Here is a 54,497-nt window from a genome sequence, read left to right as displayed (position 1 = left end):
TGAATCTGGGAGATTGATCCATGTCTCGTATTGGTAAAGCGCCGATTCCCCTCCCCGACAAGGTGAGTGTCAGCCTCAATGGCTTGGCAGTCACCGTGAAGGGTCCTAAGGGCGAACTCAGCCGCACCCTCCCCGAAGGGGTGCAGATCTCCCAGGACGGCAACACCCTGGTGGTGAGCCCCAGCAGCGAAACCCGTCGCTCCCGCGAGCGCCACGGTCTCTGCCGCACGCTTGTCGCCAACATGGTGGAAGGCGTCAGCCAGGGATACACCCGCAAGCTGGAAATTATTGGCGTTGGCTATCGCGCCGCCGTCCAAGGCACAAAGCTTGTGGTCTCAGCTGGCTACAGCCACCAGGTGGAGATGGTGCCCCCCGAGGGCGTCACCTTCGCCGTAGAGGGAAACACCACCGTGTTTGTCTCCGGTGCCAACAAGGAATTGGTGGGCAACGAAGCTGCCAAGGTGCGTGCCATTCGTCCGCCCGAGCCTTACAAGGGCAAGGGCATCAAGTACGAGGGTGAGCGCATCCTGCGCAAGGCCGGTAAGACCGGTAAGAAATGAGGTCTGCCTGAGCGTCGTTACCCTGTATCGCAATGTCATCCATCTCCCGCAAACAGCAGACCCAGAAGCGTCACCGCCGCCTGCGTCGTCAGCTCACTGGCACGTCCTCCCGTCCCCGGTTGGCCGTGTTCCGCTCCAACAACCACATCTACGCCCAGGTCATCGACGACGACGCCCAGAACACCATCTGTGCGGCTTCGACCCTCGACAAGGACCTGCGCACCAACCTCGACGCCAGCTCTACCTGTGATGCCTCCGTGGCGGTAGGCGAGCTGGTAGCCAAACGGGCGCTCGCCCAGGGCATCCAGCAGGTGGTCTTCGATCGAGGCGGCAACCTGTACCACGGCCGGGTCAAGGCCCTGGCTGACGCCGCCCGGGAAGCGGGCCTTCAGTTCTGATCCCTGCTCTCACCATGACCGAAACCAACGATCAAGTTCAGTCCAACGACATCCCGGCCGCGTCGGATGTACCTGCTGCTGCCGAAGGCCAGCAGGATCGCCGCGGTGGTCGGGCTGAAGGCCGAGGCGGCGATAGCCGTCGCGGTGGCGGCCGCGGACGCGACAACCGTCGCGGCCAGGAGCGCGACTCCGAATGGCAGGAGCGGGTGGTGCAAATCCGCCGCGTTTCCAAAACCGTTAAAGGCGGCAAGAAGATGAGCTTCCGGGCCATCGTTGTCGTTGGCAACGAGAAGGGCCAAGTAGGTGTGGGCGTCGGCAAGGCCGGCGACGTGATCGGCGCCGTCCGTAAGGGCGTAGCCGATGGCAAGAAGCACCTGGTCAAGGTGCCCCTAACCCGTCACAACTCCATCCCTACCCTCAGCAACGGCCGCGACGGTGCCGCCAGCGTGCTGATCCGCCCGGCAGCCCCGGGAACCGGGGTAATTGCGGGCGGCTCGATCCGCACGGTGCTCGAATTGGCCGGCATCAAAAATGTGCTGGCCAAGCGCCTCGGATCCAAGACCCCCCTCAACAACGCCCGCGCTGCGATGGAGGCTTTGGCCGGCCTTCGCACGCACAAGGAGACCGCCAAGGAGCGGGGCATCTCCCTAGAGCAGATCTACTCCTAAGGCCTCGTCATGACGTTCAATCTCCAGTCTCTCAAATCCAACCCTGGCGCCCGGCGCCGCAAGCTCCGCAAGGGTCGCGGCATTGCTGCAGGCCAGGGAGCCAGCTGCGGTTTCGGCATGCGCGGCCAGAAGTCCCGTTCGGGTCGGCCGACCCGTCCTGGCTTCGAGGGTGGCCAAATGCCTCTCTACCGCCGCATCCCCAAGCTCAAGCACTTTGAGCTGGTCAACCAGAAGGAGTTCACGATCATCAACGTGGCCAAGCTCGCCGACTGCAAAACCGGCAGCACCATCAGCCTCGATTCCCTGGTGAAGGATGGTCTCGTGACCAGCCCCAAGCACCCCCTCAAGGTGCTTGGCAACGGTGAGCTCTCCGTCAAGCTCACCGTGCAGGCCGCCGCATTTACTGCCAGCGCCCGCACCAAGATCGAAGCTGCCGGTGGCAGCTGCGAAGTCATCTGATCGCCTTGCGGGCCTCCGCCCTAAGGTCTGAGCCGTCCAGTCGAGCCCCGGGCACGCCAAGGGTCTTGATGGGCGGTTTTTTCATGTCCATCACACGCCGCCATGCTTGTTAGCCGGGGTCGCAACCCAAGCGCCGGGGAAATCCTCAGCCAACTGATCCAGTCGAAGGGACTGCGCGACCGGGTGCTAACCACCCTCGGCCTGCTGCTGCTGGTCCGGCTGGGCATCTACATCCCGATGCCAGGCATCGACCGGGTGGCCTTTCAGCAGTTCCTCTCCCAGGGCGGTCAGCTGATCGGGTTCCTTGACATCTTCACCGGGGGCGGCCTGTCCACCCTCGGCGTTTTCGCTCTGGGCATCCTGCCGTTCATCAACGCCTCGATCATCATCCAGCTGCTTACCGCGGCCCTGCCCCAACTGGAGGACCTCCAGAAGAATGAGGGCGAGGCCGGCCGGCGCAAGATCGCCCAGATCACCCGCTACGTAGCTCTGGGCTGGGGCATCCTGCAGAGCCTGGTCTTTGCCCTGATCCTGCGGCAATACGCCACAGAGGGGCTTTCGGAGCCGGTGTTTGTAATCCAAACGGCCCTCGCCCTGGTGACCGGCTCGATGGTGGTGATGTGGATCAGCGAGGTGATCACCGAGCGAGGCATCGGTCAAGGCGCCTCGCTGGTGATCTTCGTCAACATCGTGGCCACCCTGCCCAAGGCCCTGGGATCAACGATCGAGCTGGCCCAGAGCGGTGACCGCAGCACAGTTGGCGGCATTGTCGTGCTGGTGCTGGTTTTCCTGTTGACGATCGTGGGGATCATCTTTGTGCAGGAAGGCAACCGCCGCATCCCAATTGTGAGCGCCAAGCGCCAAGTGGGCGGGGCAGGGGTGCTTGCGGCGCGCCAGAGCTATCTGCCGCTCAAGCTCAACGCCGGCGGGGTGATGCCGATCATTTTTGCCTCGGCCGTGGTTTTCCTGCCGCTCACCATTGCCAACCTCACCCGCAACCCTTGGCTGATCAAGTTGGCGGGATATCTCAACCCCAACAGCAGCACTCCTTGGCTGTACGCCTTGGTGTTCTTCGGCCTGATCTGCGGCTTCGGCTTCTTCTACGCCTCACTCACCGTAAACCCGGTGGACATCGCCACCAACCTCAAACGCAGTGGGGTGGCGATCCCTGGCGTGCGGCCCGGCTCAGCCACTGCAAGCTATCTGAGCGGCGTGCAAAACCGACTCACCCTGCTCGGCGGCTTGTTCCTTGGCGCCGTTGCGATCATTCCCTCAGCGGTGGAAGGGGCAACCCAGGTGCGCACCTTCCAGGGGCTGGGGGCCACCTCCCTGCTGATTCTTGTGGGCGTTGCGATCGACACAGCCAAACAAGTGCAGACCTATGTGATCTCCCAGCGCTACGAGGGCATGGTGCGCGAGTGAGCACCAGCCCCTTGCCTGCGGGCCTCGCAGCAACCCTTTCCTCCAACTCGCAAGTTCAGCGATGAAGCAACGTCTCCTCTTCCTTGGCCCCCCCGGCGCTGGCAAGGGCACCCAAGCCCAGCAACTGGCCGCCGATCGCCAGCTGCTGCATCTCTCTACGGGGGACCTGCTGAGGGCGGAGGTAGCTGCTGGCAGCGATCTGGGCAAGGAAGCCGAGGCCGTAATGGCCCGTGGTGAGCTGGTGAGCGATGCGCTGGTGCTGGCGATTGTGCGTGGCCGGCTGGAAGCACTGGCCGCCAGCGGCGGCGGCGGCTGGTTACTGGATGGCTTCCCCCGCAACCTTGCCCAAGCCGAGGCTCTGGGGCTGTTGCTCGATGAGCTGCAACAACCGATCGAGCTGGTGGTGCTGATGGAGCTCGACGACGCCGTCTTGATCCAAAGGCTCCTGAGCCGGGGGCGCTCTGACGACAACGAAAGCGTGATTCGCCACCGGCTGGAGGTCTACCGGGAACAGACCGCACCCCTTATTGACCACTATCAGCAGCTTGGCTTGCTGCAGGCCATTGAGGCCAATGGCAGCGTCGATGCGATCGCCGAACGGATCGCCGCCCTGCTCGGCTAAGTCACTGAAGGGTGTTGACCAGTGTGGTAGGTTGTCGGTTTGCAAATTAGGAGAGCACAACTCCCATGAAGGTTCGTGCCTCGGTCAAGAGAATGTGCGACAAATGCCGGGTGATTCGTCGCCACGGTCGGGTGATGGTGATCTGCACCAATCCCAAGCACAAGCAGCGCCAAGGCTGACCAGCCCTAGCCAGCGCCCCTTTGGGGGCCAGCTGTGCATCATTTCCCCGCTCCGCTCAGGCGGAGCCCCTTGCCCCCTCATCGAATTACTACGTGGCTCGGATTGCCGGCGTTGATATCCCACGCGAAAAGCGCGTCGAGATTGCCCTCACCTACGTGTATGGCATCGGTCTTACCCGTGCCCAGAAGATTCTGGCCAAATCCGGTGTCAGCCCTGACATCCGGGTAAAAGACCTCAGCGACGCCGACGTACAGAAGTTGCGCGGTGCTGCAGAAACCTTCACCCTCGAAGGCGACCTGCGCCGTCAAGAGGGCATGGCCCTCAAGCGCCTCCAAGACATCGGCTGCGTGCGCGGTCGCCGCCATCGCATGGGTCTGCCCGTGCGTGGCCAGCGCACACGCACCAATGCGCGCACCCGTCGTGGTGCTCGCAAAACCGTGGCCGGCAAGAAGAAGTAAGGCTTCCCCTTCCTTCATCTGCTCCCACCCTGCCGCCAACTGCGTAAGCGACCGGCGTCACCAGGGTGCCTACCGACGTTCCCCTGATCACCTCCTGCACCAGCAGGCCTTTCCGCCATGGCAAAGCCAGCCAAAAAATCCGGCGCCAAGAAAACGAAGCGCAACGTCCCCAACGGCGTTGCCCACATTCAGAGCACCTTCAACAACACGATCGTGTCGATCACTGACACCGCAGGAGAAGTGATCTCCTGGAGTTCCGCTGGTGCCAGCGGCTTCAAAGGAGCCCGCAAAGGCACACCCTTTGCCGCCCAAACCGCAGCTGAAGCAGCAGCACGCCGCGCCCTCGAGCAGGGCATGCGCCAGATCGAAGTCCTTGTAAGGGGTCCTGGTTCAGGCCGCGAAACCGCAATCCGAGCCCTGCAGGTTGCCGGCCTTGAAATCACCCTGATCCGCGACGTGACTCCCCTTCCCCACAACGGTTGCCGTCGCTCCAAGCGCCGTCGCGTCTGAGTCGTCGTTTCGTTCCTGCCCCCCTGGGCTTTCTCCAACCTTTCGACCCTTCAGACCGTGTTGCACTACCAAATCGATCGCATTGAGCACCAGGTCGCGGAAGACCGATCCCAGACCGGCACCTTCCTGATCGGCCCGCTCGATCGCGGCCAGGCCACCACGCTTGGCAATGCCCTGCGACGCGTCCTGATCGGCAGCCTCGAAGGCAGTGCCATCACCGCGGTGCGCATTTCCGGAGTCAACCACGAGTACGCCACCGTGCCCGGGGTTCGTGAAGACGTTCTCGACATTCTGCTCAACTGCAAGCAGATCTCCGTTAGCAGCCGCAACCGGGAGCTGGAGATCGGACGCCTAGTGGTGAATGGCCCCGCGACGGTTACCGCCGCGGATCTGCAGTTCTCCTCCCAGGTTCAGGTAATCGATTCAGATCGCCTGATCGCCACCGTGGCTGAAGGCCACAGCCTCGAAATGGAGGTACATGTTGAGCGTGGTGTTGGCTATCGGCCCGTCAATCGCCACAGCGAAGACACCAGCGCCATCGACCTGCTTCAGATCGATGCTGTGTTCAAGCCCGTGCGCCGGGTGAACTACACGGTGGATGAAACCGCCGTTGGTGAGGGTGGATCCGCTCGCGAAAGACTGCGCCTGGAGATCGAAACCAATGGCAGCGTCACACCAGACGACGCCATGGCCCAATCAGCCAACCAGCTGATCGGTCTGTTCCAGCCCCTGGCCAGCTTGACCATAGTTGAAGAGCCCGGCCTTGAGCCCGAGCCCTCCGCCGAGGCCCAAATTCCTCTCGAAGAGCTCAACCTCTCCGTGCGGGCCTACAACTGCCTGAAGCGCGCCCAGGTCAACTCCGTGTCCGACCTGATGGGCTTCAGCTACGAAGATCTGCTGGAGATCAAAAACTTCGGCTCCAAATCAGCCGACGAGGTGATCGAAGCGCTGGAGCGCATCGGCATCACCCTGCCCCAGAGCCGCACTAGCGCCTGATCGGCGGCCCCTTTACCGACAGCCTTCTCTCCTGAGTCAGCCCTATGAGACACCAGTGCCGAGTCCCCATGCTGGGACGCCCCGCCGACCAACGCAAAGCCATGCTGCGGGGTCTCACCACCCAGCTGATCCGCGAAGGTCGGGTTACCACGACCAAAGCCCGTGCCAAGGCGTTGCGCGATGAAGCTGAGCGCATGATCAGCCTGGCCAAGGACGGAAGCCTGTCTGCCCGTCGCCGTGCCATCGGTTACATCTATGACAAGCAGTTGGTTCATGCCCTGTTTGACAAAGCACAAGACCGCTATGGCGAGCGCCAAGGTGGCTATACCCGCATCATCCGCACCGTTCCCCGCCGCGGCGATAACGCCGAGATGGCCATCATCGAACTGGTCTAAATCGCTCCCCGTCTGGCGAGATTCCAAACTGCCGCGGTGTGGTTAGCCCACCGCGGTTTTTTAATGGCTGCATGGTGCCCGTGCTGACTCCCGCCCCCGCCCTGCGCCGCATCGCTCTTTGCCTGCAATACGACGGCTCCGCGTACTGCGGCTGGCAGCGGCAACGCAATGCCCACAGCGTGCAGCAGACCCTGGAGCAAGCGATAGCTGGGCTTGACCCCCAGGGGCCCAATCGCACCATGGCTGCTGGCCGCACCGATACGGGCGTGCATGCTGCCGCCCAGGTGGCACACTTCGAAGCTGCTGGGCCAATTCCGCCAGAGCGCTGGGCCAAGGCCCTCAATGGTCGGCTACCGGCCACGATCCGCATCCTGGCGGCTGTAGAGGTTGACCCCAGCTGGCACGCCCGCTTCAGCGCTAGCTACCGGAGGTACCGGTACACGATCTACAACGCCCGCACCCCCAACCTGTTCCTAGCCCCCTGGAGCTGGCACCGCTATCAGCGCCGGTTGGATGAACAAGCCATGGGCCAGGTCCTGGAGGCCATGCTGGGCGAACACGACTTTTCTGCCTTTCAACGAGCCGGCAGCCGCCGAGCCCACGGCCGAACCACCCTTCAGGAGGTGCGTTTGGAGCGCCAGGGTGACCTGATCAGCGTCGAGTTGCAAGCCAGCGGTTTTCTGTACGGCATGGTGCGTCTGGTGCTGAGCCAGCTCGTGGCGGTTGGCGAGGGGCGGCTCAGCGGCGCCGACTTCGAGCGCCGCTGGCGCGAGTGCCAACGCGTGGAAGTGAAAGAGGCAGCACCACCGCAGGGTCTCTGCCTGCTGCGGGTGGGCTACCCCAAACCAGTATTCCCACGAGCCGCCTGGTATGATTGCCAACCGCGGTATCAGCTCGAGATTTCCGATTCTCCGGATCTCCAGCCTGGTTCAGCCCAGCCTTTCGTCAGTTCAGCGCAGCTACCTCCTGGGGGCGCGCCGGCCAGGCGGTAAGGTCACTGAACCCGGGCGTTGGGTTTCCAACGACCAGCTGTCCTGCCCCACTTCCGGCCTGCCGGTGCCTGATCAGGCGAAATGAACAAGACCCCCCTGCCCTCCATTGATTCCCTCGACCGCCAGTGGTATCTGGTGGACGCAGAGAATCAGACCCTCGGTCGCCTGGCGAGCGAAGTGGCCCAAGTGCTGCGTGGCAAGAACAAGCCCTGCTACACACCCCACCTCGACACCGGCGACTTTGTCATCGTCATCAACGCCGACAAGGTGAAGGTGAGCGGTAACAAGTCGACCCAGAAGATCTACCGCCGCCACTCCGGCCGGCCCGGTGGCATGAAGACCGAAACCTTCGCCCACCTCCAAGCCCGGATCCCTGAGCGGATCGTGGAGAAAGCCATCAAAGGCATGCTTCCCCACAACGCCCTGGGTCGTCAGCTGTTCCGCAAGCTGAAGGTTTACAAGGGTACTGAGCATCCCCACGCTGCCCAACAACCCCAAGCCCTAGCCCTCGATCCCGCCACTGCCGCCCAATGAGCACTAACAAAGTCGTCTATTGGGGTACGGGTCGTCGTAAGACGGCAGTCGCCCGAGTGCGTGTGGTTCCCGGGAACGGCACAGTAACCATCAACGGTCGCCCTGGCGACAACTACCTCAACTACAACCCCGTTTATCTCGCAGCGGTCAAAGCTCCACTGCAGACTCTCGGGCTTGCAACTGACTATGACCTGCTGGTGAATGTGCGTGGTGGTGGGCTTACCGGCCAAGCCGACGCCATCAAGCAGGGTGCAGCTCGTGCCCTGTGTGAATTGTCCCCGGACAACCGCAAACCCCTTAAAACAGAAGGTCACCTCAGCCGCGACCCCCGCGCAAAGGAACGTCGCAAGTACGGCCTGAAGAAAGCTCGTAAGGCGCCTCAGTTCTCCAAGCGCTGATTTCTTCCCTCCGCCATCAGCCCCTTCCCCGTCATGCCCAAGGCCGAAATTCATCCAACCTGGTATCCCGATGCCAAGGTGATTTGCAACGGAGAGGTGGTTATGACCACCGGTTCCACCTCCCCCGAACTCCACGTCGATGTGTGGAGTGGAAACCACCCCTTCTATACAGGCACCCAAAAGATCCTCGACACCGAGGGCCGTGTAGACCGCTTCATGCGCAAGTACGGCATGGGTGGAGCAGATTCTCTCTCCAACGCCGCTGCCAAGCAGGAGCCCCAAGTTGAGGCCTCGGCCGAAGCTGCAACCGAAGTTGAGACCGAGGCCCCCGCTGTGGCCGAAGCCTGATCTCTGCAGGCCTGATTGAACCCCCCAGCCGGGTGCTTACGGGCACCCGGCTTTGTGTTGTCTGGTGCCCATGCGGGCTCCTCCTATCTCGCTGATGGATCCTTCCCTGCTGCATGAGCGTCTGGAGACGGCCCGCCGCACCTTCGAGACCCTGGAACGCCAGCTGGCCGATCCAGCCGTGGCGGCTAATCCCAGCCAGATGCAGGCCATCGCCCGCGAGAGGGCTCGCCTTGAGCCCTTGGTGCAGGACCACCTGAGCCTGCAGAAACTGCAGCAGGAAGAACGAGAAGCTCGCGCCCTGCTGAAGGAACATCGGGGCGACCTCGCCATGGAGGAACTGGTCACCGAGGAGCTGGCAACCCTGGCGGAAGCCACGGCCAGCCTGCTCGACAAGCTCACGGTTGCCCTGCTGCCCCGAGACCCCCGCGATGAGCGCAGCGTGATGTTGGAGATCCGCGCCGGTGCCGGTGGCGATGAAGCGGCGATCTGGGCCGGCGATCTAGCCCGCATGTATGAGCGCTACGCCCAAGGGGTGGGCTGGAGGGTGGAACCGGTGAGCGCCTCCGAAGCCGAGCTCGGGGGCTACAAAGAACTGATCCTCGCCATCAAGGGGGATGGGGTTTTCAGCCAACTGAAGTTTGAGGCCGGCGTGCATCGGGTGCAACGGGTGCCGGCCACCGAGTCCCAGGGCCGGGTGCACACCTCAACCGCCACGGTCGCCGTGATGCCGGAGGCCGATCCCGTGGAGGTTCAGATCGAACCCGGCGACATCGAAATCAGTACCGCCCGCTCCGGTGGCGCCGGCGGCCAAAACGTCAACAAAGTTGAAACGGCCGTAGACCTGTTGCACAAGCCCACCGGCATTCGGGTGTTCTGCACCCAGCAGCGCTCCCAGCTGCAGAACCGCGAGCGCGCCATGGAAATCCTGCGGGCAAAGCTCTATGAGCGCCAGCTGGCAGAAGCCAACGCCCAGGAGCGCTCCACCAGGCTGGCCCAGGTAGGCAGCGGCGACCGCAGCGAGAAAATCCGCACCTACAACTTCAAAGACAACCGCACCACCGACCACCGCCTAGGCCGCAACTTCGCGCTTGAGCCAGTGCTCAACGGCCAGCTCCACGACCTGATCAGTGCCTCAATCGCCGCCGATCAGAGCCGCCAGCTCGAGGAGCTGGCCCAACAGGTAGCCAGCTGAGCGCTCTCAAGCCCCAATTACATATTTGGCCCACTCGCCATGCTGCCCTGCCGAAATCTGGCGACTGGCTTCAAAGCTGAAGCTGCCCAGGGGCCGATGAGGTGGACGCAGCAGGGGCATCGCGGCCTCCCGCGGCGTGCGGTTGCCCTTGCGGACATTGCAGGGCAGACATGCTGTGGTGACGTTTTCCCAGGTATCGAGGCCACCGCGACTGCGGGGCACCACATGGTCGACAGAGAGCTGCTGAGCGCTGGCCCCGCAGTACTGGCAGCGATGACCATCGCGATGAAACAGGTTGCGGCGGGTCAGGGGCAACGGCTTGTAGGGCACCCGCACGAAATGACGCAGGCGGATCACGGTGGGGAGCAGGGTGTCCTCGCGAATCCTGCGAACCGGGTCATGCTCAAGCCCCTCCGCCTTCCCCTTCAGCACCATCACCACCGCACGACGCCAGGTGGTGATGTTGAGGGGCTCGTAGGACGCGTTTAGAACGAGAACATGGCCCATGCCAGCACCCGTGATCGGCGGCATGCTAGTGGCAATCTTCGCTGTAATCCGTGACCCAGGCGACCGAGACCAGCTGGAGTGCCCCGGCCCATGATGCCAGCCTGGCTCGGCAACGGGCCTGGGTAGAGGTCAATACCGGCGCCATAAGTGCCAACGCCCGCAGCCTTAAACGCTGCATAGGCAATGGCACCGAGCTGATGGCTGTGGTCAAGGCCGACGGCTATGGCCATGGATCGATCCCCGTGGCCCGGGCCGCCCTCGCTGGTGGAGCTAGTCAGTGCGGTGTCGCCACCCTGAGCGAAGGCATCGAGCTACGCAGGGCCGGGATCGAAGCACCAATTCTGGTGCTCGGCAACCTCACCCAGGTAGAGGAGCTGCGCAGCTGTCTGCACTGGCAGCTCATGCCCACTATCAGCGGCATGCGCGAGGCCCTGCTCTGCCAAAACCTCGCCAGCGGCCAAGGCCGCCCGATGGCCCTGCAGCTCAAGCTCGACACTGGCATGGCTCGGCTCGGGGCCGATTGGCAGGAGGGGCCCAGACTCGTGGCCGCGATCACGGAACTGGAAGCTGTGCAGTTGGCCGGTCTCTATTCCCATCTCGCCAGTGCCGATGCATCAGCGGACGCCGATGACGGGCTCACAGATCAACAGCAGCGGCTTTTCGAGACGGTGCTGCAGGCCCTGGAGCACCAGCGCCTGCAGGCTGGCATCCGCCACCTGGCCAACTCGGCCGGCACCCTGCGCAGCCCAGGGCTGCACTACGACCTAGTGCGAGTCGGCCTGGCGCTATACGGGCACAGTCCGGCGGCTCACCTGGCTTCTGTCACACCCCTGCAGGGAGCCATGACCCTGCACGCCCGCGTCAGCCTGATTCGGGAGGTGGGCAGCGGGGTGGGGGTGAGCTACGGCCATCGCTTCCGCACCAGCCGCCCCAGCCGTCTGGCCGTTGTTGGCATTGGCTACGCCGATGGCGTGCCTCGCCAGCTATCCAACCAGCTGGAAGTGCTGTTTGCAGGCCAACGTCTGCCCCAAGTGGGAGCCATCACCATGGACCAACTGGTACTCGATGCAACCGACTGCCCGGGACTGGAGGTGGGGTCGGTGGTGACTCTGCTGGGCCAGGAGGGAAGCGAACAAATCACCCCTACCGACTGGAGCGATCGCTGCCAGACCATCCCCTGGGAAATCCTCTGCGGCTTTAAGCACCGCCTGCCACGACTCACCGCCGCCCAAGCCGCCTGGGAAGCACCAGGCGATAGGGCTCACTGATAAAGTCGACAGGCCCCTGGAGAGGTGGCTGAGTGGTTGAAAGCGGCTCCCTGCTAAGGAGTTACAGGAGGCAACTCTTGTCGAGGGTTCGAATCCCTCCCTCTCCGTTTTAAGCAGGATTCACAGCGGAGTCACCACCGCCGCGAGTCCTGCTGGCGACTGACATTGATGAGTCAGCGATTCTCCACTAGTGCGACCCACTACCCGCCCATGGGTGTTGGAAGTGGTGTTAGGTGCCCACTCTTAGGGTGTTAGATGCCCGAATTGCGAAAAGGCAGCCCAGCACTGGATAGCAGCGGGTATGAGCGATGGTTCCACGCCACCTCACCCAGGGAGAGCCAGACCTGAGGATGTTTAAGAGAAAAGTGGGGCGTGAGCGACGGGGAGGCAATCTCCGCCCACTTCCTCGACCTATGGACGGGTCGAACGCCGCCATAGGTGGTTATTTGAGTTAGGCACTGGTATTGGGTGCGAGCAGCAGCAAGGTTTGTTCACAAAAAAATCCCTGGCGTGTTCGACTCCGCCAGGGATACGCTTCCCGTCGCTCATCACGACTAGCCAACGCTATTAGGTACTTACGCTCAGGTCATGGAGTGATTGCCGCAGGTGTTCATGCGGACACGCTCAAGGAACTCCCATTGCTCAGAGGGGGCACCAGGTGGCCCAGGCAGAGCAGCAGGCATCGCACAAAAGCGGATACACCTGCACGATTAGCGCTGGGGCAATGAGTCCAAGGAGTCCCTTAGCGCCAAGGCAGTCGCCAACAGCAAAAAGCGCCCGTACCCTGCTCACAAGCCCCAACAAGACCATATGAAGCGCCTGCTGCTACTCGCCCTGACCGCTGCGACGCTGCTGATGGGCACAACTGCCAGCGCCCACTGCGACCAGAAGCACGGGCACCAGGAAACCTCGACCCAAAGCGACAAGCAGTGATATCTCAGCCCCTATCGATGCTGGTGCTCTGGTTGGTCTTTGCCGTCGCAGCAGGAATCAAGTTCTGGCGCCTGGCGGCTCAGTTTAGAAAATGCCCTGAGGCCACTAGCAAGAACACAGAGGAGTTCCGAAAGACCCTTGAACGCATCTGGGCGAAGAATCAGCAACGGGCGCAATGGAGCACCTGAACTGGGGATACATCCAACTGGGCCTAGTCGCCCTGATCTTTGGAGGTCTTCAGGTGTGGTGGATTACCAGCATCTTTTGGAGGCGCAACCTGGCACGTCCACAAAGCGGTGGAGAGTTCCGCAAATCACTGGAACGGATCTGGAAGAAGAAACAGCGGCAGGGGTAGCTGTGCAATGCTTGCGTATCTATGAAGTTGCCAAAACAACCGTCTGCAACAACTGCGACACTTCAATAAAATCTTGTCCCAAAGCACTTCTTCCACTACGACGCGAAGCTGGCGACCGGGGGCACTGGCGAATAGGCGGAAGGGTCTTAGGGCAGCAAAGAACGACGACGACATAAACTTTTGCCATGGAACCCTGTAAATGTTATAATTTGCAACTATAAAATCTTCTTAAGTGCTAAATTAAAAATTCAGAATTTATCGACTTTTATGAGTTTTGAATTTGGCGATCCAGATATTTTTGATAAGATTTATGAGAATTCATACTGGGGCAAGGGATCAGGGGGCGGAAGCTCCCCTGAAGCAACTCAACCCTACAAGATATTCCTAGAAGACTTTATTCGTCAATACGATATTAAATCAGTCGTTGACCTTGGTTGCGGCGACTGGCAGTTTTCCCAATTTCTAGACTTTGGCAGCGTAACATATATTGGCATCGATGCATCTAAAAATGTAATCACAAATAATCAGAGGTCATTTTCGCGACCAGGGGTTTCCTTTGCCAATCTTCCAGAGGATTACAATGAACTTCCCTCCGCCGAACTGTTGGTTTGCAAAGACGTACTAATGCATTTAAGCACGAAGGAAGTTCAAGATATTTTGTCAATTCTCCCAAGCTTTAAATATGCATTAATCACTAATGACATTCCATGCGTATCCGCATTCGGGAAAATTCTTCTAAAGCTGCGAAGTCCTTTTTCACCCGTAAATAATAGAGAAATAAAGACAGGGGACTACAGGACTCTTGACCCGACTGAACACCCATTCAACCTAAGGCTAAAAAAAGTATTTGAGTGGAAAGGCAGCAATCTAATCCTTGGCAAAGATTGTGGCTGGACAAAGCGAACTTATTTGCATCAGCAATGCCAAGACGTGGAATTGCAGAGTCCAGGAGCTCATTGAGTCCCTTGCCACCAAGACAGTCGCCTATAGCAGAAAGCACCCATGCCCTGGCGATAACACGGTAGAGATGCGCTACTGCGCTGGTCAGTCCTGGGAGCGATCCACAGACCAGTTGAAGCAAAAGCTGCCCAGGGAGTTGCTGATAGGGCGCCGTAACGACTGCAAGGGCTCAGCGCTGGTATTGACCTGCGGCCAGCGCCCTGAATTTGCACGTTCTATGTGGTGTTGGAAATAGTGTTGGAATTGGTATTGGAAATGGCATTGGATTCCGCCTCCACCAAAGGGAAGCGTCGTCTCTTCCCGTGTCACCACTTCGCTCTGAGAGTCACAACTACGGCCTCCCTCTCCGTTGTTAAGCCCGAATGCTTATTTACGGCTGGCTGCGGCCAGCCGGGTAGCTATCTCGGGTAGGAGCTTGTGATCCTGGGCGCAGGCCTGGCCCTCAGAAAAAATCACCAGCAAGAAAGGCGCAGCTTTTGGCATAGAGCCCTCAGCTGACGGCTCCACGTAGGCAGCATCGTGCCGGGCCTGGCTCATCCAGCCCGCCTTGCTCCAGAGGCGAGAGCCAAGAGGCAAACCCTCACCTATGAAGCCATCCACCTGGTTTTCTGGATCCGCAAGCCTCAAGGCCGGATCCAGGCTGCGCGCCAGCAGAGCTGCCATGCGGGCACAAGCCGGCGGCGAGACCAGGGCCGACGCCAGCACGGCCTGCAACAGACGGGCTACAGCGTCGGTACTGAGGCGATTGCGATTTTCCAGCTCGGTGCCGTAATAGACCCGCTCGCGCCCGTAGGGACCATCACCCCAGGTTTTTTGGCAAGCATTACAGCCCTGCAGCTCCGGCCAGCCAAGCTCGCTCAGCCAGCCATTGACAAGCTGACGCTGCTCCACCCAGTGGGCCATGCGCTCGGGGGGCAGGGAAGGGCCGCTGGTGGTGCCACTAAGCAAATCCACCACTAGGGAGGTGGCGTCGTTGCTGGAGTCGCGAATCATGTCTGAAAGGGCACGCCGCAGCTCGGGCGTATCCGCAAGCAAGTCAGCCTGGCGCCAAGCCTCTGCCGCCACCAGGTACACCAGCTTCACGACGCTGGCTGGGTAGCGAGGACGATCCCCAGCCCAGCTCGCCCCCTGCACCGGCTGGGCCCAGAACAGATCGGGATCTAGATCGGCAGCTCGGCCAAGCAAGGGCTGGTCGTAGCGAAGCCAGGTAATGGAGAGGTGCTGGGCTAAGCCAGGCCGCCCCTCCAGCTCTAAAGCCCGCACCAGATCAGCCAGGATCTGAGCCATGGCTGGATCGGGGCTGTAAAAAGCCATCACCGCCGGCCAACGTTGTGGCGAGATTAGCTGTGCTGAGAGTAGACACCATCAACCCTGCCCAGCTGGCTGCCGGCACCCCAGCCGCGCCGGAATGGCTCATTCCAGGCACTAACTGGCAGCTCACCGGCAGCGTCGACCTCTACAGCCAGGCCCGCGGTGAGGGGCTAGCCAGCCAGGCCTGGACTGGCCGCCACCTGCAAATCCTGACCAGTCCAGCAGCTACAGGGCCAGAAATGCGCCTGCGGGTACGACTGCTCGACGATGGCTACCCAGGCTGGCTTGAACCCGATGCCCTGCTAGGGCGAGCAGTGGCGTGCTCCCCGCCCCAACCGCAACTGCGGCAGCGCTGCAGCATTGTCCAGCGGATGGAGCAGGTGCTGAGCTTCGCGCAGGCCGCCCAGCGCGTAGCCAACACCTACCTGTGGGGCGGCAGCCTGGGCCCCAACTACGACTGCTCCGGTCTGATGCAGCGGGCCTATGCCAGCGCTGGCATCTGGATTCCGCGCGATGCCTACCTGCAGGAGCGGTTCTGTCAGCCTGTGGCGGTGCACCCGGGCCAGGTGCAGTTGCTGGAGCCTGGCGACCTGATCTTTTTTGGCACACCCCAGCGCTGCAGCCACGTGGGGCTGCACCTAGGTGGCGGCCGCTATTTACACAGCTCCGGCGTCGCCAACGGCCGCAACGGCATCGGCCTCGACGACCTGGCGCCCCAAAACCCCGACCCGGTGGCGCGCCACTACCGACTGGAATTGCGGGGAGCGGGGCGGGTAATGCACAGCCATAACGGCAGTCCCCTACCCACCTAGGGTCGACGCCAAAGGCTGACAAAAAAATGCAGCAAACGAGGGAAGGCCAGGCCGAGCTTTCCGTAGTGGTGCCCCTCTACAACGAGGAGGAGAGCCTGCCCCAGTTGGTGGAGCAGTTGCTGGCGGCACTGCGACCGCTGCAGCTGGGATTTGAGTTGGTGCTGGTAGACGACGGATCCAGGGACGACACAGCGAAGGTGCTCAGCAAGCTGGCCGCCACGGTTCCGGAGCTGGTGGCCGTGCTGCTGCGCCGCAACTACGGCCAAACGGCGGCAATGGCGGCCGGCTTTGACGCCAGCGGCGGGGCGGTGATCGTGACCCTCGATGGCGATCTGCAGAACGACCCCGCCGATATCCCCCTACTGCTAGCTGAGCTCGACCAAGGCTTCGACCTGGTAAGCGGCTGGCGCCACCAGCGCCAGGATGCGGCCATGCAACGGCTGCTGCCCAGCCGCATCGCCAACAGCCTGATTGCCCGGGTAACTGGGGTGCGACTCCACGACTACGGCTGCTCCCTCAAGGCTTATCGGCGCGAGGTGGTGAGTGACCTCAACCTCTACGGCGAACTCCACCGCTTCCTGCCTGCCCTGGCCTTCATCGAAGGTGCCCGGATCAGCGAGGTGAAAGTAAACCACCATCCCCGGCGTTATGGGGAAAGCAAATACGGACTCGACCGCACCTTCCGGGTATTGATGGACCTGCTGACGGTCTGGTTCATGAAGCGCTTTCTGACCAGACCGATGCACGTCTTCGGCTTCGGCGGCCTGGCCGCCATGGGCGCAGGGCTGCTGATCGGCATCTGGCTTGTAGGCGAGAAACTACTGCTTGGCGCAGACATCGGCGATCGCCCCCTGCTGCTGATGGCCCTACTGAGTTTTCTGACGGGGGTGCAGCTCTTCTGCTTTGGGCTGCTGGCCGAACTGCAGATGCGCACGTACCACGAAAGTCAGGGACGACCGATCTACCGGGTGCGCGGCATCGTGCGCGGATCCGACAGCTGAGAGGCGGGGCAGAGGGATTGAATTTTTATGTCGCCCTAGCCGGCCCCGCAAGCTGTCAAGGGTGAGCTTCGTACAGTATTAACGGTTGCTATTGGCCCGCGCCATGACTGGAGAATTTGCTGCCGCTTGGTTGCCCTCGGTGTTAGTCCCACTTGTTGGAATCCTCGGCCCAGCCGTGGCCATGGCCTTGCTTTTCAACGTAATCGAAGCCCGCGACTGAGCCCGACCCAAGCCGTCGCTCAGCCTCACCGCCTACCCCCGCCACCATGACCGTGACCCCCGTGGCCGACCCCTGCGTCGGCAATCTGGCAACCCCCGTCAACAGCAGCTATTTCAGCCGGGCCTTCATCAATGCCCTGCCCGCCTACCGCCCCTCCCTATCTCCGAACCGTCGTGGTTTGGAAGTGGGCATGGCCCATGGCTTCTTTCTCTACGGACCCTTCGCCGTCTGTGGTCCCCTGCGGCTCACCGAGTACGCCAGCACCGCTGGTTTACTCGCCACCATTGGACTGGTGTCGATCTTGACCGTATGTCTCTCGATCTACGGCACCGCTGGCAACGGACCCAACATCCAGCCGGCTGACGCCACCATCGACAACCCCCCCGCAGACCTGTTCACCAAGGCTGGCTGGGCAGAATTCGCCAGTGGTTTCTGGCTGGGTGGCTGCGGTGGCGCCGCCTTTGCCTGGTTCCTAGCCGGCACTGCGATCGTTGCCCCACTGGTCAATATCGCTGGCGGCGTCTGGAGCGTCAACTGAATCCCAAGCGGTTTTCCAATCCCCTGAAAGCTCCGCTAAGGCGGGGCTTTTTTATTGGGTGTTTTTACTAGACGTTTTTATTGAACCTTTATTGGGACTTTGATTGGGCCTTTGATTGGGCTGATCTTGTTTGGGGGCAGCCCGATAGACAGTGGCTGCTGGGCCACAAGCCAAGCCTTCGGGACCAGAACTATTCCCTTAGGGGGAAAGAGCCAGGTGGTGCGGTGAGGGGCAAGTTAACCAACAAACAATGGTCAATAAAACAATGGACAATAAAAAACCCCAGCTTGCGCCGGGGTTAATTCGTCCCTCGAGGGAGCAAGTAGGCCGCAGTTAGCCGAACTTGCCAGAGGTAGAAGCAATCAGGAAGGCGGCATACGTGAGTATGTAGCCAATAGTGAAGTGAGCAAGACCCACAACACGAGCCTGGACGATCGAAAGAGCGACAGGCTTATCGCGCCAGCCAACAAGGTTGGCAAGTGGGGTCCGCTGATGCGCCCAGACGATGGTCTCGATGAGTTCCTGCCAGTAGCCGCGCCAGGAGATCAGGAACATGAAACCGGTGGCCCAAACCAGGTGACCGAACAGGAACATCCAAGACCAGACGGCCAGGTTGTTGCTGCCAAACGGGTTGTAACCGTTGATCAGCTGGGAGGAGTTAAGCCACAGGTAGTCGCGGAACCAACCCATTAGATAGGTGCTGGATTCGTTGAACTGAGCCACGTTGCCCTGCCAGATGGCGAGGTGCTTCCAGTGCCAGTAGAAGGTGACCCAACCGACGGTATTCAGGGCCCAGAAGACACTCAGATAGAAAGAGTCCCAGGCACTGATGTCGCAGGTACCACCACGGCCGGGGCCGTCGCAGGGGAAGGAATAGCCGAAGTCCTTTTTGTCAGGCATCAGCTTGGAACCCCGGGCATCCAGAGCACCCTTCACCAGGATCAGAGTCGTGGTGTGCAGACCAAGCGCAATGGCGTGGTGAACAAGGAAATCACCAGGACCGATCTGCAGGAAGAGGTCGTTGCCACCATTGATGGCGTCGATCCAACCGGGCAGATAAACCGCACTGGCATTGCTAGCTGCGGATGCGGAATTGGATAGCAGCACATCCATGCCATACATCGCCTTGCCGGAAGCGGCCTGGACGAATTGGGCAAAGACGGGCTCCACCAAGATCTGCTTCTCGGGAGTGCCGAAGGCCACGACCACGTCGTTGTGGACGTAGAGACCCAGGGTGTGGAAGCCAAGGAACAGGGAGACCCAGCTCAGGTGGCTGATTATGGCTTCCTTGTGCTCGAGCATCCGGGCCAACACGTTGTCTTTGTTGGCTTCCGGGTCGTAGTCGCGGATGAAGAAGATCGCACCGTGGGCGAACGCACCGCACATCAGGAAGATGGCGATGTATTGGTGGTGGGTATAAAGCGCAGCCTGCGTTGTGTAGTCCTTAGCGATAAACGCGTAGGACGGCATCGCATACATGTGCTGGGCCACCAGGCTGGTGACCACACCCAGAGATGCCAAAGCCAGACCAAGCTGGAAGTGGAGCGAGTTGTTGATCGTGTCGTAGAGGCCCTTGTGGCCAGCACCGAGGTCACCAGGGGTGCCCTTGGGTGGGTTGTGGGCTTCAAGAATCTCGCGAATCGAGTGGCCGATACCGAAGTTTGTCCGGTACATGTGGCCAGCGATCACAAAGATGCAACCGATCGCCAGGTGGTGGTGGGCAATGTCCGTGAGCCAAAGGGCTTCCGTTTGGGGGTGGAAGCCACCAAGGAAGGTAAGGATCGCGGTGCCAGAACCCTCAGCAGTTCCGAACTGTTGATAGACGGTATCGGGGTTCTGGGCGTATACACCCCAGTTGCCGGTGAAGAACGGAGCCAAACCAGCGGGGTGAGGCAGCACTGAGAGGAAGTTGTCCCACCCAACGTGCTGACCACGGGCCTCAGGGATAGCCACGTGAACCAGGTGACCGGTCCAAGCGATCGAGCTGAAACCAAACAGAACCGCCAGGTGGTGGTTTAGGCGGGATTCAGCGTTCTTGAACCAGGCCAGGGAAGGCCGGAACTTGGGCTGAAGGTGGAGCCAGCCTGCGAACAGGGCCCAAGCCGACAGGATCATCATGAAGATGGAACCCTGATAAAGCTCAGCGTTGGTTTTCATCCCGATCGTGTACCACCAGTGGTACAAGCCGGAATAAGCAATGTTCACAGGGGAGGTAGCACCAGCCTGGGTGAAGGCGGCGATAGCTCCCTGGCCGAAGTGGGGATCCCAGATCGCGTGAGCGATGGGACGTACATGCAGAGGATCGGCGACCCACTGCTCAAAGTTGCCCTGCCAGGCGATATGGAACAGGTTGCCCGAAACCCAGAGGCCAATGATGGCCAGGTGACCGAAATGGGTGGAGAACAGCTTTTGGTAAAGCCGCTCCTCGGTCATGCCGTCGTGGCTCTCGAAATCGTGAGCCGTGGCAATGCCGTACCAAATCCGGCGGGTTGTCGGGTCCTGTGCCAGACCCTGGCTGAACGAAGGAAATTTCGTTGCCATTGGGAGAGGTCAGAAAAGGTCAGCCGACCGCGACGATGCGGGCCAGGAAGAATGCCCAGGTTGTTGCAATACCGCCCAGCAAATAGTGAGCGACACCGACAGCACGGCCCTGGGTAATGGAAAGCGCCCGCGGTTGGATGGCGGGTGCAACCCTCAGCTTGTTATGAGCCCAGACGATGGACTCGATCAGCTCTTGCCAGTAGCCGCGGCCACTGAACAGGAACATCAGGCTGAAGGCCCAGATGAAGTGGGCTCCAAGGAACATCAAGCCATAAGCACTGGAACTCGAGCCGTAGCTGTTGATCACCTGTGCGGCTTGAGCCCAGAGGAAGTCCCGCAGCCAACCATTAATGGTGATGGCGCTTTGGGCAAAGTTGCCGTTGGTGATGTGCTGGACGCTGCCATCAGCGTTGACGGTGCCCCACACGTCGCTCTGCATCTTCCAGGAGAAGTGGAAAATGACGATCGACAGGGAGTTGTACATCCAGAACAGGCCAAGGAACACGTGGTCCCAAGCCGACACCTGGCAGGTACCGCCACGGCCAGGGCCGTCGCAGGGGAAGCGGAAGCCCAGATTCGCCTTATCAGGGACTAGGCGGGAGCTACGCGCATACAACACACCCTTCAAAAGGATCAGCACGGTGACGTGGATCGTGAAGGCGTGGATGTGGTGGACCATGAAGTCGGCCGTTCCCAAAGGAATCGGACCGGCTGCCACCTTGCCGCCCACCGCTACAACGGTGCCGTTGAACACTTCGCTCACACCAGCTAGGGCGTTGGGCGCAGTGCTACCTGCAGCGGCAGCGTGAAGACCCTGAATCCACTGCGCGAAGACAGGCTTCAAGGCAATGGCGGAGTCGCTGAACATGTCTTGGGGACGCCCCAAGGCACGCATGGTGTCGTTGTGGATATAAAGGCCAAAGCTGTGGAAGCCAAGCCAGATGCACACCCAGTTGAGGTGGCTGATCAGGGCATCACGAGCTTTAAGCACCCGGTCCAGCACGTTATCGACGTGCTTGGCGGGGTCGTAATCGCGAATCATCGCGATAGCGGCGTGCGCACCAGCACCCACAACTAAGAAACCACCGATCCACATGTGATGGGTGAAGATCGACAGTTGGGTGGGGTAATCAATCCCGATATAGGGATAGGGAGGCATCGCATACATGTGCTGGGCCACGATGATGCTCAGCGAGCCGAGCATCGCCAGGTTCACAGCCAGTTGGGCGTGCCAGCTGGTGGTCATGAACTCGAAGAGTCCGTCATGACCATTGGGAGCGGGGAACAGCAGGGGATCGCCCTTCTGGCCCTGGAGAATCTCCTTGATGCTGTGACCAATACCCCAGTTGGTGCGATACATGTGACCAGCCACAATGAACAACACCGCGATCGCCAAGTGGTGATGGGCGATGTCGGTCATCCAGAGGCTGCCGGTCACAGGATTCAACCCACCTTTAAAGGTGAGGAAATCGCTGTAAGCGGCCCAATTGCCCGTGAAGAAGGCTGAAACGCCAGCCCCGAAACCGGGGAATATCTGGGCGATCACGTCCTGGTTCAGGAACTCGTGGGGCAGGGGAATGTCGGCGTAGGTGGCGATGGTTTTGCCATTGAGCGCCAGCGGCTGGCCGGCGTCGATGGCGTCCATCAGCGCGGTGGTGGGCAGGGACACATGCAGCAAGTGTCCTGTCCAGGAGAGAGATCCCAGACCGAGCAGGCCGGCCAGATGGTGGTTGAGCATCGACTCAACGTTCTGGAACCACTCGAGCTTGGGAGCCGCCTTGTGGTAGTGGAAGACGCCGGCATTGAGCATCAAGCCGGCCATCACCAAAGCACCGATGGCCAGGGCCATCAGCTGGGTTTCATTGGTGATGCCCCAGGCCCTCCACACATGGAAGAGGCCGGAGGTGATCTGAATGCCGTGGAACCCGGCACCCATGTCTCCATTGAGAATTTCCTGGCCGAAAATGGGCCACACCACCTGCGCCGAAGGCTTGACGTGCAGGGGATCGGTCAACCAACCGGTGTAGTTGGAGAAGCGCGCTCCATGGAAGAAGGCGCCACTCAGCCAGATAAAGATGACGGCCAAATGGCCGAAGTGAGCTGAAAAGATCTTGCGAGAGACCTCTTCAAGGTCACTCGTGTGACTGTCGAAATCGTGAGCATTGGCGTGGAGGTTCCAAACCCAGGTGGTGGTTTTGGGACCTTTGGCAAGGCTGCGATCGAAATGGCCGGGCTTGCCGAACAGTTCGAAGGTGGCCGGAACTGGGTTCCGGTCGACCATGGCCTTCGCCTTTTCCCCACGCTCTGGTGGGCTGATGGTCATCGAGACGTTCCTCGAGGGACGGGATCGAGGTGGTGGGTCCACCCCTGCAGCAGGCCGGAGAGCCTGCCGTTGGGCCCCATAAACGACCGGCGGCCGAGGCCTCCAAGCGTTCATGGGCACCAGCCGGGAAGGGGGCCCGCGAAAACGCGAAACCACTTGCCACAACTGGAGCTTTGGGCCCCAATTAGGGGACCGCTCGCCGAAGTATAGGGGTCGTTTCCGAGAGGTTTTGGCTTGCAGTTACAAAGGTTCAATCCCGGCGCTTCCCAGGCCAGCACAGGGCTTTACAGAACAGAAAGAATCATCTACTTCAACCATCTTGCGGGCAGTTTTTTATTACTTAGAGAGCATCAAAAACAGCCATCTGCCGCATCCATTTCCCCCAGGGTGGCCCCGGCCAGCAGAATGCTTCCACTACAAGCTGAGCAATCCAGCGTGGGCGCAGGCAGCGCAACCTATCCAGCCCTCCCGGGTCGCCCCGTGCGATGGCGGCAGAGACTGCTCGCGGTCCTGCTAATGGCAGCGTTGATGTTGTTGGCTGGCTGCAATCGCGTAGCCGCTAGCCGCAACAGCGGCCCAGCCCCAGCGCTTCTTCCAGTCCAGGGGCCAAGTGGCCGCTTACAGGAAGTCGCGCCACCTGCCGCCGTACAACAAGTTCAAGCGGCCCTGGCCGAACGCCAGCCCCAGGTATCGATCCAGATCCCGCTAGATGGAAGCGATCTGCCAGCCGGGCCGGTCAAGTTGCAAGTGCAGGTTCGTGATTGGCCCTTGGTTGATGCGGGAGTGCTCGGGCTGGGGCCTCACCTCGTGGTGCAAGTTGATGACCTACCGCCCCAACGCCTCACCACCTCACTCTCTGGGCAATTCCCAACTCGTCTGGACGCCGAACTACCGCCCCTGGGCCCGGGCAGCCATCGCCTTACCGCCTATGCGGCCAAACCCTGGGGGGAAGTGGTGAAAAGTCCAGGCGCCTGGGACCAGGTGCGGGTGAACCGGGTGGCCGCCAATCCCCTGGCCACTCCCCAGCTGGGCACACCCCAGTTGATCGGCGTAAGCACAGCAGATCTGGCCGGTCGCGAACCAGTGCTGCTCGACTGGCTGTTATTAGATGCTCCCCTCCAGGGCCTGCGCGACAACGACGGCAGCTGGCGCCTGCGGGTGACGGTCAACGGGGACAGTTTTTTGGTGGATCAGAACTCGCCTCTGTGGCTCAAGGGCTGGAGCAGCGGCAGCAACAGCGTGCTGATGGAGCTGGTTGATGGCCGCGGCGCCCCCCTCAACCCCCCTTTCAACACCTTGGTGAGCGAGGTGACCATTAATAGTTCCTCGCCCACGCCCAGTTGGCAGCGGGGGCGCCTGGATGCAAGCGAGTTAGCCCAGCTGCTGGGAGAGCAGCCTGCAACGCCGGCGGCTCCAAAACCAGAACCTGAACCAGTCCCAGAAGAACCAGTAGCAGCCATAGAAATCAATCCGCCGCCGGCCAGGGAGCCCGAAACCGTGACTGACCCGTTGCCCGCAAATGAGCCCCAATCCCCGCATGAACCCGAGGCTTCGCCTCAAACGGAACCCCTGCCGGAACCAGAACAACTTGACCCAGAACAACTACCTGACCCAGCACAACTGCCTGAGCTGGAGCCCACTGTTGAAGCTGAGTTAACCGAACCTTCGCAGCAAGATGCCCCACAAGCAGAGTCCGCACCTGTGATGCCCCCACAAGCGATCCCCGCCCCTACTCCGGCCCCCACCACTAGGGCCCCTACTGATCGGCTCAGCGCCTCCACCAACCTGGGGGGATCGGCCCGCAGCCAGCTGAATCCAGATGGTTCCCTGCTCAAGCCCAAGGCGCCGGGTCCCCTGGCCGGGCTGCGTCAGAAGCTAGGTACGTGAATTCACCAAATAACCGCCCCGAGCAGGCCGCGCCGCGCGCCCGCCGCTGGGGCCTGGGCTTCAGCCCTGCCAGCGCCCCCGTGCTGGAGCAGCTCCTTCAGGCCGGCCTGATCGACGCCCAGGTGGGGACTGACGACCAGATCACCGCAGGGGACTGCTTAGTTGAACAGTGGTCAACGGCCAGCAGCTTTGTGATCGTTGGCGCCTGTGGCCTGGTGACCAGGCTGATTGCGCCGCTGCTCGTGAATAAAGAGCGCGATCCCGCAGTGGTGGTGGTGGATCCCCAGGGTCGGTTCGCCATTCCCCTGCTGGGGGGGCACGCGGCCGGGGCCGAGCGACTGAGCCACCAGATTGCCGCCTGCCTAGGCGGCCAGGCTGTGCTCACCGGGGCAACGGCTGCAGCAGGCTTACTGAGCCTCGACAGCTTCGGCAAAGACTGGGGTTGGCAGCGGGGGCAGGGCGATTGGAGCGCCCTGATGCGTAAGGCAGCCCATCTGCATCAACCGCTGCAGCTGGAAGCTCACCACGGCAGCCGCCGCTGGCTGGAGCTCGAGGCCGCCACCTGCCTACTGGAGCGAGCTGGTGCCACTGGCAGTAGCTCTGGCGGTGGCTCTGGCAACAACCCAGAGGCTGATCTGGTCGTAGATATCCACACCGGCGCTGGCTGCCGCTGGCATCCGCCGAGCCTGTGGCTAGGTATGGGCTGTGAACGCAACACCAGCCTCAGCCTGCTGGAGCGCTTGCTGGAACAGACCCTGGGCGACCAGCATTTGGCACCTGAATCCGTAGCTGGTTTAGCGAGCATCGACCGCAAGGCCGATGAACCGGCCCTGCTTGCTCTAGCGGCTAAACGAGGCTGGCCAGTGCGCTGGTTTGGGGCCGATTCCCTAGCGGCAGTGCCGGTGCCCACCCCATCGGCAGCGGTGGCCCAGGAGATGGGCACCGCCAGCGTGGCCGAGGCCGCAGCCCTGCTGGCAGCTGGCCCCGCAGCCCAATTGCTGCAAACCAAGCGCATCGAGCATGCCAACCCAGGCGAGCTCGGGGCAGCCACCCTGGCGGTGGCTCTGGCCGATAGTCAATGGGCTCCCGAGCGGGGCCAACTGCACCTGGTGGGCAGTGGCCCGGGCAGCCTGGAGCTGCTCACTGCGGATGCGCGCCGCGCCCTGGCGGAAGCCACGGTGTGGGTGGGCTACGGCCTCTACCTCGACCTGCTTGAACCGCTGCGGCGACCTGATCAGCTGCGCTGGAACGGCCAACTCACCGAGGAGCGGGCCCGCTGCGCCCTGGCCCTGGAGTTAGCGAGCCAGGGGCTGAATGTGGCCCTGGTCTCTTCTGGCGACAGTGGCATCTACGCCATGGCCGGCCTGGCCCTGGAGCTTTGGCTGGCCAGCCCAGCCGATGGCCGGCCCAGCTTCAGCGTGCATCCGGGCATCTCGGCCCTGCAACTCGCCGCTGCCAAGGCCGGAGCTCCCTTGATGCACGATTTCTGCACCATCAGCCTCAGCGACCGACTCACCCCTTGGGAAGTGATCGAAAAGCGGCTGCAAGCAGCGGCTGCGGGGGACTTTGTAGTAGCCCTCTACAACCCCCGCTCCCTGGGCCGCGACTGGCAACTAGCCCGAGCCAGGGAGCTGCTGCTGGAGGGCCGGCCGGCCTCAACACCGGTAGCCCTGGCCCGCCAACTGGGCCGAGCCGATGAGGCCGTCAGCCTGCACAGGCTGGGCGAATTACCGGTGGAGCAAGTAGACATGCTGACCCTGGTGCTGATTGGCAATAGCAGCAGCTATGCCAAAGACGGACGCATGGTGACCCCGAGGGGTTACCCAGGAGCCGAGCTCAGCTGAAAAAATCGGGATGACAGGATTCGAACCTGCGGCCCCTTCGTCCCGAACGAAGTGCGCTACCAAGCTGCGCCACATCCCGATGAAGGGAGTTTAGGGGATCAACTCGGCTGTAGGCCTTGACCTGCCGCTGGCTTCCTAAAGTTGGATTTAGCCCTTCTTCTGGCCCCCCGGGGCCCTACTGGCGCCTTGCTCAAACCCGACTGGCTGCGCGTCAAGGCCCCCCAGCGGGAGCGCATCGGCGAGGTGGCAGACCTGCTGCAAGATCTCAAACTCAACACCGTCTGCCAGGAAGCCAGCTGCCCCAACATCGGCGAGTGCTTCGCCGGCGGCACGGCCACCTTTTTGATCATGGGGCCCGGCTGCACCCGGGCCTGCCCCTACTGCGACATCGACTTCGACAAGAGCGTGCGGGAGCTCGATCCCAGCGAACCTGAACGACTCGGCGAAGCGGTGGCACGCCTGGGCCTGAGCCACGTGGTGATCACCTCGGTGAACCGGGACGACCTGGCCGATGGCGGCGCAAGCCAGTTTGTGGCCTGCATCGCGCAGGTGCGCCAGCGCTCACCACTCACCACGATCGAGCTACTAATCCCCGATTTCTGCGGCAACTGGGACGCCCTAGCCGCCGTGATGGAAGGCGCCCCTGAGGTGCTCAACCACAACATCGAAACCGTGCCCAGGCTCTACAAAAAGGCCCGGCCCCAGGGGATCTACGAACGCTCGCTCGAGTTGCTCCAGCGGGTCCGGAAGGGGTGGCCCCGCACCTACACCAAATCAGGCCTGATGACGGGCCTAGGCGAAACCGACCACGAGGTGCGGGAGGTGATGGCAGACCTCCGCAGCCACCAGGTGGACATCGTGACCATCGGCCAGTACCTCTCGCCAGGCCCCAAACATCTGCCAGTGGATCGCTTCGTGACTCCAGAGCAATTTGCGGCGTTCAAGCAGCACGGTGAGCAGGAGCTCGGCTTCCTGCAGGTGGTGAGCAGCCCGCTCACCCGCAGCAGCTATCACGCCGGCGAGGTGCAGCGGCTGATGCGGGAGTATCCGCGCTAAGCCGCGACTGCCTGCCGTTCCGCCAGACCCACGCTTACCTTCTCGCTGGGGGGCACCAGCAGCTTGAAGCGGCCCCTCCAGCCATCCCAATCGGCCAGTATCGCGGCGGCCTTGGCGCTGCCGGTGGCGTCGAGATGGGCCTGCAGCAGGGGCTTGAGCAGGGCCTCCTGCTCGGGGGTTGTGAGCTCAGCGATGGCCACTATCTCCGGGTTCACCCGCTCCGCCAAACCACCGCTCTCATCAAGGATGAAGGCCACACCACCGGTCATGCCGGCGGCCACATTGCGACCCGTGCTGCCCAGCACCACCACCACCCCACCAGTCATGTATTCGCAACAGTGATCGCCGGCGCCCTCCACCACGGTTTTGGCCCCGCTGTTGCGCACGCCAAAGCGCTCACCGGCGCGGCCTAGGGCGAAGAGCTCTCCACCTGTGGCGCCATAGAGACAGGTGTTGCCCAGGATCACCTGGTTGCCAGGGTCGTTGACGCCGGCAGGGGGCACCACGGTGAGCCGTCCGCCATTGAGGCCCTTACCCACATAGTCGTTGGCTTCACCCACCAAGCGCACGTTCATGCCCTGGAGCACGAAGGCCCCGAAGCTCTGGCCGGCGGCACCTTCATAGGTGAGATCGAGCTGGCCTTGGAAGCCGGTGTTGCCGTGGCGGGCGGCGATCTCACCGGAGAGGCGGGCGCCCACGCTGCGATCTGTGTTCACGATCGCCAGGGTGCGGGCCACGCGGCCGTGGCCCTCGATAGCCGCCACCACCTCAGCGTCGGCAAGAAGCTGATCTTCCAGGATTTGTCCATTGCCATGGGCCTGGGCGTCGTGCCGAAGCCAGCTGCGATCAGCAGCGGCGGGGATCGGGTCAATCAGGCAAGAGAGATCAAGGGCCCTGGTTTTGGCGAGAACCACGGCCCGGGGCTGCAGCAATTCACTGCGGCCGATCAGCTCTTCGAGCCGGGCCACGCCAAGCACGCTCAGCAGCTGACGCACCTCCTCGGCCACGAACAGGAAGAAATTCACGACGTGCTCGGGCACGCCGGGGAAGCGCTTGCGCAGGTTTTCTTTCTGGGTAGCCACGCCCACCGGGCAGTTATTGGTGTGGCAAACGCGGGCCATGATGCAGCCTTCGGCAATCATTGCCACCGAGCCGAAGCCGTACTCCTCAGCTCCCAGCAGGGCGGCGATGATTACGTCCCAGCCGGTTTTGAGGCCGCCATCGGCCCGCAGCAGCACCCGATCGCGCAAGCCATTCTCCAGCAGCGACCGGTGCACCTCAGTGAGGCCTAGCTCCCAGGGGCTGCCGGCATGTTTGATCGAGCTGAGCGGTGAAGCGCCCGTGCCACCGTCGTGGCCGGAGATCTGAATCACATCGGCGTTGGCCTTGGCCACACCAGCAGCGATGGTGCCGATGCCGATCTCGGCCACCAGCTTCACGCTCACCTTGGCGGCGGGGTGCACCTGGTGCAGGTCGTGGATCAGTTGGGCCAGATCCTCGATTGAATAGATGTCGTGATGGGGAGGCGGCGAAATCAGGGCCACACCGGCCTTGCTGTTGCGCAGCCAGGCGATGTAGGGATCAACCTTTGGCCCCGGCAGCTGGCCGCCCTCACCCGGCTTGGCCCCCTGGGCCACCTTGATCTCCAGCTGGCGGCCACTGCGCAGATATTCGGGGGTCACACCGAAGCGCCCTGAGGCGATCTGCTTAATGGCGGAGCAGGCGGTATCACCGTTGCGCAGGCCATTTAGGCTGGGCAAGGTCGGCGAATGACCGTCGCCGTTCACATCATGGAGGGTGTGGAAGCGGGCCGGATCCTCGCCGCCCTCACCGCTGTTGCTCTTGCCGCCGATGCGGTTCATCGCGATGGCTAACACCTCGTGGGCCTCGCGGGAGAGGGCCCCCAAGCTCATGCCGCCGGTGCAAAAGCGACTGCAGATGCTCTCCACGCTCTCCACCTGCTCGATCGGCAGCGGGGCGAGAGCGGGCTTGAGTTCCAGCAGGTCCCGCAGGGCCGTGACTGGCCGGTGCTCCAGCAGGGTTTTGTAGGTAGAGAAGTGGTCGTAGCCGGGGCCGGCCTTGACGGCGGCATGCAGGGCTTTGGCCATCTCCGGGCTATTGAGGTGATACTCGCCGCCAGTGCGGTATTGCACGAAGCCCATGAACTCGAGCTTGGTGCGGTTGAGCTCGGGGAAGGCCTTGGCATGGAAGCTGAGGGTTTCGCTGGCCAGCTCGCCCAAGCTGAGGCCAGCCACCCTGCTGGTGGTGCCACTGAAGGCAAGCTGGATCAGATCGGCGCCAAGGCCGATGGCTTCGAAGATCTGGGCGCCGTGATAGCTGGCCAGCAGGGAAATGCCGATCTTGGAGAGAATCTTGCGCAGGCCGTCTTCTAGGGCCTTGCGCACATTTGCCTGCACCTGATCGGGGCTGAGCGCCGGCAGTTTGCCGGTTTCGATCAGCTTCTGCACCCGGGGGTGGGCTAGCCAGTGGCGGCTGGTTTCCCAGGTAAGCCAGGGGCAAACGGCACTGGCGCCGTAACCGATTAGGCAGGCCAGGTGGTGAGTGCTCCAGCACTGGGCCGTTTCCACCACCAGGGAAGCCTGCAGGCGCAAGCCCAGGTTGAGCAGGTGGTGATGCACAGCCCCGACGGCCAGCAGCGGTGGAATGGTGGCCGTGGTGGCATTGATCCCACCAGCCTCGCCGCCCCGATCGCTCAGCACCAGGATCTGGCTGCCGCCGCGCACGGCCGACTCGGCAGCGCTGCGCAGGCGCTGCACCGCAAGCTCGAGACCTCCGGGGCCGTCGGTGACGGCCATCAGCGTGGAAAGGGTGGTGGTGGGCAGGCCCTGCCGGCCAACCTCCGCAAGCTCAGCTTCATTGAGGATCGGACTGGCCAGGTGCAGCACCGCCGCCGAGGCGGCTTCTGGGCGCAGCGGCGAGCCCCGCCTGCCCAGATGCATCTCCAGGCTCATCACCAGCTTTTCGCGCAGGGGATCTATCGGCGGGTTGGTGACCTGGGCAAAACGCTGCTTGAAGTAGTCGTAAAGGAGGTGGGGCTTGTCTGAAAGCACCGCCAGGGGAATGTCGTCGCCCATGCAATAGGTGGGCTCTTTAGCCGCGCCGGCCATGTCCTCGATCACCAGCTCGAAGTCTTCGGCGGTGAAGCCAAAGGCCGTTTGCTGTTGCAGCAGCTCCAGATCTGCCAGCTGACGCTCCTGGGTCCAGGGCTGGGGGACGAGGTTGCGACGATTCTGCGCCAACCATTCACCGTAGGGATGGCGGGCGGCAACCTCGGCCTTCACCTCCCAATTGCGCAGCAGGCGGCCCTGGTCCAGGTCCACTGCCAGCATCTGGCCAGGGCCGAGGCGACCCTTTTCGATGATCCGGCTCTCCTCAAGCTCGACCACACCGGTTTCTGAGCCCATCACCACAAAACCGTCGCTGGTGATGCAGTAGCGGGCGGGGCGCAGGCCGTTGCGATCGAGGGTGGCTCCCACGCAGCGGCCATCGGCGAACACCAGCAGGGCCGGACCATCCCAGGGCTCCTGGGTGCAGGCGGAATACTCGTAAAAAGACTGGATATCGGGCTTATCTGCCAGCTCGGGCTGGTCGCGGAAAGCTTCTGGCACCAGGGTGAGCAGGCTCTCGGTGATCGGCCGGCCGCTGCGCACCAGCAACTCCAGGGTGGCGTCGAGGTTGGCGGAATCGCTGAAGGCGGGGTTCACCACTGGCTTCAGTTCTGCAGCCGCCTCCCCCCAGACCGCATCGAGATTTGCTTCCGAAGCCCTTGCCCAGTTGAGGTTGCCCAACAAAGTATTGATCTCGCCGTTGTGACCCAGCAGCCGCATGGGCTGGGCTAGGGGCCAGCGGGGCAGGGTGTTGGTGCTGAAACGGCGGTGATACACCGCAAAGCTCACGGCAAAGCGTGCATCGCGCAAGTCGCCATAGAAAGCAGACAGCACCGCTGAGCGCACCATGCCCTTGTAGACAACAGTTCGGCTGCTCAGGGAAGCGAAATAGAGCTCACCAGGCCCTGGCCCCCAAACCGCGCGGGCCCGATCGCCGCAACGGCGGCGCAGCCTGAATAGCAACGCTTCCAGATCGTCACCGGCTTGGTCTGCGGCAATTAGCCACTGCTCAATGGCAGGAGCGGTCTGGCTGGCTAGGGAGCCGAGAACAGATGCATCCAGAGGGACTGCACGCCATCCCAGGCTGCCCAAGCCCAGCTTGGCGGCCTCATCTTCACAGAAAAGTTTTGCCTGCTCGCGCTTTGCAGCATCGGCTGGCAGGAAAACCATGCCCAGCCCGCGAGCCGCTCCCTTCGCTGCCGCCGCCTCAGGCCATACCTCTTCTAAATAGCTCCAGGGGATGCCGCAGAGCACCCCGGCCCCATCGCCGGAATCACCATCGCCACCGCAACCGCCGCGGTGCTCCATGCAGTCAAGGCCGCGCAGGGCCTGCTGCAGCACCCAGTGGCTGGCTTCGCCCTGAAGATTGGCCAGAAAGCCCACACCACAGGCGTCCTTTTCGCCAGCGACAGCGGTCGGCGCAGCGCTATCGCAATGGGGCCAAACAGGGCGAGAGAAGTGAGGCATAACCCGAGACGGTCCGGCAGGTGATCTGTCAGGGCAGCGCCGCTAACACCCACAGGTGCTGGCAGCAGCAGAGCAGCTGATCCTAGGGATGCACATCCCCAAAGCAGGGCGCCCAAACCATGGCGCCCAAACCCTTAAAGAGGGCTAGCTTTCATTGCTTTCGGCCAGGCTGGCCCATGGCCTCTACTGCATTCCTGGCTGGCTGGCTCCTGGTTCTGTGCCTGCCAGGGGTTGGCCAGGCCATGCCGATTACGCCGCCACCGCCGCCGCCTCTTGTTCCAATCGGTGCGGCCGCCGCAACTGAGCGCCAGGGCAGCAGTATCCGCATTAACGGCCGGCTCCAGAGCGCCCGCTGGCTCTGGGTTAGGGGCTTGGGCGACACGCCCCAACAACTTTGGATCCCCCTAGAGGTGCTCGAGAACCAGCTCGGAGTCACCAGCCGCAGCCGCAGCGATGGCGCTCTGGAGCTGGAGTGGTTTGGCCAGCAACTCAAGGTGCCCGCCAGCGCCCAGCGCAGCCTCGAAGACGAAGTAGCGGTAGACGTGAGCAGCCTGTTTGGCCGCATAGGCGTGGGCCTACGCCAGGAGGGCAGCCGGCTCAGCCTGGAGCTGGCCAGACCCCAGCTGCTCCAGGTGCGCAGCTCAAACCCCGGCCCCGTCAAGCGCATCGTGCTCGACCTGGGCGGCCCGGCGGCCATTGGCAGAGACGACGCCGGACTGGTGGTCGACCTGCTCAGCAGCAGTGACCAACAGACCCTGCTGCTGAGCCTGGGCCTCCAGGCCCAGCAGGACAGCGCTGGGCTGAGGCTCAAACCCTCCGCAGCCAAATTCACGCGGGTATTCAGCCTGGGCGAACCCAACCGGGTGGTGATCGAGTGGCCGGATCAGGGGGCCGCTAGCCGCACTGACAGTCCAGCCCCGATCGATCCGCGCCTGCAGGCCCTACTTGGCAAAGAACTTCAGTGGGATCGCCTGGTGCGCCAGGGGGTGCGCATCAATGCGATCCGCATTGATCCACTTAAGGCCTCACTGCAGCTGCGGCCCCTGGCCAGACCGGGAGGCATGGAGGGCCTCAGCTCCCTGGTGCAGCTCGCCAACCAGCAGCAGGCCTGGGTAGCGATCAATGGGGGTTACTTCAACCGGGTAAGGCGCCTGCCCTTGGGGGCTCTAAAACAAGACGGCCGCTGGCTTTCCGGGCCAATTTTGAACCGGGGAGTCGCCGCCTGGGACGGGCGAACCATGCCCCGCTTTGGCCGGCTACAGCTTTCAGAGTGGGTTGTGGGCCCCGGAGCTCTGCGTCTACCGGTCGCCGTTGTCAACAGTGGCTACGTGCAGCGAGGTATCAGCCGCTATACCGCCGACTGGGGGCCCAACTACCGAGCCCTGAGTGGCTCTGAGACTGGCTTGTTAATCCAAGGGGGCCTGGTGCGAAAGCAGCTTGGCCCCTCCGAATTGGATGCGGGTGTGGCGCTACGGGGCGATGACCTGCTGCTGGTGGGAAGGGGCGGAGCGGAGCTGCCCTGGGGCTTAGACGATCGGCTCCAGATCGAAAGCCGCCCCAGCAGCAACCTCGGCCTCGCAACACACGTGATTGGCGGGGGGCCATTGCTGTTGCAGGCAGGCCGCATCGTGCTCAATGGCGCCGCCGAAAACTTCAGTTCCGCCTTCCTCAGCCAAGGAGCACCCCGCACCGTGCTGGCCAGAGACGACCGCCAGATTTGGCTGATCACCCTGGAGGGGATCCAGGACAGCGGCCCCTCCCTGGGGGAAACCGCCGCGGTGCTGCAACAGCTAGGCCTGCAAGATGCCCTAAATCTCGATGGCGGCAGCTCCACCGGGCTGGTGCTGGGGGGTTCCCTGCAGGTGAAAGGTCGGGGTGTGGCCGGATCAGTTCACAACGGTGTCGGCCTAGTGCCGTGAGAAGGCTGCCAAAATTAGTTCAGATATGCAGACCCCCATGGCCAAGGCGCACAGCCTGCGCGTGACCGCCGCCGCCGCCGCCGAGCTGGGCCGCCACGCGGCTGTGGCGGGCACCCCCGGGATGATGCATCTGGATTTAGTTGATGGGCGCTGTGAGCGCTGGGCGATTCGATTGCGCCCCGGCCACCTGGCGGGCACGCCGATTGCCCGCGCCGATGGCATCACCCTTTATGCGCCAGCAGAGCAACTGAACCTGCTGAGCGGCCTGAGCCTGGACTACCGGGGTGACATCAGCGGCGGCGGCTTTTTGGTACGTCCAGGCGAAGGCACGGTGAGTTGCGCCTGCGGCACTGCATTCAGCCGCTTAGGAGGAGGGCGACAGGCGACCCAGTAAGGTGACGGATTGTCGAAATCGGTCGGACGTCCGACCAATATTCTCCGACCAGACCCCGGTCCTCGATGCCCACCATTCAGCAGCTAATCCGTACTGAGCGCCAGAGTCTTTCCCGGAAGACCAAGTCGCCCGCCCTGCGCGCTTGCCCCGAGCGCCGCGGTGTGTGCACACGCGTGTACACCTCCACCCCCAAGAAGCCGAATTCGGCCCTGCGCAAGGTCGCTCGGGTGCGTCTCACCTCTGGCTTTGAGGTGACCGCCTACATCCCCGGCATTGGGCACAACCTTCAGGAGCACTCTGTGGTTCTGATCCGGGGTGGACGCGTCAAGGATCTGCCTGGCGTCCGCTATCACATCATCCGCGGCACCTTGGACACCGCGGGCGTCAAGGACCGTCGCCAGTCCCGTTCCAAGTACGGCGCCAAGACGCCAAAGAGCTGAAACCGCCTTGCTCAGCGTGACCATCCGCTGAGCAGCAACTTCAGTAAAGGGCGTCACCGATGCCCGCTCCATTCCCTTCCCCTAGTTCTCCCCGCTACGGTCGACCATGTCTCGCCGCAATGCCGCCGAGAAGCGCCCAGTGCTTCCCGACCCCCAATTCAACAGCCGCCTGGCCTCCATGATCGTGGCCCGGCTCATGAAGCACGGCAAAAAATCCACGGCGCAGCGCATCCTTTCGGATGCCTTCTCCCTGATCAACGACCGCACCGGTACTGATCCACTGGAGCTCTTTGAGACAGCTGTACGCAATGCAACCCCTTTGGTTGAGGTTCGTGCCCGCCGGGTTGGCGGCGCCACTTACCAAGTGCCGATGGAAGTTCGCCAGGAGCGCGGTACAGCCATGGCTCTGCGCTGGCTGGTGAATTTCTCCCGCGCCCGCAACGGTCGCAGCATGGCCCAGAAATTGGCTGGTGAGCTAATGGATGCAGCCAACGAAGCCGGTAGCGCGGTTCGCAAGCGGGAAGAGACCCACAAGATGGCTGAAGCAAACAAGGCTTTCGCCCACTACCGCTACTGATCCTGCCTGAACTGCTGAAGCCCAGGGCGACTTCAGCCTCAACAGACCCGTCTGTAGAGTTACGCCCACGTTTTGTTGACCTTTCGGAGACCTCCCCCGTGGCCCGCGCCTTTCCACTGGAACGCGTTAGAAATATTGGTATTGCCGCCCACATCGATGCGGGCAAGACCACGACAACCGAACGGATTCTGTTCTATTCAGGCGTCGTCCACAAGATGGGCGAGGTGCACGACGGTGCGGCGGTCACCGACTGGATGGATCAGGAGCGTGAGCGTGGTATCACGATCACCGCAGCTGCCATTTCCACCACCTGGAAAGACAACCGCATCAACATCATCGACACCCCCGGGCACGTCGACTTCACCATCGAGGTGGAACGTTCGATGCGGGTCCTGGACGGCGTGGTCGCTGTCTTCTGCGCCGTTGGTGGCGTACAGCCCCAGTCAGAGACCGTCTGGCGTCAGGCTGACCGCTACAACGTGCCTCGGATCGTCTTCGTCAACAAGATGGACCGGACCGGTGCCGACTTCCTGAAGGTCTACGACCAAATCAAGGATCGGCTCAAAGCCAATGCCGCGCCGATCCAGCTGCCGATCGGAGCCGAGGGCGATCTGAAGGGAATTATTGACCTTGTGCGCAACAAGGCGATTATTTACACCAATGATCTCGGCACTGACATCATTGAAGGTGAAATCCCTGAAGACATGATTGAAGAGGCCAAAAAGTGGCGCCTCAAGTTGATGGAAACGGTCGCCGAGTCCGACGAAGATTTAATCGATCCCTTCCTGGAAAATGGCGAGCTCACCGAAGAGCAGTTGATCAAAGGCATCCGCAAGGCCACCATCCATCATGGCTTAGTGCCAATTGTTTGTGGCTCAGCATTTAAAAATAAGGGCGTCCAGCTGGTGCTAGACGCAGTGGTTGACTACCTACCAGCACCAGTTGATCTACCTCCCATCACTGGCCTACTGGCTGATGGCAGCGAGGCAACCCGCCCTTGCGACGACAGCGCACCCTTCAGCGCCTTGGCCTTCAAAGTAATGGCTGACCCCTACGGCAAGCTTACTTTTGTACGCATCTACTCCGGGGTACTCAACAAAGGCAGCTATGTACTCAACTCCACCAAAGATAAGAAGGAGCGCATTTCTCGCTTGATCCTCCTCAAAGCCATTGACCGTGAAGAGGTCGATGAGCTGCGTGCCGGTGATCTTGGGGCAGTCCTAGGCCTTAAGGACACCACCACGGGAGACACGCTTTGCGTCGATTCAGACCCGATCATTCTGGAATCGCTGTTCATCCCCGAGCCCGTGATCTCGGTGGCTGTTGAGCCAAAAACCAAGGGTGACATGGAGAAGCTTTCCAAAGCTCTTCAGTCACTTGCAGAAGAAGACCCCACTTTCCGGGTCTCCACCGATCCTGAAACCAGCCAGACAGTTATTGCTGGCATGGGAGAACTCCACCTTGAAATCCTGGTGGATCGGATGCTGCGCGAGTTCAAGGTTGAAGCGAACATCGGCGCTCCCCAAGTGTCGTATCGCGAAACCATTCGCAGCAGCTCCAAGGGTGAAGGCAAATTTGCCCGTCAGACCGGTGGCAAAGGTCAATACGGTCACGTAGTGATCGAAATGGAGCCCGGCGAACCAGGCACAGGATTCGAATTCGTCAACAAAATTATTGGCGGTATCGTTCCCAAGGAGTACATCGGTCCCGCAGAAGCCGGCATGAAGGAGACCTGCCAATCCGGTGTGATTGCTGGTTTCCCCATGATCGATGTCAGGGCAACCATGGTTGACGGCTCTTACCACGACGTCGACTCCTCGGAGATGGCGTTTAAAATCGCCGGATCCATGGCCTTCAAAGACGCAGTCAAGAAGTGCAACCCCGTACTTCTTGAGCCAATGATGAAGGTGGAAGTCGAGATCCCCGAGGATTTCCTTGGGTCGGTTATCGGCGACCTCTCATCCCGTCGAGGCCAGGTCGAAGGACAGTCCATTGACAATGGTCAGTCCAAGGTCCAAACAAAAGTGCCCCTGGCCGAAATGTTCGGCTACGCCACCCAGCTCCGATCCATGACCCAGGGTCGGGGTATTTTCTCGATGGAGTTCAGCCATTACGAGGAAGTTCCTCGCAATGTGGCTGAGGCCATCATCTCCAAGAATCAGGGCAATTCCTGATCTCTCCTCTACCCAACTAACCCCCCCCGATTCTTTCTACTCATGGCACGCGAGAAGTTCGAAAGGAACAAACCCCACGTCAACATTGGCACAATCGGCCACGTTGACCACGGCAAAACCACCCTCACGGCTGCCATCACCAACGTGTTGGCGTCCCAGGGCATGGCCAAGGCCCAGGCCTACGACGAGATCGATGGTGCTCCTGAGGAGAAAGAGCGGGGCATCACTATCAACACGGCGCACGTCGAGTACGAGACCACAAATCGTCACTACGCTCACGTGGACTGCCCCGGCCACGCTGACTACGTCAAGAACATGATCACCGGTGCCGCCCAGATGGACGGCGCGATCCTGGTAGTAGCCGCGACCGACGGGCCGATGGCCCAGACCAAGGAACACATCCTCCTTGCCAAACAGGTCGGCGTTCCCGCCCTAGTCGTGTTCCTCAACAAGAAGGACATGGTCGACGACGAGGAAATCCTGGAGCTTGTCGAACTGGAAATGCGCGAGCTGCTCAGCAGCTACGACTTCCCTGGCGATGACATCCCCGTGGTGGCAGGTTCAGCCCTGAAGGCCCTCGAATTTATCCAAGCTGGCAACAAGGCCGAGCGTGGTGCCAACGAGTGGGTTGACAAGATTCTGGACCTAATGGACGCCGTCGACGAGTCGATTCCCGAGCCCGAGCGCGAAGTCGACAAGCCCTTCCTGATGGCAATCGAGGACGTTTTCTCGATCACCGGTCGTGGCACCGTGGCAACTGGCCGTATCGAACGCGGCAAGGTCAAGGTTGGCGAAACCGTTCAAATCGTCGGCATCCGCGACACCCGCGAGACCACTGTCACCGGCGTGGAAATGTTCCGCAAGCTGCTCGAAGAGGGTTTGGCTGGCGACAACTGTGGACTACTGCTGCGCGGCATCCAGAAAGAGGACATCGAGCGCGGCATGGTGCTGGTGAAGCCCAACTCCATCAAGCCCCACACCAAATTCGAAGGTGAGGTCTATGTGCTGAAGAAGGAAGAAGGCGGCCGCCACACCCCCTTCTTTGCTGGCTATCGCCCTCAGTTCTACATCCGTACAACTGACGTGACCGGCCAGATCACGGCCTTCACCTCTGACGACGGCGCCAACGTCGAAATGGTGATGCCCGGTGACCGCATCAAGATGACCGGCGAGCTGATCTGCCCCGTTGCCATTGAGCAAGGCATGCGCTTCGCCATCCGCGAAGGCGGCCGCACCATCGGTGCAGGCGTGGTTTCCAAGATCATCGCCTGATCATGAGGTAGGTTTTTGGGGTGGGACCTCTATGGGTCTCCACCCCACCTGCCGCTCCTCGACAATCCAGCTCCACCAGCCACCCGGGCGTTCCGCCCAGGAGCTTCCTGACGCCTGATCTGACATGTCCACAGCCATTGCCCAGCAGAAGATCCGCATTCGCCTCAAGGCGTTTGATCGCCGGATGCTTGATCTCTCCTGCGAAAAAATCATCGAAACTGCCGACCACACCGCCGCAACGGCGATCGGCCCCATTCCGCTCCCAACCAAGCGCAAGATCTACTGCGTGCTGCGCTCGCCCCACGTCGACAAAGACTCCCGTGAGCACTTCGAAACCCGCACCCATCGGCGCATCATCGATATCTACAGCCCTTCGGCAAAGACCATCGATGCACTGATGAAGCTTGACCTGCCCAGCGGCGTTGATATTGAAGTCAAGCTCTGAGCCCAATCTCGGGTAATCCTGCCTACCCGGTCGCTGACTGCATCCGGCCCCTGTCACGCCAACGCGTGGCAGGGGCATTTTTTCTAGTATGCACTTGCACCTCCTGTTAAAGCCATGGGCGAGCTGGCCGTAAGGGAGCTGCCGCTGTTTCCCTTGCCCGACGTGGTGCTCTTCCCCCAGGAAGTACTGCCACTTCATATTTTTGAGCCCCGCTACCGGATGCTGCTGCGCACCGTGATGGCCGGAGACCAGCGCTTCGGAGTTGTGCGTTGGGACCCCCAAAACCAGACCATGGCCGATGTGGGCTGCTGTGCCGAGATCCTGCACTGCCAGACCCAGGACGACGACCACAGCAACATTGTGACCATGGGGCAACAGCGTTTTCGCGTACTCGACATCGTGCGTGAGGCGCCCTTTCGGGTGGGAATGGTGAGCTGGATTGAGGATGAACCCGAGACAAGCCATGCGGAGCTGGCTGCGTTAGCGGGCGATGTTGGCCAGGCCCTGCGAGATGTGGTGGAACTCACCGGCAAGCTGATTGGCAAACCGGCCAGCCTGCCCAACGACCTGCCCGACCTACCCAGGGAGCTGTCGTTCTGGATCGGAGCCCACCTAGGTGGCCCGGTGGCCGACCACCAGCAGGCCCTGCTGGAGATCACTGACACCAGCGAGCGCCTGCGCCAGGAATACGAACTGCTGGACCAGACCAGGAGGCAGTTGGCGGCACGCACCGTGCTCAAAGACACCTTCCAGCCCCAATAACTCCTGCCATGACCGTCCTGAGCTGGCCCCTGGCCGCCACCATCGGGGCCGGAGCCCTTGGCGGCCTTGCCGTCGCCCTATCAGCGCGCCTCTGGTTGAAACGCCAGCGGCGTTATGAATCATCTGCAAGCGTGGCAGACGCCTACGACCGCTGGACCAATGACCAGCTGCTGGAGCGGCTCTGGGGGGACCATATCCACCTGGGCTACTACCGCCAAACTGCTAGCGGCAGTTCGCGCCACCAGGATTTCCGAGTTGCCAAAGAAACCTTCGTCCATGAACTGGCGCGCTGGAGCGGCCTCGACCAACTGCCCCGCGGCTCCACCGTGCTGGATGTGGGCTGCGGCATTGGCGGCAGCGCCCGCATCCTGGCGAGGGACTATGGACTGAACGTCCTGGGTATCAGCATCAGCCCGGCCCAGATCGCCCGGGCCACAGCCCTAACTCCAGCCGGCCTCAGCTGCCGCTTTGCGGTGATGGATGCCCTGACCCTGGAAATTGCCGACGCCAGCGTTGATGCCGTCTGGAGTGTGGAGGCCTGTCCCCATATGCCCGACAAGCAGCGCTACGCCGATGAGTTGTTGCGGGTGCTCAAACCTGGCGGCCTGCTGGCTGTAGCTGACTGGAACCGGCGCGATCCGGCCGATGGCGCCATGGATCTGCGAGAGCGCTGGGTGATGCGTCAGTTGCTTGAACAGTGGGCCCACCCTGAATTCGCCAGTATCCGCGGACTGCAAAAGCACCTCGAGCAAAGTCAGCAGGCTGGTGGCATGACAATCGAAACCGGTGACTGGACCAGCGCCACCCTGCCCTCCTGGATCGAATCGATCTTTGAGGGCGTACGCCGGCCAGGCGCCATCCTGGGCCTGGGTCCCGCCGCAGTTTTGCAAGGCCTGCGCGAAACCCCCACGATCCTGCTGATGCGTTGGGCCTTCGCCACTGGACTGATGCAATTTGGCGTCTTTCGCGGTCGCAAGCCCAGCCAGCCTTAAACGACTCCTAAGCGAGGTTGGTGACTGGGTAGGCCCCAAATAGGGCTAGGTGCTCGCAAAGGGGCGTTAGCTCAGCAAGGGCTGCCTCCAGAGGGGTCGATCCATCGGGAAGCTCCAGATCAACGAAAAAAATGTACTCACCCATCTCCCGCTTTGAAGGGCGCGACTCGATTCGGCCCATGTTGAGCCCGCGCTGGGCAAAGCAGCCCAGGGCTTCGAGCAGGGCCCCTGGCTGGTTGGAGTGCAGGGAGAAGGCGAGGCTTGCCATCGGGCCCTGCGAGGAGCGGGGTCCCCGCCGCAGCAACAGGAAGCGGGTGCAGTTGCCCACCACATCATTGATCGGGTAGGCCAGCTCCAGCAGGCCATGCTCCGTGCCGGCCTGCTGGGAGGCGATCGCCGCGCGGAAGCGGCTGCCCGCCACCATGCGGGCCGCCTCCGCCGTGGAGCTGGTGGGCAACTGCAGGGCCTGGGGCAGGTGTTCCGACAGCCACTGGCTGCACTGGGCCAGGGCCTGGGGATGGGACAACACCTCACTCACGCCCGTAATCGGGCCGCTGCCAAGCAGGGCATGGCGGATCGGCAGCACCAGGGCCCGCGCGACGCTGAGATCCGGATGCTCCCAGAGCGCGTCCAGGCAGGCCGTCACCCCCCCCTCCACTGAATTCTCAACGGGCACCACTGCCGCATCACAGGTGCCATGGGCTAGGGCCTGAACAACGGCCCGGATACCTAGCTGAGGCACCAATTCAGGGTTGGCGACGCCTTCCAACTCGGCCAGTTGCCGGGTTGCCTGCTCGCCGTAGGTGCCGGCCGGCCCGAGGAAGGCAAAACGCATCGTTTCCGAAACCGAGGAGAGGCCATCGAGTGGTGACCGATAGGATCATGCCGCGCCGGCCCGCAGGCCATGCCCCTGGCCTTCAGCGCCAGTCAGCAACTGCAACTTGACGTAAGCCACCAGCCCGAACGGCTGGCCGCCTACTTGAGCGATCAGGATCGGGTGGTCAAAGCCCTGCTGGATCCCGACCAGCTCGAGCCCCTCGGCCCAGGTCGCTATCGCTACGCGGTGACCCATCTGCAGGTATTTCAACTGCAGATTCAGCCAGTGGTGGATCTGCGCATCCATCTGGCCCAAGACCGGCTGGTGCTGGAAGCCACCGAGTGTGAACTGGAGGGTTTGGGGCTAGTGGATGATTTCCAGCTCACCCTGGGATCCTGGTTGGCAGCGGGTGCCAACGGGCTGGAAGGGGAAGCCAGCTTGGCCGTGACGGTGAGCCAGCCCTCGCTGCTCAAACTGATTCCCGCCAAGGTGCTGGAGGCCACCGGCCGCTCTCTGCTGGCAGGCATCCTGCTGGGCATCAAGGGCCGGGTGGGGCAGCAGCTACTCAGCGACTATCGCCTCTGGTGCCAGGAGCACTGAGCTCCAGCCGCCCCAAAAAACTATGACGATGCAGCGGCGTTGTGCCGAGGTTTTGGAGGGCGGCGCGATGCAAGGCCGTGCCGTAACCAGCATGACGCTCCAGCCCATAGCCCGGATAGCGCTCCGCCAGGGCGGTGATCAAGGCGTCCCGGGCCTGCTTGGCCAGCACGCTGGCGGCCGCAATCGCCAGGCAGTGGCTATCGCCTCGCACCATTGTGCGCTGGTCGCCGTACCAGCCCCGCAGGGGCAGCACCCCATCCACCAGCAGCAGCTCAAACGGACACGACAGTTTTTGCAGGGCGCGGACCATGGCCAGCTCTGTTGCTAGCCGGATGCCCCCGCGATCGATTTCTGCCGCCGAGGCCTGGCCGAGGGCCCAGGAAGCCGACAGGCGCTGGATAACGGGCACCAGGGCCGCTCGTCGCCGGGCGGTGAGCTTTTTGCTGTCGGTGAGCCCCAGACCCGCCAAGGGTGCTAATGATGCGGCCGGCAGCACTACCGCAGCGGCAAAAACAGGGCCGAACAGACAGCCACGACCGACCTCATCAACGCCGGCGCACTCGCCCGGATCCCGGCCCTGCCAGGGATCCGGCTCCGGCGGGCCCACTCAGCTTGAGGCCGAGGAGCGCCGGCGGCGGCGACGTGGTTCGCCTGACTCATCAAGCTCCGGCTCAGCAACTGCCAACGCGGTTTGAGATTGGGGGGTGTCAGCTTGGGGGGTGACGGCTTGGGAGGTTGTGGTCTGGGAGGCTTGGGTTTTCGCTCCAGGGGTTTTGGCGGCAGAACTGCGGGTGCGACCGCGGCGAGCTGGAATCTCGACTTCAGGAGGAGCGATGCTGGCAGTGGTCGGCACCGACACCGTGACCACTGTCTCGGGCTCGCTGAGCTCTGGCAGGGGCGTAATTTCCACCGGGGCCGGCATAACCAGAGCCTCTACGCCTGAGGCCGGCATCTCTCCAGCGCCGTACTGACCGTCAGCGGCGGCCCCATTACCGCCGCGACCACCTCGTCCGCGGCGACGACGGGAACCAGCAACTGCCAGCTGCTGCCTGGCTTGCTCCAGCACTTCTTCCGCCTCCATGCCGGGGCGAACCACCCTGACCACGACGTTGTCGTTGCTGGGGGGCTGCTCGAGCAGCAGGGCTGGATTGAGGCCCATCCAACCAAACACCAATTCCTGGTCCGCATCCATCGGCACGGCCACCAGCTCCTGATCAAAGCGGCGGGGGGCCGGCTCCATGCTGGCGCCACTGCCTGAGACAGGTGCCTCGATCGGGACGATCTCGACACCATCAGCGGCCTGCGTGCCCGGCGCATCGAGGAACTCACTGCCATTACGCCCGCCTCGCCCACCTCGGCGGCGGCGACCGGTAGCGGCCTCGGGGATGCCGGGGCTGAGCACCTCAGCGCGAGCCGATGCGGCGGAGCGCACCAGGCCGGTGAGGGTTGCCAGGGGCTGAAGCGTGTCTTTGCCTGGCAGCACGGCCACATGACCCAAGCCCCCACAGCTGGGACAGGCTCGTCCAAACAGTTCGTAGATGTTCTGCCCCTGGCGCTTGCGGGTTAGCTCCACTAGGCCGAGCTCGGTGAGCTGGGCTATCTGGGGACGGGCGGCATCGTCGCGAACCGCCTGGGTGAAATGTTCGAGCAGCTGCAGCTGATCACGACGGGACTCCATATCAATGAAGTCGATGATCACGACGCCACCGATGTTGCGCAGCTTCAGCTGGCGGCCGATCTCCACCGCCGCTTCGCAGTTGGTCCAGAGCACCGTCTCGCGAGAGTTGGCCGAGCGGGTGAAGGAGCCGGAGTTGACATCAATGACCGTGAGAGCCTCGGTGGGCTCGATAATCACGTAGCCGCCGGAAGGCAGATCAACTCGCGGCTTCAAGGCATCGCGAATGGCGGCATTGACCTTGAAGTGCTCAAGGATCTCCGCCGATTCGGTGTGGGCTTCCACCAGCACAGTGGTGTGATCAGAGCCCAGAAAGGCATTGGCCCGGGCAACCGCTTCCGGGGTATCAACCACCACCCGCACTAGATCTGGGCTGTAGAGATCGCGCAGCACGCGATGCACAAAGTCTTCGTCGCGATTGAGCAGCACCGGTGGGCTGGCGGTTTCGGCGGCAGTTTGGATGCCCTCCCACTGGCGCAGCAGGGCTTCAAGGTCGTCGATTAGCAGCTCTTCGCTAACAGCTTCTGCCTCGGTGCGGATTAGCAGGCCGGCACCTGGTGGCTTGATCAGCACACCGAGGGCCCGCAGCCGGTTGCGCTCGTTCTCACCGTTGATGCGACGGGAGATGTTCACTCCCTGGCCGTGGGGCTGCAGCACCAAAAACCGCCCTGGCAAGGCGAGGTTGCCGGTGAGGCGGGGGCCCTTGGTACCGGTGGGCTCCTTCATCACCTGCACCAACACTTTCTGGCGCGGCTCCAGTAGCTCGGTAATGCCGGCAGCTCCCTTGCGCAGCCGCAAGGGGCCCAGATCAGTGACGTGAATAAAGCCGTTCTTTTCGCTTTCGCCGATATTTACAAAAGCGGCGTCGATGCCAGGCAACACATTTTCAACGGTGCCTAAATAGACGTCTCCGATCTGATAGCGGCCTTGGGCCACAACCAATTCATCAACACGTTCGTCGTTGAGAACTGCGGCGATTCGCAGTTGCTCGGCTATGACGATCTGCTGGGGCATGGGGAATGGGATGGGCCCGACGGGCCCGGCCAGGGATAAGACGATGGATATGGGCGGACTTGAAGGCTGAAACCTGGTTCAAGCCCTACGGGGCCAGGCCAGAAAAACATCAACAAGCCAAAAAACATGGACTATTAGAAGCCCAAAAAATGATCGGAACGCCGGTAAATCCGGTCGCTCTGGCGGCAATACTGCAAAAAATGCTGTTCTGAATCTTTCGCGCATCGAGTGCCGCGAAACAGCTTTCAAGAATCGAGCTTCCTGAAAGCGGTGGGGCGAAGACTGGGACAGAGGTGTCCTGGGGCGGTTAAACCAGCGAACCTGGCTACCGGCAACCCCTGAGACTCGATCAGTTAACCGAGTTCAGCGGGCTATTCACCTTGTTAGAAAATTAGCACGGCTTAAGCACCAAGTCCTTCCGCCGCAAGTCACTCAGGGAGAGGGATTGACCGAGCCGTTCAGCGAGCCAGTGCTGCACCTGCTCAGGGCGAAGACTGCGGCCAGCAGCATCGATCGCAGCCCAAAGGGTGCACAGCAAGGAACCATCCGACTGCGGCTCCGCCCATTGCAAATCGAGCAGAAACGGCCGGCAATCTCGGCTGCGGGGGCGACCCTTTTTATCTGTGTCGTTCCACATCAGCGTCTCGGCGGCGAGCAGGCTGGCGCGGGCCTGCTGCCACTGCTCCGAGGTAGGCGGCGCCCCGGCTTGGGGCTGCAAAACAAACTGCCAATGGGCTGAGGCCAGCTCTTGGGAAAGGCTGACGCCAAACACCTCAACCCGAATAGCCGAGAGCAGCTGAAAGCCAGGTGGAAGCTCAGGCTGCAACCGAGAGCGCACCAGGCCTGGATCCACCTGTTCGGTGAACTCCAAATCCAGCCACTCGCCGCTGCCCTCTACCCCTAATGGCAGCGGCAGGGCTAGCTGCAGGCGAGGCAGAGGATGGAAGCCACCGGTGAAACTCACCGGCAAGCCGGAGCGGCGCAAGGCCCGCTCCAGCATCCGCAAGGTGTCTAGATGGCTAATCAAAGCCAGGGAGCCAGTTTTGGCAAAGCCAATGCGGAGCCGGTCGACCCGGTCGCTGGCAGGGGCCCGCTGGGGAAGAGCCGCCGGAATGGCAGGCGGCGGAATCACCACGTTGTGGCCAAGCTCCGGGCCGCACACGCCACAGCTGCTGCAGCCCTCAAAGGAGCAATCGGGCACCACCGTGGCGGCCAGGGCGCGCTGCAGATCCTCGGCCAGCCAGCGCTTATCTAGGCCGGAATCGATGTGGTCCCAGGGCAGGCTCTGGCGGCAGAAGGCCTCCAAATCCGCAGTATCCATCGCCTCAACCGCGCTCCAGGCGCCTAGCTCCAGCTGGCGGTAGCGGCCGCCCAGACCCGCTGCCTCGATCGCACCGGTCCAGGCGGCGTAGCTGCGCTCGGCCGACTCAAACCAGGCATCCAATCCCGCCCCGGCCCGCCAGGCCGCCTCAATCACCGCAGAGAGGCGACGGTCGCCGCGGCCAACAAAGTCTTCCACCGCGGAAAGGCGCACATCACTGAAATTAGTTTTGAGGCCCCGCAACTGGCGCAGGGCCCGGCGCAACAGCTCCTGACGCCGCCGAAATTCATCGGTGCTGACGCTGTGCCACTGGAATGGCGTGTGGGGCTTGGGCGTGAAATTACTGATCGTGAGGTTGAGCTCCAGCCGGCCGAGATCGGAGCACTGCCCTTGCAGGGCCTGGCAGGTATCGGCGATGCCGAGCACGTCGGCGTCAGTTTCACCCGGCAGACCGATCATGAAATAGAGCTTCAACTTGCGATAGCCGTTCTCCATCGCCGTACGAACGCCGGCCAGCAGCTCTGCGTCGGTGAGCCCCTTATTGACGATGTCGCGCAGACGCTGGCTGCCAGCCTCCGGCGCAAAGGTGAGGCCTGCCTTGCGGGTACCGCCCAGGATGTGGGCGATGTTTTGATCAAAACGATCCACTCGCTGGCTAGGCAGGGTGAGGCTGACGTTTTTGTCAGCCAGGCGATTGCGCAGCTCCACCCCCACCGCAGGCAGAGCCAGATAATCCGAGCAGCTCAGCGAAAGCAGCGAGAAATCGCTGTAGCCGGTGCGGCCCATGCCCTCCTCAACGGCTTCGATGACCGCTTCTGGCTCCACATCGCGGGCAGGGCGAGTCAGCATCCCCGGCTGACAGAAGCGGCAACCGCGGGTGCAGCCGCGGCGAATTTCCACCGTGAGCCTGTCGTGCACGGTTTCGATATGGGGCACCAACCCCATGGCGTAGTGGGGCATCGGCGTTGCCGTTCGCCGCTGAACCCGAGCAGGAACGCCTGGTTCGAGCGGCTCGATACTCACCCCATCGACGCCGGGGCCATATAACGAGGGCACGTATACGCCAGGCACCTGAGCCAGATCGCGCAGCAGCTGCCGGCGCGTATGGCCGGCTGCGCGAGCCTCAGCCACCACCAGGCCGATCTCAGGCAGCAGCTCCTCGCCATCTCCGAGGGCCACGAAGTCGAAAAAGGCAGCAAAGGGCTCCGGGTTGCTGGTGGCGGTGGGGCCGCCGGCAAAGATCAGCGGTGGCGCATCCGGGTGAGCCAGGGGCAGGTCGCCCCGCTCAGCAGCCCGAATCGGGATGCCGGCCAGCTCCAGCATCTCGAGGATGTTGGTGCCGCCCAGCTCGTAGCTGAGCGAGAAGCCCAGGATGTCGAAGGCGGCTAGGGGGCGCCGGCTCTCCACTGCAAAGAGGGGGGCACCGCGCTCGCGCAGGCGTGCCGCCAGATCAGGAGCAGGCAGGTAGCTGCGGTCGCACAGCTGGCCGGGAACGGCGTTGAGGATTGAATAGAGAATGATGTGGCCGCTGTTGCTTGCCCCCACCTCGTAGACCTCGGGGTAGGTGAGCGCCCAACGCACCCCTACTTCCTTCCAATCGGCCTCCCAGTCGCGCGGCTTCACCCCCAGCTCATTGCCCAGGTAGCGGGCGGGCTTGCTGATGCCCAGATCAACCAGAGCGTCGAAGTCGACCGGCGCATCAGCCGAGGTGGCAACGGTCACGGGCACGGCGGCTGGAAGCTGAGTTGATCGTATGCAGCACCGGGCTCAGAGCTGCTGCACCGCCGGCGTGAGCGCCAGCTCGCCAGCCTTGCGCACCAAAGCTCTATCGAAGCTGACCAGAGCCGCGCAGCCCTCACTGCGCAGCAGATGCAGGGCATCGGCGAAATCCAGGCCCTTGGCATAGGCCTCGAGGGCCTGCAACACCTGCTCCTCCTGCTCCAGATGCAGTTGGCGGATCGCGTTCAAGCCTCGGAAGGCCCGAATGATCGCCTCCCGGGGCAATTGATAAGCGCCGCGCAGGACCCATTCCAGCTCCAGCACCACGGTGATCGGCACGAAACAGGCTGAGCTGTCGTCGATCAGATCGGCCACGCGGCGGGCCTGCTCAGGGTCGTCATTGGTGAGTAGGCGCACCAGCAGGTTGGTGTCAAGGGCCACCGGCAAGGTCATGGCGTTCCCTTGGAGACATAGAGCGCCGGGTCCATGCGCTCAAGCGGCACAGGCTCACCCTCATAGTGAGCCGCACCAATCAGTGCATGAGCACTGGCCGCATTGGCCGCCCCCTGGGGGGCCAGATGCAGGCCATCGGGCTCAAGGTTCAGGGCCAGGCGATCGCCGGCGCGTAGCCCGAGCAACTGGCGCAGCCGGGCTGGAATCACCAGCTGGCCCTTGGAGGAAAGGGTGAGCAGAGCATCCATCCGAGCATCCACAGGCCTGCTTACCAGCGTAAGCCAAATCTGCCGCATAGGACAATCGCCCCATCACTCACCGGGCCCGGCGGCGGCCCACCCCGCGCACCATGGCTCAGGTCAACGGCAATTATCTCAAGCTCAAGGCGGGCTACCTCTTCCCTGAGATCGGACGGCGGGTGAAGGCCTTCAGTGAGGCCAATCCCGAGGCGCCGATCATCCGCCTAGGCATCGGCGATGTAACCGAGCCGCTCCCTGAGGCCTGCCGCACCGCCATGAAGGGCGCCATCGACGAGATGGGCACCCGTGAGGGCTTCCATGGCTACGGCCCTGAGCAGGGCTACCTATGGCTGCGGGAAAAAATCGCCGCCAGCGATTTCCAGGCCCGCGGCTGCCAGGTGAGCGCCGAGGAGATCTTCGTCTCCGACGGCTCGAAATGCGACAGCAGCAACATCCTCGACATCCTCGGCGAGGGCAACCGCATCGCCGTGACAGACCCGGTTTACCCGGTTTATGTGGACAGCAATGTGATGGCAGGGCGCACCGGCGACGCAGACGCTGTTGGGCGCTACGGCGGCCTCACCTACCTGCCGATCACCGCAGCCAACGGCTTCACCGCCGAGATCCCCACTGAAAAGGTGGATCTGATTTACCTGTGCTTTCCCAATAACCCCACTGGCGCTGTGGCCACCAAGGCGCAGCTGCAGGCCTGGGTCGATTACGCCCGCGCCAACGATGCCCTGATCCTTTTTGACGCCGCCTACGAGGCCTTCATCCAGGACCCCGAACTACCCCACTCGATCTACGAGATCGAAGGCGGCCGCGAGTGCGCCATTGAGTTTCGCTCCTTTTCCAAGAACGCCGGCTTCACCGGCACCCGCTGCGCTCTCACCGTGGTGCCCCGCGGCCTGATGGGCACTGCCGCCAATGGCGAACGGGTGGAGCTTTGGGCCCTGTGGAACAGGCGGCAGTGCACCAAATTCAACGGCGTCAGCTACATCGTGCAGCGCGGCGCCGAGGCGGTGTATTCGGTCGAGGGGCAGGCCCAAGTGCAGGCTCTGGTTGCCTTTTACATGCAAAACGCGGCGATCATCCGCCGCGAGCTCACGGCCGCCGGTATCCAGGTGTATGGGGGCGAGCAGGCCCCCTACGTGTGGCTGAAAACCCCCGAAAACATGGATTCCTGGGGCTTCTTCGACCACCTGCTCGGCAAAGCCCACGTAGTGGGCACCCCCGGCAGCGGCTTCGGCGCCGCGGGAGAGGGCTACTTCCGCCTTTCGGCCTTCAACAGCCGGGAGAACGTGCAGGAAGCCATGGGGCGCATCCGGGCCCTTTAATAGGGCGAAACGTCATGTCTGTTGCCATGACTCCTATGCCAATCGCCACCCAGAGTCCCAGCCGCGAGAGCGGCGGGGCAGCCGTGATGGAGAAGGCCCCGGAGCGGGTGCGCAAGCCATCGCCCCGCTACAAGGTGCTGCTGCACAACGATCCCGTCAACTCGATGGAATACGTGGTGACCACCCTGCGCCAAGTGGTGCCCTCGCTCAGCGAGCAGGACGCGATTGCCGTAATGCTGGAGGCCCACAACACCGGCGTAGGACTGGTGATCGTCTGCGATCTAGAGCCCGCTGAGTTTTATTGCGAAACCCTTAAGGGCAAGGGCCTGAGCAGCAGCCTCGAGCCCGAAAGCTGATGGAGCCGCCTGCTGCGGCAGCTAACGCGGCAGGGCGACCGCACTGGTGGGGCACCTTGTTGTACGTGCCCTTGCTCTACCTAATGGGTTGGCTGGTGGCCCGGCCTCTTGCCCTCCTAGCCCCCAACTGGCGCTCCGACCAGGTGGATCTGGCGGGTCTGGTAGTGGCCCTGATTTTGTTGCTTACCAGCCTGCCTTTGAGGCTGAGGCGGGTTTGGCAGGAGCCCAATCCCTGGCTGCGCCTGGGATTGGCTGTGCCAGGTGCCCTTGCCCTACGCAGCGGCGTGCGGGGGCTGCTGAAGGCACTGCTATTACTCGCCCTAGTTGCCTCGGGCTTAGTGATCGCAGGCCAAGCCCAATGGCTTGGGGAGCTCAATGGAGCCCTGCTGCTCAACGGCCTGCTGCTGCTGGCGGGGGTGGGATTTGCCGAAGAGCTGCTATTTCGCGGCTGGCTATGGGGCGAACTGGAGCTCCAGCTGGGGGCACGCCGGGCGCTGGTGGTGCAGGCGCTGATCTTTGCCCTGCTGCACCCCTGGTATCGGGCCCCTGGGCTCGAGGCCTTGGGGCTGCTGGGGGGCCTAATTCTGTTGGGTCTAGTGCTGGCTCTGCAGCGGCGAGCCGACTCAGGCTCCCTATGGGGAGCAATAGGCCTGCATGGCGGCCTGGTGGGGGGTTGGTTTCTAGTGCAGAAGGGCCTGCTGCAGATTTCCCCAGCAGCGCCTGGCTGGCTGGTGGGTCCCGGTGGCGCCGACATCAACCCGATCGGCGGACTGATTGGCTGGATAGGCCTAGGCGCCCTGCTCTGGATTCGCCGCCGCTGGTGGAGCAAAGACGGGTCTAGCGGGTCGCCGTAGCCAGGGCTTTGCGCCCCTCCACTGGGGCATGTAGGGCCTCTTCCAGTGGGGCGAGGCCGTAATCACGCTCAAGCAGGTCCATCACGGTGCGGCCGAAATCACCGGGGTTGCGCTCGAAGGCCTCGAGGCAGATGCGGCCGAAGGTGCTGCCCATCGGCTCAGGGTTCCAGAGCAGCTGGCGAGCAGTCCAAGGCAGCATGCTCATCGGGTTGTAGCCAGGCTTGATCAGGCCCTGATCAAAGCCGTATTGCTCCAGGTGGGTGTGGGGCTGCAGGCCGATGAAAAAGATCGCCGGCTCCACCTTGTCGGCCCCGAAGATGCGCTCCAGCTCGCGGTGATAGGCCACGGTCTGGCGGATCGTCTCTGGCCGCTCGTCGATCACGTTGAACGAATAATTCACCGACACGTGCTCGCGGAAGCCGGCCCGAGCCAGCAGGCGGCAGTTCTCGAGCACCGTGCGCAGGTTGTAGCCCATGCGCATCTTGCGCACGAGCTCCTGGGAGCCCGAGGTGATACCGATTTCGAAGTAATCCATGCCGGTGGCCACCATCAGCTCAGCCAGCTCGGCGTCGAGGTTGTCGGCGCGTATATAGGCGGCCCAGCGGATATCGCTCCAACCCTGGGCCTGAATCGCCCGCAACAACTGCTTGGCGTCGTCGATGTAGCGCCGGGCCGGGATGAACTGGGCATCGGTGAACCAAAAACCTCTCACGCCCTTGGCATAGAGCTGGCCCATCTCAGCGATCACCTCCTCCACAGGATTGACGCGCACCGCCTTGCCCTCCACCACGGTGTAAACGCAGTAGCAGCAGTTGTGGGGGCAGCCGCGCTTGGTCTGGACGCCCACGTAGAAGTCACCGCCGTCGAGATACCAGTCGAGCTGGGGCCAAATCTCGGCGATGTAGGCGTAGTTGCAGGCGCTTTTATCCATGCCCGCCGGCTGTTCGTGGATCAGCCCGGGCCGGGGTGCCTCACCCGCCAAAAAGCAGCGCTCCGCAGCCAAGGATTCACCGCGGATCAGCTTCTCCAGCAGGGGCTCCCCTTCTCCCACCGACACCACGGTGCCCTTGGGCAGCTTGCGGCCCAGCTGCTCATAAAACACACTCACCGCACCCCCTCCCAGCACAGCGGTTGCCTTGGGCTCGAAGCGGCGGGCCCGGCGCAGGCCGCGGCGCACCAGCCGCAAATTGCGCCATAGCTCACCGTAGAAGGAAGCCATCAACCCCAGGCCACCCAAGGCACCGCGCAGGCGCCGCAGCGGATTGCGTGCATAAAACACCTCAAAAGAGTTCTGCAGGGGATTGCCGCCACGCCCATCCACGGGCGCATAAATCTGGATGTCGCGCCAGGAGAACACCAGCAGGGTGGGCCTAAACGCCTCAACTGCCCGCAGCAGCACTTGCTCCACATCAAGGAGGGGCACTGCCGCCAGATCAAGAATCTGCTGAGGCAGGTGCGGGAACTGCTTATGCAGGTGATCAGCCAGGTAGATCGGGCCGATTGGAAAAATTGGATTGCAGGGAAGCCGCACCAGCAGCACCCGTTGGTCGCTCGCGGCGCTCACGGCCATGGACTTCTGAGTCCGGAAGATTTGGACGCTAACAACCTTGATTCGGCGCGGAGAGCCTGGCGCCGCATAGCCAGCGGCAAACAGCGGCGCCAGGCTTGATGCACACACAGCCGAGGAGTCAGCTCATAGCCAGCCTGGGCAAGCACTTCTGCCAACTGACTTGGCGTGGGCTGGGGATAGGCGCGGTTGATCACGTCACTGCTATCGATGCCGCCAAGATCATCGATACCCGCCGCCAGGGCAGCAGGTAGCTCTTGCAAGGGCCAAAGATTTGGTGGCAACTGCAGGTGCACTTGCGGCGGCAGGATTGTCCGGGCTGCGGCAATGGTGCCAAGCAGGTCGGCCTGCTCAGTGGCATTGAGCAACAGAGCAGAAGTGGCATCGGGGCGGAAGGGCTGGAGGATCACCTCCTGCAAGTGACCCCAGCGGCGCTGCAGCTGGGCCAGCAACTCCAGGGCCGCGAGCCTGTCGGCCTCGGACTCCCCCACGCCCAGCAACAGCCCCGTGGTGAAGGGGATCCCTAAACGACCAGCCTGCTCCAACTGGCCGAGTCGCACCGCCAAGCTCTTGCTCGGAGACTGGCGATGCAAGGCGTCGTAGGCCGGGCCGAGCCCTTCCAGCATCAGCCCCATGGAGCCATTAAGTCGGCCCAGGGCGGCCATTTCAGCTATCGAGAGGGGGCCCGCGTTTGTGTGCGGCAGCCGGCCCTCTATCCAGGCCAGACGACTAAGAGCCAGCAGACGACTGAACCAGGCGCGGCGCTGGGGGGAGCCGGGCGGCACCTCGCCGCTTAGCAACAGCACCTCCGCAGCCCAAGGGCGCCGCCTCAATGCCGCTTGCGCTTGGCCATCACTGAGCCCATCAGCTAAGGGATCTAGGCCATCTGGGGGGCGCCGAAAGCTGCAATAACCGCAGTTGTTGAAACAGAAGCGGATGGGTACGAGGGTGACGCTGGGGCTCCAGGTGATCCGCCGCACCCCAACATAAGCAGCGCTTATAGGATCCATCAGCAGGGCTTTGGCGCCTCCCGGCCAGCCTTCTCACTAATCCCGCAATCTTCCGTTACAGTCCTGTTACGCAATGTTCTTGCGCTCGACGGGATTCCGTCTGGTGGCTTGCCACCTTCCATACCCGTTCCTCTGGAACACCCTCTTCTCGTTCTCATGACAACCACTATTCAGCAGCGCCAAGGCGCTTCTGCGTGGAACCAGTTTTGCGACTGGGTCACCTCCACCAACAACCGCCTCTATGTGGGCTGGTTCGGTGTGCTGATGATCCCCTGCC

General features: G+C 62.4%; 55 protein-coding genes, 2 tRNA genes and 1 pseudogene (1 of these 58 running past the window's edge). 44 read left to right on the top strand and 14 right to left on the bottom strand.

The genetic code is table 11. The annotated features are described in order from the left end of the window. The 17 genes from rpsH to prfA all read left to right on the top strand — a co-directional run. Positions 1-3, top strand: the 3' portion of a protein-coding gene (gene rpsH, locus KBY99_RS10405) for a 30S ribosomal protein S8 (protein ID WP_254998955.1). It extends 399 nt beyond the left edge of the window; only the last 3 of its 402 coding nucleotides appear in the window; the start codon falls outside the window, past its left edge; it ends in the stop codon at positions 1-3. A 17-nt stretch (positions 4-20) separates the two neighbouring features. After that, on the top strand, positions 21-560 hold the full coding sequence (gene rplF / locus KBY99_RS10400) for a 50S ribosomal protein L6 (protein WP_254937630.1): 540 nt from the start codon (positions 21-23) through the stop codon (positions 558-560). A gap of 32 nt (positions 561-592) precedes the next feature. Next, positions 593-958: a 50S ribosomal protein L18 gene (gene rplR / locus KBY99_RS10395; protein ID WP_106632393.1), complete on the top strand. Its 366-nt coding sequence runs from the start codon at positions 593-595 to the stop codon at positions 956-958. A 14-nt stretch (positions 959-972) separates the two neighbouring features. Then, positions 973-1,626 carry a 30S ribosomal protein S5 gene (gene rpsE / locus KBY99_RS10390; RefSeq protein WP_106632394.1) on the top strand — a complete coding sequence of 218 codons (654 nt, stop codon included), beginning with the start codon at positions 973-975 and terminating at the stop codon, positions 1,624-1,626. A gap of 9 nt (positions 1,627-1,635) precedes the next feature. Next, entirely contained in the window at positions 1,636-2,085 is a 450-nt protein-coding gene (gene rplO, locus KBY99_RS10385) for a 50S ribosomal protein L15 (protein WP_106632395.1), read from the top strand. Between the two features lie 102 nt (positions 2,086-2,187). Next, on the top strand, positions 2,188-3,507 hold the full coding sequence (gene secY, locus KBY99_RS10380) for a preprotein translocase subunit SecY (RefSeq protein ID WP_106632396.1): 1,320 nt from the start codon (positions 2,188-2,190) through the stop codon (positions 3,505-3,507). Positions 3,508-3,568: 61 nt separating this feature from the next. Continuing rightward, positions 3,569-4,129, top strand: a complete 561-nt coding sequence (locus KBY99_RS10375) for an adenylate kinase (protein WP_254998954.1) — start codon at positions 3,569-3,571, stop codon at positions 4,127-4,129. A 65-nt stretch (positions 4,130-4,194) separates the two neighbouring features. Beyond that, positions 4,195-4,308, top strand: a complete 114-nt coding sequence (gene rpmJ, locus KBY99_RS10370; protein WP_048018126.1) for a 50S ribosomal protein L36 — start codon at positions 4,195-4,197, stop codon at positions 4,306-4,308. Between the two features lie 93 nt (positions 4,309-4,401). Then, complete coding sequence (gene rpsM / locus KBY99_RS10365; protein WP_106632398.1) at positions 4,402-4,767, top strand: 30S ribosomal protein S13; 366 nt, start codon at positions 4,402-4,404, stop codon at positions 4,765-4,767. A 117-nt stretch (positions 4,768-4,884) separates the two neighbouring features. Further along, positions 4,885-5,277 carry a 30S ribosomal protein S11 gene (gene rpsK / locus KBY99_RS10360; RefSeq protein WP_010311626.1) on the top strand — a complete coding sequence of 131 codons (393 nt, stop codon included), beginning with the start codon at positions 4,885-4,887 and terminating at the stop codon, positions 5,275-5,277. Between the two features lie 57 nt (positions 5,278-5,334). Further along, positions 5,335-6,273: a DNA-directed RNA polymerase subunit alpha gene (locus tag KBY99_RS10355; RefSeq protein ID WP_254998953.1), complete on the top strand. Its 939-nt coding sequence runs from the start codon at positions 5,335-5,337 to the stop codon at positions 6,271-6,273. Positions 6,274-6,317: 44 nt separating this feature from the next. Further along, positions 6,318-6,668: a 50S ribosomal protein L17 gene (gene rplQ / locus KBY99_RS10350; protein ID WP_106632400.1), complete on the top strand. Its 351-nt coding sequence runs from the start codon at positions 6,318-6,320 to the stop codon at positions 6,666-6,668. A gap of 71 nt (positions 6,669-6,739) precedes the next feature. Beyond that, positions 6,740-7,660, top strand: coding sequence for a tRNA pseudouridine(38-40) synthase TruA (gene truA, locus KBY99_RS10345; protein ID WP_254998952.1), 921 nt, complete (start codon positions 6,740-6,742; stop codon positions 7,658-7,660). An 81-nt stretch (positions 7,661-7,741) separates the two neighbouring features. Beyond that, a complete protein-coding gene (gene rplM / locus KBY99_RS10340) occupies positions 7,742-8,194 on the top strand; it encodes a 50S ribosomal protein L13 (protein ID WP_106632402.1) in 453 nt (150 codons plus the stop codon). Beyond that, a complete protein-coding gene (gene rpsI, locus KBY99_RS10335; RefSeq protein ID WP_106632403.1) occupies positions 8,191-8,592 on the top strand; it encodes a 30S ribosomal protein S9 in 402 nt (133 codons plus the stop codon). The genes rplM and rpsI overlap by 4 nt, the downstream gene beginning before the upstream one ends. A gap of 33 nt (positions 8,593-8,625) precedes the next feature. After that, positions 8,626-8,940 (top strand): 50S ribosomal protein L31, encoded by a 315-nt coding sequence (gene rpmE, locus KBY99_RS10330; protein WP_254998951.1) that lies wholly within the window; start codon positions 8,626-8,628, stop codon positions 8,938-8,940. 94 nt (positions 8,941-9,034) lie between these two features. Beyond that, the gene (gene prfA / locus KBY99_RS10325; RefSeq protein ID WP_254937675.1) at positions 9,035-10,132 is read left to right on the top strand and encodes a peptide chain release factor 1; all 1,098 of its coding nucleotides are present in this window, start codon (positions 9,035-9,037) and stop codon (positions 10,130-10,132) included. 6 nt (positions 10,133-10,138) lie between these two features. On the opposite strand, the gene KBY99_RS10320 is transcribed toward prfA, so the two are convergent. Beyond that, positions 10,139-10,639 (bottom strand): HNH endonuclease, encoded by a 501-nt coding sequence (locus tag KBY99_RS10320; RefSeq protein ID WP_254941855.1) that lies wholly within the window; start codon positions 10,637-10,639, stop codon positions 10,139-10,141. A gap of 50 nt (positions 10,640-10,689) precedes the next feature. On the opposite strand from KBY99_RS10320, the gene alr reads away from it, so the two are divergent. The 5 genes from alr to KBY99_RS10295 all read left to right on the top strand — a co-directional run bounded on the left by alr (position 10,690) and on the right by KBY99_RS10295 (position 14,155). Next, positions 10,690-11,907: an alanine racemase gene (alr, locus tag KBY99_RS10315; protein ID WP_254998950.1), complete on the top strand. Its 1,218-nt coding sequence runs from the start codon at positions 10,690-10,692 to the stop codon at positions 11,905-11,907. Positions 11,908-11,925: 18 nt separating this feature from the next. Then, a tRNA-Ser gene (locus tag KBY99_RS10310) sits at positions 11,926-12,014 on the top strand. A gap of 703 nt (positions 12,015-12,717) precedes the next feature. Further along, positions 12,718-12,840, top strand: coding sequence for a hypothetical protein (locus KBY99_RS10305; protein ID WP_254960515.1), 123 nt, complete (start codon positions 12,718-12,720; stop codon positions 12,838-12,840). Between the two features lie 17 nt (positions 12,841-12,857). Then, positions 12,858-13,028 carry a hypothetical protein gene (locus KBY99_RS10300; protein ID WP_254998949.1) on the top strand — a complete coding sequence of 57 codons (171 nt, stop codon included), beginning with the start codon at positions 12,858-12,860 and terminating at the stop codon, positions 13,026-13,028. A 434-nt stretch (positions 13,029-13,462) separates the two neighbouring features. Beyond that, on the top strand, positions 13,463-14,155 hold the full coding sequence (locus KBY99_RS10295; RefSeq protein ID WP_254998948.1) for a class I SAM-dependent methyltransferase: 693 nt from the start codon (positions 13,463-13,465) through the stop codon (positions 14,153-14,155). Between the two features lie 366 nt (positions 14,156-14,521). Here KBY99_RS10295 and KBY99_RS10290 read toward each other — a convergent pair whose 3' ends face one another. Beyond that, on the bottom strand, positions 14,522-15,469 hold the full coding sequence (locus tag KBY99_RS10290; protein WP_254993357.1) for a serine hydrolase: 948 nt from the start codon (positions 15,467-15,469) through the stop codon (positions 14,522-14,524). A gap of 32 nt (positions 15,470-15,501) precedes the next feature. Between KBY99_RS10290 and KBY99_RS10285 the strand changes: the two genes are divergently transcribed. The 4 genes from KBY99_RS10285 (at position 15,502) to KBY99_RS10270 (ending at position 18,037) form a co-directional block, all read left to right on the top strand. After that, entirely contained in the window at positions 15,502-16,278 is a 777-nt protein-coding gene (locus tag KBY99_RS10285; protein ID WP_254998947.1) for a C40 family peptidase, read from the top strand. A 26-nt stretch (positions 16,279-16,304) separates the two neighbouring features. Beyond that, positions 16,305-17,279, top strand: coding sequence for a glycosyltransferase family 2 protein (locus KBY99_RS10280; RefSeq protein ID WP_254998946.1), 975 nt, complete (start codon positions 16,305-16,307; stop codon positions 17,277-17,279). Positions 17,280-17,382: 103 nt separating this feature from the next. After that, a complete protein-coding gene (locus tag KBY99_RS10275) occupies positions 17,383-17,499 on the top strand; it encodes a photosystem I reaction center subunit VIII (RefSeq protein WP_106632445.1) in 117 nt (38 codons plus the stop codon). A gap of 46 nt (positions 17,500-17,545) precedes the next feature. Further along, positions 17,546-18,037 (top strand): photosystem I reaction center subunit XI, encoded by a 492-nt coding sequence (locus KBY99_RS10270; RefSeq protein WP_254942898.1) that lies wholly within the window; start codon positions 17,546-17,548, stop codon positions 18,035-18,037. A 333-nt stretch (positions 18,038-18,370) separates the two neighbouring features. On the opposite strand, the gene psaB is transcribed toward KBY99_RS10270, so the two are convergent. Both psaB and psaA read right to left on the bottom strand, forming a co-directional pair. Next, complete coding sequence (psaB, locus tag KBY99_RS10265) at positions 18,371-20,578, bottom strand: photosystem I core protein PsaB (RefSeq protein WP_106632412.1); 2,208 nt, start codon at positions 20,576-20,578, stop codon at positions 18,371-18,373. A 19-nt stretch (positions 20,579-20,597) separates the two neighbouring features. Next, on the bottom strand, positions 20,598-22,901 hold the full coding sequence (gene psaA, locus KBY99_RS10260; RefSeq protein ID WP_106632413.1) for a photosystem I core protein PsaA: 2,304 nt from the start codon (positions 22,899-22,901) through the stop codon (positions 20,598-20,600). 516 nt (positions 22,902-23,417) lie between these two features. Here psaA and KBY99_RS10255 point away from each other — a divergent pair. Continuing rightward, on the top strand, positions 23,418-24,788 hold the full coding sequence (locus KBY99_RS10255; protein ID WP_254998945.1) for a hypothetical protein: 1,371 nt from the start codon (positions 23,418-23,420) through the stop codon (positions 24,786-24,788). Continuing rightward, on the top strand, positions 24,785-26,632 hold the full coding sequence (gene cobJ / locus KBY99_RS10250) for a precorrin-3B C(17)-methyltransferase (protein WP_254998944.1): 1,848 nt from the start codon (positions 24,785-24,787) through the stop codon (positions 26,630-26,632). The genes KBY99_RS10255 and cobJ overlap by 4 nt, the downstream gene beginning before the upstream one ends. A 5-nt stretch (positions 26,633-26,637) precedes the next feature. On the opposite strand, the gene KBY99_RS10245 is transcribed toward cobJ, so the two are convergent. After that, positions 26,638-26,711: transfer RNA gene (locus KBY99_RS10245), tRNA-Pro, on the bottom strand. Positions 26,712-26,818: 107 nt separating this feature from the next. Here KBY99_RS10245 and lipA point away from each other — a divergent pair. After that, complete coding sequence (lipA, locus tag KBY99_RS10240; protein ID WP_254998993.1) at positions 26,819-27,688, top strand: lipoyl synthase; 870 nt, start codon at positions 26,819-26,821, stop codon at positions 27,686-27,688. On the opposite strand, the gene KBY99_RS10235 is transcribed toward lipA, so the two are convergent. Further along, complete coding sequence (locus tag KBY99_RS10235; protein ID WP_254998943.1) at positions 27,685-32,283, bottom strand: glutamate synthase-related protein; 4,599 nt, start codon at positions 32,281-32,283, stop codon at positions 27,685-27,687. The two genes, lipA and KBY99_RS10235, sit on opposite strands and share 4 nt — an antisense overlap. 176 nt (positions 32,284-32,459) lie before the next feature. On the opposite strand from KBY99_RS10235, the gene KBY99_RS10230 reads away from it, so the two are divergent. The 9 genes from KBY99_RS10230 to KBY99_RS10190 all read left to right on the top strand — a co-directional run bounded on the left by KBY99_RS10230 (position 32,460) and on the right by KBY99_RS10190 (position 41,258). After that, positions 32,460-34,202 (top strand): phosphodiester glycosidase family protein, encoded by a 1,743-nt coding sequence (locus tag KBY99_RS10230; RefSeq protein WP_254998942.1) that lies wholly within the window; start codon positions 32,460-32,462, stop codon positions 34,200-34,202. Positions 34,203-34,239: 37 nt separating this feature from the next. Next, entirely contained in the window at positions 34,240-34,596 is a 357-nt protein-coding gene (locus tag KBY99_RS10225; RefSeq protein ID WP_254998941.1) for an AIR synthase, read from the top strand. Between the two features lie 65 nt (positions 34,597-34,661). Beyond that, positions 34,662-35,036 (top strand): 30S ribosomal protein S12, encoded by a 375-nt coding sequence (rpsL, locus tag KBY99_RS10220; RefSeq protein WP_106632417.1) that lies wholly within the window; start codon positions 34,662-34,664, stop codon positions 35,034-35,036. Between the two features lie 106 nt (positions 35,037-35,142). After that, positions 35,143-35,613 carry a 30S ribosomal protein S7 gene (rpsG, locus tag KBY99_RS10215; RefSeq protein WP_106632418.1) on the top strand — a complete coding sequence of 157 codons (471 nt, stop codon included), beginning with the start codon at positions 35,143-35,145 and terminating at the stop codon, positions 35,611-35,613. A 98-nt stretch (positions 35,614-35,711) separates the two neighbouring features. Beyond that, the gene (gene fusA / locus KBY99_RS10210) at positions 35,712-37,787 is read left to right on the top strand and encodes an elongation factor G (RefSeq protein ID WP_254941762.1); all 2,076 of its coding nucleotides are present in this window, start codon (positions 35,712-35,714) and stop codon (positions 37,785-37,787) included. Positions 37,788-37,829: 42 nt separating this feature from the next. Further along, on the top strand, positions 37,830-39,059 hold the full coding sequence (gene tuf, locus KBY99_RS10205; RefSeq protein WP_106632420.1) for an elongation factor Tu: 1,230 nt from the start codon (positions 37,830-37,832) through the stop codon (positions 39,057-39,059). A gap of 124 nt (positions 39,060-39,183) precedes the next feature. Further along, a complete protein-coding gene (rpsJ, locus tag KBY99_RS10200) occupies positions 39,184-39,504 on the top strand; it encodes a 30S ribosomal protein S10 (protein ID WP_006910513.1) in 321 nt (106 codons plus the stop codon). A gap of 114 nt (positions 39,505-39,618) precedes the next feature. Continuing rightward, a complete protein-coding gene (locus tag KBY99_RS10195) occupies positions 39,619-40,266 on the top strand; it encodes an LON peptidase substrate-binding domain-containing protein (RefSeq protein ID WP_106632421.1) in 648 nt (215 codons plus the stop codon). Between the two features lie 8 nt (positions 40,267-40,274). After that, positions 40,275-41,258: a methyltransferase domain-containing protein gene (locus tag KBY99_RS10190; RefSeq protein ID WP_254998940.1), complete on the top strand. Its 984-nt coding sequence runs from the start codon at positions 40,275-40,277 to the stop codon at positions 41,256-41,258. A gap of 7 nt (positions 41,259-41,265) precedes the next feature. Here KBY99_RS10190 and pheA read toward each other — a convergent pair whose 3' ends face one another. Then, entirely contained in the window at positions 41,266-42,093 is an 828-nt protein-coding gene (gene pheA, locus KBY99_RS10185; RefSeq protein WP_254941760.1) for a prephenate dehydratase, read from the bottom strand. A 69-nt stretch (positions 42,094-42,162) separates the two neighbouring features. Between pheA and KBY99_RS10180 the strand changes: the two genes are divergently transcribed. Then, on the top strand, positions 42,163-42,675 hold the full coding sequence (locus tag KBY99_RS10180) for a DUF1997 domain-containing protein (RefSeq protein WP_254941759.1): 513 nt from the start codon (positions 42,163-42,165) through the stop codon (positions 42,673-42,675). Here the strand turns inward: KBY99_RS10180 and KBY99_RS10175 are convergent. Together KBY99_RS10175 and KBY99_RS10170 are read right to left on the bottom strand one after the other, a co-directional pair. Then, entirely contained in the window at positions 42,641-43,282 is a 642-nt protein-coding gene (locus tag KBY99_RS10175) for a ribonuclease HII (protein WP_254998939.1), read from the bottom strand. The two genes, KBY99_RS10180 and KBY99_RS10175, sit on opposite strands and share 35 nt — an antisense overlap. Beyond that, entirely contained in the window at positions 43,283-45,364 is a 2,082-nt protein-coding gene (locus KBY99_RS10170) for an Rne/Rng family ribonuclease (protein WP_254998938.1), read from the bottom strand. Positions 45,365-45,423: 59 nt separating this feature from the next. Here KBY99_RS10170 and KBY99_RS10165 point away from each other — a divergent pair, with 59 nt between their 5' ends. Further along, positions 45,424-45,576, top strand: a complete 153-nt coding sequence (locus KBY99_RS10165; protein ID WP_254998937.1) for a hypothetical protein — start codon at positions 45,424-45,426, stop codon at positions 45,574-45,576. Positions 45,577-45,755: 179 nt separating this feature from the next. Here KBY99_RS10165 and KBY99_RS10160 read toward each other — a convergent pair whose 3' ends face one another. From KBY99_RS10160 to KBY99_RS10150, 3 genes are read right to left on the bottom strand one after another with little or no spacing between them, the layout of a single operon-like run. Beyond that, a complete protein-coding gene (locus KBY99_RS10160) occupies positions 45,756-48,407 on the bottom strand; it encodes a TIGR03960 family B12-binding radical SAM protein (RefSeq protein WP_254998935.1) in 2,652 nt (883 codons plus the stop codon). Positions 48,408-48,452: 45 nt separating this feature from the next. Then, on the bottom strand, positions 48,453-48,857 hold the full coding sequence (locus KBY99_RS10155; RefSeq protein ID WP_254931882.1) for a type II toxin-antitoxin system VapC family toxin: 405 nt from the start codon (positions 48,855-48,857) through the stop codon (positions 48,453-48,455). Next, complete coding sequence (locus KBY99_RS10150; RefSeq protein WP_161956154.1) at positions 48,854-49,105, bottom strand: AbrB/MazE/SpoVT family DNA-binding domain-containing protein; 252 nt, start codon at positions 49,103-49,105, stop codon at positions 48,854-48,856. The genes KBY99_RS10155 and KBY99_RS10150 overlap by 4 nt, the downstream gene beginning before the upstream one ends. Before the next feature lie 101 nt (positions 49,106-49,206). On the opposite strand from KBY99_RS10150, the gene KBY99_RS10145 reads away from it, so the two are divergent. Genes KBY99_RS10145 through KBY99_RS10135 form a run of 3 tightly spaced genes read left to right on the top strand, consistent with a single transcriptional unit; the run spans position 49,207 to position 51,643 of the window. Further along, entirely contained in the window at positions 49,207-50,433 is a 1,227-nt protein-coding gene (locus KBY99_RS10145; protein WP_254998934.1) for an LL-diaminopimelate aminotransferase, read from the top strand. 26 nt (positions 50,434-50,459) lie between these two features. Then, positions 50,460-50,789: an ATP-dependent Clp protease adapter ClpS gene (gene clpS, locus KBY99_RS10140; protein ID WP_396093912.1), complete on the top strand. Its 330-nt coding sequence runs from the start codon at positions 50,460-50,462 to the stop codon at positions 50,787-50,789. Next, positions 50,789-51,643, top strand: coding sequence for a CPBP family intramembrane glutamic endopeptidase (locus KBY99_RS10135; RefSeq protein ID WP_254998933.1), 855 nt, complete (start codon positions 50,789-50,791; stop codon positions 51,641-51,643). The genes clpS and KBY99_RS10135 overlap by 1 nt, the downstream gene beginning before the upstream one ends. On the opposite strand, the gene KBY99_RS10130 is transcribed toward KBY99_RS10135, so the two are convergent. Together KBY99_RS10130 and cofG are read right to left on the bottom strand one after the other, a co-directional pair. Further along, positions 51,627-53,207, bottom strand: a complete 1,581-nt coding sequence (locus KBY99_RS10130) for a photosystem II high light acclimation radical SAM protein (RefSeq protein WP_409996559.1) — start codon at positions 53,205-53,207, stop codon at positions 51,627-51,629. The genes KBY99_RS10135 and KBY99_RS10130 overlap by 17 nt on opposite strands. After that, positions 53,204-54,220: a 7,8-didemethyl-8-hydroxy-5-deazariboflavin synthase subunit CofG gene (cofG, locus tag KBY99_RS10125; protein ID WP_254998931.1), complete on the bottom strand. Its 1,017-nt coding sequence runs from the start codon at positions 54,218-54,220 to the stop codon at positions 53,204-53,206. Before cofG ends, KBY99_RS10130 begins: the two co-directional genes overlap by 4 nt. Before the next feature lie 156 nt (positions 54,221-54,376). Between cofG and KBY99_RS10120 the strand changes: the two are divergent. After that, positions 54,377-54,497, top strand: a pseudogene (locus tag KBY99_RS10120) (photosystem II q(b) protein); the annotation flags it as partial.

Origin of the sequence: Cyanobium sp. Maggiore-St4-Cus, assembly GCF_024345615.1 — a bacterium.
Lineage (GTDB): Bacteria > Cyanobacteriota > Cyanobacteriia > PCC-6307 > Cyanobiaceae > Cyanobium_A > Cyanobium_A usitatum.
Note: the sequence above shows the minus strand (reverse complement) of the source record. Positions and strands in the feature narration are given on the sequence as shown.

What these genes read in the sequence shown, in the direction of transcription:
- KBY99_RS10155 (WP_254931882.1), bottom strand. Translation starts at nt 48,857, where the DNA reads ATGACCTTGCCGGTGGCCCTTGACACCAACCTGCTGGTGCGCCTACTC.
- KBY99_RS10305 (WP_254960515.1), top strand. Translation starts at nt 12,718, where the DNA reads ATGAAGCGCCTGCTGCTACTCGCCCTGACCGCTGCGACGCTGCTGATG.
- KBY99_RS10275 (WP_106632445.1), top strand. Translation starts at nt 17,383, where the DNA reads ATGACTGGAGAATTTGCTGCCGCTTGGTTGCCCTCGGTGTTAGTCCCA.
- psaA (WP_106632413.1), bottom strand. Translation starts at nt 22,901, where the DNA reads ATGACCATCAGCCCACCAGAGCGTGGGGAAAAGGCGAAGGCCATGGTC.
- rpmJ (WP_048018126.1), top strand. Translation starts at nt 4,195, where the DNA reads ATGAAGGTTCGTGCCTCGGTCAAGAGAATGTGCGACAAATGCCGGGTG.
- clpS (WP_396093912.1), top strand. Translation starts at nt 50,460, where the DNA reads ATGACTCCTATGCCAATCGCCACCCAGAGTCCCAGCCGCGAGAGCGGC.
- KBY99_RS10235 (WP_254998943.1), bottom strand. Translation starts at nt 32,283, where the DNA reads ATGCCTCACTTCTCTCGCCCTGTTTGGCCCCATTGCGATAGCGCTGCG.
- rpmE (WP_254998951.1), top strand. Translation starts at nt 8,626, where the DNA reads ATGCCCAAGGCCGAAATTCATCCAACCTGGTATCCCGATGCCAAGGTG.
- KBY99_RS10290 (WP_254993357.1), bottom strand. Translation starts at nt 15,469, where the DNA reads ATGGCTTTTTACAGCCCCGATCCAGCCATGGCTCAGATCCTGGCTGAT.
- rpsK (WP_010311626.1), top strand. Translation starts at nt 4,885, where the DNA reads ATGGCAAAGCCAGCCAAAAAATCCGGCGCCAAGAAAACGAAGCGCAAC.
- KBY99_RS10320 (WP_254941855.1), bottom strand. Translation starts at nt 10,639, where the DNA reads ATGGGCCATGTTCTCGTTCTAAACGCGTCCTACGAGCCCCTCAACATC.
- rplR (WP_106632393.1), top strand. Translation starts at nt 593, where the DNA reads ATGTCATCCATCTCCCGCAAACAGCAGACCCAGAAGCGTCACCGCCGC.
- prfA (WP_254937675.1), top strand. Translation starts at nt 9,035, where the DNA reads ATGGATCCTTCCCTGCTGCATGAGCGTCTGGAGACGGCCCGCCGCACC.
- rpsL (WP_106632417.1), top strand. Translation starts at nt 34,662, where the DNA reads ATGCCCACCATTCAGCAGCTAATCCGTACTGAGCGCCAGAGTCTTTCC.
- rpsE (WP_106632394.1), top strand. Translation starts at nt 973, where the DNA reads ATGACCGAAACCAACGATCAAGTTCAGTCCAACGACATCCCGGCCGCG.
- rpsJ (WP_006910513.1), top strand. Translation starts at nt 39,184, where the DNA reads ATGTCCACAGCCATTGCCCAGCAGAAGATCCGCATTCGCCTCAAGGCG.
- KBY99_RS10195 (WP_106632421.1), top strand. Translation starts at nt 39,619, where the DNA reads ATGGGCGAGCTGGCCGTAAGGGAGCTGCCGCTGTTTCCCTTGCCCGAC.
- KBY99_RS10135 (WP_254998933.1), top strand. Translation starts at nt 50,789, where the DNA reads ATGGAGCCGCCTGCTGCGGCAGCTAACGCGGCAGGGCGACCGCACTGG.
- KBY99_RS10225 (WP_254998941.1), top strand. Translation starts at nt 34,240, where the DNA reads ATGGCCAAGGCGCACAGCCTGCGCGTGACCGCCGCCGCCGCCGCCGAG.
- KBY99_RS10150 (WP_161956154.1), bottom strand. Translation starts at nt 49,105, where the DNA reads ATGGATGCTCTGCTCACCCTTTCCTCCAAGGGCCAGCTGGTGATTCCA.
- KBY99_RS10300 (WP_254998949.1), top strand. Translation starts at nt 12,858, where the DNA reads ATGCTGGTGCTCTGGTTGGTCTTTGCCGTCGCAGCAGGAATCAAGTTC.
- KBY99_RS10295 (WP_254998948.1), top strand. Translation starts at nt 13,463, where the DNA reads ATGAGTTTTGAATTTGGCGATCCAGATATTTTTGATAAGATTTATGAG.
- rplF (WP_254937630.1), top strand. Translation starts at nt 21, where the DNA reads ATGTCTCGTATTGGTAAAGCGCCGATTCCCCTCCCCGACAAGGTGAGT.
- psaB (WP_106632412.1), bottom strand. Translation starts at nt 20,578, where the DNA reads ATGGCAACGAAATTTCCTTCGTTCAGCCAGGGTCTGGCACAGGACCCG.
- pheA (WP_254941760.1), bottom strand. Translation starts at nt 42,093, where the DNA reads ATGCGTTTTGCCTTCCTCGGGCCGGCCGGCACCTACGGCGAGCAGGCA.
- cofG (WP_254998931.1), bottom strand. Translation starts at nt 54,220, where the DNA reads ATGGATCCTATAAGCGCTGCTTATGTTGGGGTGCGGCGGATCACCTGG.
- rplM (WP_106632402.1), top strand. Translation starts at nt 7,742, where the DNA reads ATGAACAAGACCCCCCTGCCCTCCATTGATTCCCTCGACCGCCAGTGG.
- secY (WP_106632396.1), top strand. Translation starts at nt 2,188, where the DNA reads ATGCTTGTTAGCCGGGGTCGCAACCCAAGCGCCGGGGAAATCCTCAGC.
- tuf (WP_106632420.1), top strand. Translation starts at nt 37,830, where the DNA reads ATGGCACGCGAGAAGTTCGAAAGGAACAAACCCCACGTCAACATTGGC.
- KBY99_RS10145 (WP_254998934.1), top strand. Translation starts at nt 49,207, where the DNA reads ATGGCTCAGGTCAACGGCAATTATCTCAAGCTCAAGGCGGGCTACCTC.
- rpsI (WP_106632403.1), top strand. Translation starts at nt 8,191, where the DNA reads ATGAGCACTAACAAAGTCGTCTATTGGGGTACGGGTCGTCGTAAGACG.
- KBY99_RS10375 (WP_254998954.1), top strand. Translation starts at nt 3,569, where the DNA reads ATGAAGCAACGTCTCCTCTTCCTTGGCCCCCCCGGCGCTGGCAAGGGC.
- KBY99_RS10180 (WP_254941759.1), top strand. Translation starts at nt 42,163, where the DNA reads ATGCCCCTGGCCTTCAGCGCCAGTCAGCAACTGCAACTTGACGTAAGC.
- KBY99_RS10170 (WP_254998938.1), bottom strand. Translation starts at nt 45,364, where the DNA reads ATGCCCCAGCAGATCGTCATAGCCGAGCAACTGCGAATCGCCGCAGTT.
- rplO (WP_106632395.1), top strand. Translation starts at nt 1,636, where the DNA reads ATGACGTTCAATCTCCAGTCTCTCAAATCCAACCCTGGCGCCCGGCGC.
- KBY99_RS10190 (WP_254998940.1), top strand. Translation starts at nt 40,275, where the DNA reads ATGACCGTCCTGAGCTGGCCCCTGGCCGCCACCATCGGGGCCGGAGCC.
- KBY99_RS10270 (WP_254942898.1), top strand. Translation starts at nt 17,546, where the DNA reads ATGACCGTGACCCCCGTGGCCGACCCCTGCGTCGGCAATCTGGCAACC.
- KBY99_RS10230 (WP_254998942.1), top strand. Translation starts at nt 32,460, where the DNA reads ATGGCCTCTACTGCATTCCTGGCTGGCTGGCTCCTGGTTCTGTGCCTG.
- rpsG (WP_106632418.1), top strand. Translation starts at nt 35,143, where the DNA reads ATGTCTCGCCGCAATGCCGCCGAGAAGCGCCCAGTGCTTCCCGACCCC.
- truA (WP_254998952.1), top strand. Translation starts at nt 6,740, where the DNA reads ATGGTGCCCGTGCTGACTCCCGCCCCCGCCCTGCGCCGCATCGCTCTT.
- rplQ (WP_106632400.1), top strand. Translation starts at nt 6,318, where the DNA reads ATGAGACACCAGTGCCGAGTCCCCATGCTGGGACGCCCCGCCGACCAA.
- KBY99_RS10280 (WP_254998946.1), top strand. Translation starts at nt 16,305, where the DNA reads ATGCAGCAAACGAGGGAAGGCCAGGCCGAGCTTTCCGTAGTGGTGCCC.
- KBY99_RS10255 (WP_254998945.1), top strand. Translation starts at nt 23,418, where the DNA reads ATGGCAGCGTTGATGTTGTTGGCTGGCTGCAATCGCGTAGCCGCTAGC.